Annotated in this window: 45 protein-coding genes and 1 riboswitch (1 of these 46 cut by a window edge); of the genes, 22 read left to right on the top strand and 23 right to left on the bottom strand. The window is 57.4% G+C overall.

Going from position 1 to position 52,083, the window contains the following annotated elements; all coding sequences use genetic code 11:
• The 4 genes from HII27_RS14790 to citS form a co-directional block, all read right to left on the bottom strand.
• Positions 1-947, bottom strand: a 947-nt coding sequence (locus tag HII27_RS14790) for a sodium ion-translocating decarboxylase subunit beta (RefSeq protein WP_185668614.1), incomplete at its 3' end; no start/stop codon positions are given.
• A gap of 12 nt (positions 948-959) precedes the next feature.
• Positions 960-2,720, bottom strand: a complete 1,761-nt coding sequence (gene oadA, locus HII27_RS14785) for a sodium-extruding oxaloacetate decarboxylase subunit alpha (protein WP_185668613.1) — start codon at positions 2,718-2,720, stop codon at positions 960-962.
• A gap of 15 nt (positions 2,721-2,735) precedes the next feature.
• Complete coding sequence (locus HII27_RS14780; protein ID WP_185668612.1) at positions 2,736-2,975, bottom strand: oxaloacetate decarboxylase subunit gamma; 240 nt, start codon at positions 2,973-2,975, stop codon at positions 2,736-2,738.
• A 160-nt stretch (positions 2,976-3,135) separates the two neighbouring features.
• Entirely contained in the window at positions 3,136-4,476 is a 1,341-nt protein-coding gene (citS, locus tag HII27_RS14775; protein ID WP_185668611.1) for a citrate/sodium symporter CitS, read from the bottom strand.
• Between the two features lie 251 nt (positions 4,477-4,727).
• Between citS and citC the strand changes: the two genes are divergently transcribed.
• The 11 genes from citC (at position 4,728) to HII27_RS14720 (ending at position 17,194) form a co-directional block, all read left to right on the top strand.
• Entirely contained in the window at positions 4,728-5,759 is a 1,032-nt protein-coding gene (gene citC, locus HII27_RS14770) for a [citrate (pro-3S)-lyase] ligase (RefSeq protein ID WP_185668610.1), read from the top strand.
• Positions 5,760-5,788: 29 nt separating this feature from the next.
• Complete coding sequence (citD, locus tag HII27_RS14765) at positions 5,789-6,082, top strand: citrate lyase acyl carrier protein (protein WP_185668609.1); 294 nt, start codon at positions 5,789-5,791, stop codon at positions 6,080-6,082.
• Entirely contained in the window at positions 6,079-6,948 is an 870-nt protein-coding gene (gene citE, locus HII27_RS14760) for a citrate (pro-3S)-lyase subunit beta (RefSeq protein ID WP_185668608.1), read from the top strand. The genes citD and citE overlap by 4 nt, the downstream gene beginning before the upstream one ends.
• 10 nt (positions 6,949-6,958) lie before the next feature.
• Entirely contained in the window at positions 6,959-8,479 is a 1,521-nt protein-coding gene (citF, locus tag HII27_RS14755) for a citrate lyase subunit alpha (protein ID WP_185668607.1), read from the top strand.
• Positions 8,479-9,048 carry a citrate lyase holo-[acyl-carrier protein] synthase gene (gene citX / locus HII27_RS14750; RefSeq protein WP_185668606.1) on the top strand — a complete coding sequence of 190 codons (570 nt, stop codon included), beginning with the start codon at positions 8,479-8,481 and terminating at the stop codon, positions 9,046-9,048. The genes citF and citX overlap by 1 nt, the downstream gene beginning before the upstream one ends.
• Positions 9,008-9,916 carry a triphosphoribosyl-dephospho-CoA synthase CitG gene (gene citG / locus HII27_RS14745; RefSeq protein ID WP_185668605.1) on the top strand — a complete coding sequence of 303 codons (909 nt, stop codon included), beginning with the start codon at positions 9,008-9,010 and terminating at the stop codon, positions 9,914-9,916. Before citX ends, citG begins: the two co-directional genes overlap by 41 nt.
• A gap of 179 nt (positions 9,917-10,095) precedes the next feature.
• Positions 10,096-10,917, top strand: coding sequence for a 4-hydroxy-tetrahydrodipicolinate reductase (gene dapB, locus HII27_RS14740; RefSeq protein ID WP_185668604.1), 822 nt, complete (start codon positions 10,096-10,098; stop codon positions 10,915-10,917).
• Positions 10,918-11,373: 456 nt separating this feature from the next.
• The gene (gene carA, locus HII27_RS14735; protein WP_185668603.1) at positions 11,374-12,522 is read left to right on the top strand and encodes a glutamine-hydrolyzing carbamoyl-phosphate synthase small subunit; all 1,149 of its coding nucleotides are present in this window, start codon (positions 11,374-11,376) and stop codon (positions 12,520-12,522) included.
• 18 nt (positions 12,523-12,540) lie between these two features.
• Entirely contained in the window at positions 12,541-15,765 is a 3,225-nt protein-coding gene (gene carB / locus HII27_RS14730; RefSeq protein WP_185668602.1) for a carbamoyl-phosphate synthase large subunit, read from the top strand.
• 216 nt (positions 15,766-15,981) lie between these two features.
• Positions 15,982-16,857 (top strand): ROK family protein, encoded by an 876-nt coding sequence (locus HII27_RS14725; RefSeq protein ID WP_185668601.1) that lies wholly within the window; start codon positions 15,982-15,984, stop codon positions 16,855-16,857.
• 103 nt (positions 16,858-16,960) lie between these two features.
• Entirely contained in the window at positions 16,961-17,194 is a 234-nt protein-coding gene (locus tag HII27_RS14720; protein WP_035896033.1) for a YgdI/YgdR family lipoprotein, read from the top strand.
• A gap of 48 nt (positions 17,195-17,242) precedes the next feature.
• On the opposite strand, the gene HII27_RS14715 is transcribed toward HII27_RS14720, so the two are convergent.
• From HII27_RS14715 to idnO, 3 genes are read right to left on the bottom strand one after another with little or no spacing between them, the layout of a single operon-like run.
• Positions 17,243-17,710 (bottom strand): YhcH/YjgK/YiaL family protein, encoded by a 468-nt coding sequence (locus HII27_RS14715; RefSeq protein WP_185668600.1) that lies wholly within the window; start codon positions 17,708-17,710, stop codon positions 17,243-17,245.
• Entirely contained in the window at positions 17,707-18,237 is a 531-nt protein-coding gene (locus tag HII27_RS14710; protein WP_185668599.1) for a gluconokinase, read from the bottom strand. Before HII27_RS14710 ends, HII27_RS14715 begins: the two co-directional genes overlap by 4 nt.
• Before the next feature lie 15 nt (positions 18,238-18,252).
• Positions 18,253-19,017 carry a gluconate 5-dehydrogenase gene (idnO, locus tag HII27_RS14705; RefSeq protein ID WP_185668598.1) on the bottom strand — a complete coding sequence of 255 codons (765 nt, stop codon included), beginning with the start codon at positions 19,015-19,017 and terminating at the stop codon, positions 18,253-18,255.
• A 253-nt stretch (positions 19,018-19,270) separates the two neighbouring features.
• Here idnO and HII27_RS14700 point away from each other — a divergent pair, with 253 nt between their 5' ends.
• The 6 genes from HII27_RS14700 (at position 19,271) to folA (ending at position 25,931) form a co-directional block, all read left to right on the top strand.
• Positions 19,271-20,263, top strand: a complete 993-nt coding sequence (locus HII27_RS14700) for a LacI family DNA-binding transcriptional regulator (RefSeq protein WP_185668597.1) — start codon at positions 19,271-19,273, stop codon at positions 20,261-20,263.
• A 197-nt stretch (positions 20,264-20,460) separates the two neighbouring features.
• On the top strand, positions 20,461-21,411 hold the full coding sequence (locus tag HII27_RS14695) for a 2-hydroxyacid dehydrogenase (RefSeq protein ID WP_185668596.1): 951 nt from the start codon (positions 20,461-20,463) through the stop codon (positions 21,409-21,411).
• Between the two features lie 57 nt (positions 21,412-21,468).
• Entirely contained in the window at positions 21,469-22,779 is a 1,311-nt protein-coding gene (locus HII27_RS14690; protein WP_185668618.1) for an MFS transporter, read from the top strand.
• Positions 22,780-22,899: 120 nt separating this feature from the next.
• The gene (kefF, locus tag HII27_RS14685; RefSeq protein WP_064547348.1) at positions 22,900-23,433 is read left to right on the top strand and encodes a glutathione-regulated potassium-efflux system oxidoreductase KefF; all 534 of its coding nucleotides are present in this window, start codon (positions 22,900-22,902) and stop codon (positions 23,431-23,433) included.
• Positions 23,426-25,294 (top strand): glutathione-regulated potassium-efflux system protein KefC, encoded by a 1,869-nt coding sequence (gene kefC / locus HII27_RS14680; RefSeq protein ID WP_185668595.1) that lies wholly within the window; start codon positions 23,426-23,428, stop codon positions 25,292-25,294. Before kefF ends, kefC begins: the two co-directional genes overlap by 8 nt.
• Before the next feature lie 157 nt (positions 25,295-25,451).
• Positions 25,452-25,931 carry a type 3 dihydrofolate reductase gene (gene folA / locus HII27_RS14675; RefSeq protein WP_035896030.1) on the top strand — a complete coding sequence of 160 codons (480 nt, stop codon included), beginning with the start codon at positions 25,452-25,454 and terminating at the stop codon, positions 25,929-25,931.
• 101 nt (positions 25,932-26,032) lie between these two features.
• On the opposite strand, the gene apaH is transcribed toward folA, so the two are convergent.
• Genes apaH through lptD form a run of 6 tightly spaced genes read right to left on the bottom strand, consistent with a single transcriptional unit; the run spans position 26,033 to position 32,784 of the window.
• On the bottom strand, positions 26,033-26,881 hold the full coding sequence (gene apaH, locus HII27_RS14670) for a bis(5'-nucleosyl)-tetraphosphatase (symmetrical) ApaH (protein WP_185668594.1): 849 nt from the start codon (positions 26,879-26,881) through the stop codon (positions 26,033-26,035).
• Positions 26,882-26,884: 3 nt separating this feature from the next.
• On the bottom strand, positions 26,885-27,262 hold the full coding sequence (apaG, locus tag HII27_RS14665; RefSeq protein ID WP_123650718.1) for a Co2+/Mg2+ efflux protein ApaG: 378 nt from the start codon (positions 27,260-27,262) through the stop codon (positions 26,885-26,887).
• Positions 27,263-27,265: 3 nt separating this feature from the next.
• The gene (gene rsmA / locus HII27_RS14660) at positions 27,266-28,087 is read right to left on the bottom strand and encodes a 16S rRNA (adenine(1518)-N(6)/adenine(1519)-N(6))-dimethyltransferase RsmA (RefSeq protein WP_035895418.1); all 822 of its coding nucleotides are present in this window, start codon (positions 28,085-28,087) and stop codon (positions 27,266-27,268) included.
• On the bottom strand, positions 28,080-29,072 hold the full coding sequence (gene pdxA / locus HII27_RS14655) for a 4-hydroxythreonine-4-phosphate dehydrogenase PdxA (protein WP_185668593.1): 993 nt from the start codon (positions 29,070-29,072) through the stop codon (positions 28,080-28,082). Before pdxA ends, rsmA begins: the two co-directional genes overlap by 8 nt.
• Positions 29,072-30,358 carry a peptidylprolyl isomerase SurA gene (gene surA / locus HII27_RS14650; RefSeq protein WP_185668592.1) on the bottom strand — a complete coding sequence of 429 codons (1,287 nt, stop codon included), beginning with the start codon at positions 30,356-30,358 and terminating at the stop codon, positions 29,072-29,074. Before surA ends, pdxA begins: the two co-directional genes overlap by 1 nt.
• 53 nt (positions 30,359-30,411) lie before the next feature.
• The gene (gene lptD, locus HII27_RS14645) at positions 30,412-32,784 is read right to left on the bottom strand and encodes an LPS assembly protein LptD (RefSeq protein ID WP_185668591.1); all 2,373 of its coding nucleotides are present in this window, start codon (positions 32,782-32,784) and stop codon (positions 30,412-30,414) included.
• A gap of 243 nt (positions 32,785-33,027) precedes the next feature.
• Between lptD and djlA the strand changes: the two genes are divergently transcribed.
• On the top strand, positions 33,028-33,852 hold the full coding sequence (djlA, locus tag HII27_RS14640) for a co-chaperone DjlA (protein WP_185668590.1): 825 nt from the start codon (positions 33,028-33,030) through the stop codon (positions 33,850-33,852).
• A gap of 52 nt (positions 33,853-33,904) precedes the next feature.
• On the opposite strand, the gene rluA is transcribed toward djlA, so the two are convergent.
• The 6 genes from rluA to araB form a co-directional block, all read right to left on the bottom strand.
• Positions 33,905-34,564 (bottom strand): bifunctional tRNA pseudouridine(32) synthase/23S rRNA pseudouridine(746) synthase RluA, encoded by a 660-nt coding sequence (gene rluA / locus HII27_RS14635; protein ID WP_185668589.1) that lies wholly within the window; start codon positions 34,562-34,564, stop codon positions 33,905-33,907.
• Between the two features lie 11 nt (positions 34,565-34,575).
• Entirely contained in the window at positions 34,576-37,482 is a 2,907-nt protein-coding gene (rapA, locus tag HII27_RS14630) for an RNA polymerase-associated protein RapA (protein ID WP_185668588.1), read from the bottom strand.
• Positions 37,483-37,614: 132 nt separating this feature from the next.
• Entirely contained in the window at positions 37,615-39,984 is a 2,370-nt protein-coding gene (gene polB / locus HII27_RS14625) for a DNA polymerase II (RefSeq protein ID WP_185668587.1), read from the bottom strand.
• A gap of 65 nt (positions 39,985-40,049) precedes the next feature.
• On the bottom strand, positions 40,050-40,745 hold the full coding sequence (araD, locus tag HII27_RS14620) for an L-ribulose-5-phosphate 4-epimerase (protein WP_185668586.1): 696 nt from the start codon (positions 40,743-40,745) through the stop codon (positions 40,050-40,052).
• A gap of 126 nt (positions 40,746-40,871) precedes the next feature.
• Positions 40,872-42,374: an L-arabinose isomerase gene (gene araA, locus HII27_RS14615; protein WP_185668585.1), complete on the bottom strand. Its 1,503-nt coding sequence runs from the start codon at positions 42,372-42,374 to the stop codon at positions 40,872-40,874.
• Between the two features lie 11 nt (positions 42,375-42,385).
• On the bottom strand, positions 42,386-44,092 hold the full coding sequence (gene araB, locus HII27_RS14610; protein WP_185668584.1) for a ribulokinase: 1,707 nt from the start codon (positions 44,090-44,092) through the stop codon (positions 42,386-42,388).
• A gap of 338 nt (positions 44,093-44,430) precedes the next feature.
• On the opposite strand from araB, the gene araC reads away from it, so the two are divergent.
• Both araC and HII27_RS14600 read left to right on the top strand, forming a co-directional pair.
• Positions 44,431-45,276, top strand: coding sequence for an arabinose operon transcriptional regulator AraC (gene araC, locus HII27_RS14605; RefSeq protein WP_185668583.1), 846 nt, complete (start codon positions 44,431-44,433; stop codon positions 45,274-45,276).
• Between the two features lie 129 nt (positions 45,277-45,405).
• On the top strand, positions 45,406-46,173 hold the full coding sequence (locus HII27_RS14600; RefSeq protein WP_185668582.1) for a DedA family protein: 768 nt from the start codon (positions 45,406-45,408) through the stop codon (positions 46,171-46,173).
• A 10-nt stretch (positions 46,174-46,183) separates the two neighbouring features.
• On the opposite strand, the gene thiQ is transcribed toward HII27_RS14600, so the two are convergent.
• The 4 genes from thiQ to sgrR all read right to left on the bottom strand — a co-directional run bounded on the left by thiQ (position 46,184) and on the right by sgrR (position 51,256).
• A complete protein-coding gene (gene thiQ / locus HII27_RS14595) occupies positions 46,184-46,882 on the bottom strand; it encodes a thiamine ABC transporter ATP-binding protein ThiQ (protein WP_185668581.1) in 699 nt (232 codons plus the stop codon).
• A complete protein-coding gene (gene thiP / locus HII27_RS14590) occupies positions 46,866-48,476 on the bottom strand; it encodes a thiamine/thiamine pyrophosphate ABC transporter permease ThiP (RefSeq protein WP_185668580.1) in 1,611 nt (536 codons plus the stop codon). Before thiP ends, thiQ begins: the two co-directional genes overlap by 17 nt.
• The gene (thiB, locus tag HII27_RS14585) at positions 48,452-49,435 is read right to left on the bottom strand and encodes a thiamine ABC transporter substrate binding subunit (protein ID WP_185668579.1); all 984 of its coding nucleotides are present in this window, start codon (positions 49,433-49,435) and stop codon (positions 48,452-48,454) included. The genes thiP and thiB overlap by 25 nt, the downstream gene beginning before the upstream one ends.
• 30 nt (positions 49,436-49,465) lie before the next feature.
• A riboswitch (TPP riboswitch) is annotated at positions 49,466-49,565 on the bottom strand.
• A gap of 35 nt (positions 49,566-49,600) precedes the next feature.
• Entirely contained in the window at positions 49,601-51,256 is a 1,656-nt protein-coding gene (sgrR, locus tag HII27_RS14580; protein WP_185668578.1) for an HTH-type transcriptional regulator SgrR, read from the bottom strand.
• A gap of 87 nt (positions 51,257-51,343) precedes the next feature.
• On the opposite strand from sgrR, the gene sgrT reads away from it, so the two are divergent.
• Both sgrT and HII27_RS14570 read left to right on the top strand, forming a co-directional pair.
• Entirely contained in the window at positions 51,344-51,496 is a 153-nt protein-coding gene (gene sgrT / locus HII27_RS14575; RefSeq protein WP_185668577.1) for a glucose uptake inhibitor SgrT, read from the top strand.
• Positions 51,497-51,579: 83 nt separating this feature from the next.
• Positions 51,580-52,083, top strand: the start of a protein-coding gene (locus HII27_RS14570) for a sugar efflux transporter (protein ID WP_185668576.1). 675 nt of this gene lie beyond the right edge of the window; the window shows 504 of its 1,179 coding nt (coding positions 1-504); its start codon is at positions 51,580-51,582; its stop codon lies off the right edge, out of view.

The following is a 52,083-nucleotide window of genomic DNA, read 5'->3' as shown; positions in this document are numbered from 1 at the left end:
ATATTAATCAGCCCGTTCTGCACCGTATCGCTCAGACGCTCCACCACCCCGCTTTCCCGCATCAGGTTGCCGAAGCAGAACATCCCCAGCAGCGGTGCCGCGTCCGGCAGCAGCAGCGCCACCAGCAGCAACAGCACCACCGGGAAGAGGATTTTCTCCCGCTTGCTGACCGTACGCAGCTGCACCATACGAATTTTCCGCTCCGTCTCGCTGGTCAGCAGCTTCATAATCGGCGGCTGGATCAGCGGCACCAGCGCCATATACGAGTAGGCCGCCACCGCAATCGCCCCCAGCAGTTCCGGGGCCAGCTTGCTGGAGAGGTAAATTGCCGTCGGGCCGTCCGCGCCGCCGATGATACCAATCGCCGCCGCCTGCGGCAGGGTGAAGGGGATGACGCCGAAGTAGTTCAGCGTCAGCGCGCCCAGCACGGTGGCGAAGATGCCGAACTGCGCCGCCGCGCCAAGCAGCAGGGTGCGCGGGTTCGCCAGCAGCGGGCCGAAGTCGGTCATCGCGCCCACGCCCATAAAGATAACCAGCGGCGCCACGCCGGAGCCAATCGCCACTTTGTAGAACAGCGCCAGCACGCCCGGCGTGTAGCCCATGTCCACCGCCAGATTCTCCATCTGGCCCTGCACCGACGGCAGCGCCAGCGCTAACGCCTCTTTAATGGCGTGTACGTCCGCCGCGCAGTGGAGCTTCGTGGCAATCACCGCCAGCTGTCCGGCATCGTGATGGGCCAGCAGGCTCTCCAGCGCGGTCAGCGCCATACCCGCTTCCGGGATGTTGGAGAGCAGGCCGCCGAAGCCAATCGGCAGCAGCAGCAGCGGCTCAAACTTCTTCGCAATCGCCAGCCACAGCAGCAGCAGGCTGACCAGCAGCATGATGGCCTGGCCGGCGCCAAGGTGCATCAGCCCCATGCCCTGGAACAGGGCGTTCAGACTTTCCATTCGTCCTCTCCGTTATGCCAGCGTCATCAGGGTGTCGCCGACTGCGACCGCATCCCCGGCTTTCACCGCGATGCCACGCACCGTTCCGGCCTGCGCGGCGCGGATGTCGGTTTCCATCTTCATCGCTTCCAGAATCAGCAGCACGTCGCCTTCCGCCACGTGCTGGCCTTCGGTCGCCACCACTTTCCAGATGTTGCCTGCCAGCGGAGCGGCAACCGGGGTGCCTGCGCCCGCCGGAGCCGGGGCCGCAACCGGCGCGGCGGTCGTGGTTGTCACCTGGCTGATATCGCCGCCGTCGCTGACTTTCACCACAAAGGCTTTGCCTTCCACTTCCACGGTGTAGATACCGGCGGAGGCCGGTTTTGCTGCCGGGGCGGGCTTCGCGCTCTCCACCTGCGGCAGCGGTTCAAACGCCGCCGGGTTGTGGCGGTTTTCGAGGAACTTCATGCCCGGCTGCGGGAACAGCGCCACGGTCAGCACGTCGTCGATGGCGTTCTCTGCAAGGGTGATGCCCTTTTCCTGCGCCTGACGGGTGATGTCCGCTTCCAGCGCCGCCAGCTCCGGCTTCAGCAGGTCCGCCGGGCGGCAGGTGATGGCCTGCGCGCCGTCAAGCACCTTCGCCTGCAGTGCGGCATTCACCGGGGCCGGGGAACGGCCGTATTCACCTTTCAGAATGCCCGCTGTCTCTCTGGCGATGGTTTTGTAGCGCTCGCCGGTCAGCACGTTGAGCACCGCCTGGGTGCCGACAATCTGCGAGGTCGGGGTCACCAGTGGAATAAAGCCGAGGTCTGCGCGCACGCGGGGGATTTCCGCCAGCACCAGGTCAAGCTTGTCCGCCGCGTTCTGCTGCTTCAGCTGGCTTTCCAGGTTGGTCAGCATGCCGCCCGGCACCTGCGCCACCAGAATGCGGCTGTCATAGCCTTTCAACTGGCCTTCAAAGGCGTGGTACTTCCTGCGCACCTCGCGGAAATAGGCGGCGATATTTTCCAGTTTGTTAATGTCGAGCCCGGTGTCATGGGCAGTCCCGGCCAGCGTGGCGACCAGCGCTTCAGTAGCCGGGTGACCGTAGGTGGCGCTCATCGAAGAGATGGCGGTATCCACACCGTCAACACCGGCTTCAATGGCTTTCAGCATCGCCATCTCCGCCATCCCGGTGGTGGCGTGGCAGTGCAGATGCAGCCGTACGTCGTAGCGTTTTTTGATTTCGCTGACCAGCTCAAAGGCCGCCATCGGCGTCAGGATGCCGGACATATCTTTGATGGCGATGGAGTCAACGCCGGTTTCCAGCAGCTGTTCGGTCAGGTCCAGCCAGGTCTGCAGGGTGTGCACCGGGCTGGTGGTGTAGGAGAGCGTGCCCTGGGCATGGGCGCCGTGGCTGCGCACCGCCTGCAGGGCGGCTTTCATATTGCGCGGGTCGTTCATGGCATCGAAAACGCGGAACACGTCCATGCCGTTTTTCACCGCCCGCTCGACAAAGCGCTCGACCACATCGTCGGCATAGTGACGGTAGCCGAGCAGGTTCTGCCCGCGCAGCAGCATCTGCAGCGGGGTCTTCGGCATGGCTTTTTTCAGCTCGCGCAGGCGCAGCCACGGGTCTTCGCCAAGGAAGCGGATGCAGGCGTCAAAGGTGGCACCGCCCCAGCATTCGAGCGAGCCGTAGCCGACGTCATCAAGCTGAGCGGCAATGGGCAGCATGTCATCAAGGCGCAGACGGGTGGCAAACAGGGACTGATGGGCGTCGCGCAGGACGACATCGGTAATAGCGAGAGTCATGGTTCCCTCCGGAACTTAAGCGTTAAGACGGTGATGGTGAATGGCCGCGGCAATCACCGGCTTTAAGCGGGTGAAGTCGTCCACGGCGGGCACGGCGCGCGGCGCGGGAGTGGCGGCGGGCTCGGGGAAGAAACGGGCGATGGCGGTGGACATCATGCGGATAGCGAAAATAAGCAGGAACAGAAACGCCAGCACGAATCCCATCCCGAGGAACATCAGGGTGAAGCCTTCACCCAGCAGTACGGCAGCAGTCATAAATGATTATCCAGAACAGGGGCACGGCGGTGCCGGTGTTGACCAATGCCTCAGTGAATCCGGCTAAGGAGTCGTAGAGTGGATTTCCCTCGGCCGCCCCCGGCTCTGGCCTCTACGTTCACTTTGGCATTGGCAACACGAACACCGCCGTGCGTATTGATTACACCATCATGCTGAACACGATGCTGGCGATGACCAGCACAATACCGCCGCCCAGACGGGAGGAGATTTGTGCATAGGAGATAAGATTCATACGGTTACAGGCGGAAAGCACTTCCAGGTCGCCTGAACCGCCGCGGTTCGCCATGCACAGGCCTGCGGTAATGGCGGACTCAATCGGGAAGAAGCCAATCAGCCAGCCGCCAACAGCGGCACCGACAACGGCACCAACCACGATAACCGCCGCAATCACTACGTTCGCAAAGGTCAGCGCATCAATGATTTCCTGCAGGTCGGTATAGCAAACGCCGACGCCAACCATCAGCACCCACAGCAGCTGTTTGGAGAAGAAGTCGGAAAGACGCTTAGCACCGGCTTTGATCTCTGGTGAGCACAGACCAGAGGCGTTCAGCGCCGCGACGATCAGTACCATCCAGGCGAAATAGTGGATGGATACGCCGCCAATGCTTGGCAGGATCTTTTTGGCGACAACGTAGGCCAGCAAGAAGCAGGTGGTGGATAACACCAGGCCAATAGCCGTTTCACGGTGGGTGATCTGGCCCGCTTTTTCATCGTCTTCAGTTTTGAACGAGGCTTTACGTACCAGCTCGCCTTCACCGCTAAGCCAGTTGTATTTTTTACCGATAATGTCGAGTACGGCGGCAAAGATAATGGCAAAGATATTGGCGATGGTCAGAATGGCGATGGCGGTAGAGTAGTACTCTTCGCGGGAGCGCCCGGTGACGGAATGGTAGATTTCAGACAGCGGTACTGCGCCCGCGCCGTTACCGCCGCCCATAATTGGCAGCACGTACAGCATCATGATGCGGTCAATCGGAATGCCGAAGCACAGGCCAATGGCGATACCAAAAATGGCGGCACCTGCGATCCCGGTCAGAATGGTTGGAATATAGCCGAGCAGTGATTTCAGCAGCAGCTTGCGGTTAACCGACAGAATCGCGCCGGTAATCAGTACCGCAATAAACAGGTTAAGGAAGTTACTCTTATCCATGACGTTGCTAATCGCATCAATTTCTTTCTGCGTGAAAATGCCGGCATAAACAAAGTAGGCGGCAACCAGAAATATCATTACTGGTGCGCCACCGATATATTTATTAAATATTGGTAGGCGCTTCCCTATTTCGCCAAAAATAGCACCGATAATAAACATAATGGCGAAGCCGCCAACTAAGTCATCGGGGAGGGCATTATAAAAGTGTGAAAGTAATAGCGTAATTAAAGCAAAAGCATAAAGCGGCAGCGACATACCGAAGATTTTAAATCCCAGTAAATCACGAGCGCCCTTCTTCTCCGCGGCGGGAGCTTGGGTCATGTTAGTCATAAACATCATCCTGTTTATCGTGAGAGGTAACGCCGCGCATATTAATAAATTCAATTCCCGATGAGATGTGATTATGTTCACTGAACGGTGGTGTTTTTTATTAATTTAATTATTTTTATTTCCCTCTTTAATTAAGAACATAAAAACCATAAAGGTAATAAAACTAGCATGGGAAATGTGATTTCTATTCCAGACGAATAGCGCAAACGCTGGCGAAATATGCGGCGTTATTTGCTTACGGACGCAGAATAATGAATCTAACGTTTAAACGGATTTATCCGCAGAAAGATGAAACGCGCCGCCAGGCGCTGGCGAGCTTTCTGAAGCAGGCCGGGCTCTCTTTGGAAGCCGATTGTGAAGTGGTGGTGTGCGCCGAGTGGCAAAACGACATTGTGGGCTGCGGCGCTATCGCTGGCAACGTACTCAAATGCATCGCTGTCTCTCCCATCTTGCAGGGCGAAGGGCTGAGCCTGAAGCTGCTGACCGAACTGCTCACGCTGGCCTATGAACTCAACCGCAGCGAACTGTTTCTGTTTACCAAACCAGAAAATAGCGTGCTGTTTTCCGGCGCGGGTTTCTGGCCCATCGCGCAGGCGGGGACGCAGGCGGTATTGATGGAAAACAGCAGTGAGCGGCTGGCCCGCTTTTGCCGCCAGCTGGCGCTCTATCGTCAGCCGGGAAAGACCATTGGCGCCATCGTGATGAACGCCAATCCCTTTACGCTCGGCCATCGCTATCTGATTGAACAAGCGGCGGCGCGCTGTGATTGGCTGCATCTGTTTGTGGTGAAAGAAGACGCCTCGCAGTTTCGCTACACCGACCGCTGGGCGCTGATCGAACAAGGGGTTGTCGGCATTGAGAATCTCACGCTGCATCCTGGTTCCGCCTACCTGATCTCACGAGCGACCTTCCCCGGCTACTTCCTCAAAGAAAAGGGGGCGGTGGACGATTGCCACAGCCAGATTGATCTTCAGCTATTTCGCGAACATCTGGCGCCCGCGCTGGGCATTACCCACCGCTTTGTCGGTAACGAACCATTCTGCCCTCTGACGCGCGCATACAACCAGCGAATGCACGACATTCTGGGCTCGGCGCACGGTCGCGGCCCGGCAATTGAGGTGGTGGAGCTGGTGCGTATGGAGAAAGGGGGGGCTCCCGTTTCTGCCTCGCGGGTCAGGAAGCTCTACGCCGAACGTGACTGGCGGGCGGTGAGTGCGCTGGTGCCCGCCGGGACGCTGGCTTTTTTGCAGCGCCTTGCCGCTGAACAGACTGAAACCGCATGACGTAATATCGTTAACAAGGAACATAACCTATGGAAATCATTAAGGATGCCCTGGCCGGCACGCTGGAATCCAGCGATGTAATGGTCAGGATTGGCCCTTCCTCCGAGTCAGGTATTCGGCTGGAGCTGGAGAGCCTGGTGAAGCAGCAGTTTGGCGCGGCGATTGAAAGCGTGGTTCGCGAAACGCTGGAGAAACTGGGGGTCGAACGTGCGCAGGTCAGCGTCGATGACAAAGGGGCGCTGGAGTGCATTTTGCGGGCCAGGGTACAGGCGGCAGCGCTGCGCGCGGCTGAGCAGACCGACATTCAATGGAGTGCGCTATGAAACCTCGTCGCAGTATGCTGTTTATCCCCGGCGCGAATGCCGCCATGTTGAGTACCTCATTTGTCTACGGCGCCGACGCGGTGATGTTCGACCTGGAAGATGCCGTTTCGCTGCGCGAAAAGGACACTGCCCGTCTGTTGGTACATCACGCGCTACAGCATCCTTTCTATCGAGATGTTGAGAAAGTGGTGCGCATTAACCCGCTAAACACACCGTTTGGCCTGGCCGACCTGGAAGCCGTCGTCCGCGCTGGCGTGGATATTGTCCGCCTGCCAAAAACCGACCGTAAAGAGGACGTGCATGAACTGGAAGCCCACGTTGAGCGCATTGAGCGCGAATGCGGGCGTGAAGTAGGCAGCACCAAACTGATGGCGGCGATTGAATCAGCGCTGGGCGTGGTGAACGCGGTGGAGATTGCCACCTCTAGCCCACGCATGGTGGCGATTGCCCTGGCGGCCTTCGATTACGTGATGGATATGGGCACCTGCCGTGGCGATGGTACTGAGCTGTTTTACGCGCGCTGCGCCGTGCTGCACGCCGCCCGCGTAGGCGGTATCGCCGCCTATGACGTGGTCTGGTCAGATATCAACAATGAAGAAGGGTTCCTCAAAGAGGTTCAGTTGGCGAAGGGGCTCGGGTTTAACGGCAAATCGCTGGTGAACCCGCGGCAGATTGAGCTGCTGCATCAGGCCTATTCACCGACCTTAAAAGAGGTGGAGCATGCGCGGGAAGTGATTGCCGCAGCCGAAGAGGCGGAGTCCCGAGGTCTTGGCGTCGTGTCGCTGAACGGCAAAATGATCGACGGCCCGATCATCGACCACGCTCGCAAAGTGGTGGCGCTGTCGGCTTCCGGCATTCGTGATTAAGGAGGGAACCATGAAAGAGACAATCAACATGCTGGAACAGCAATACGTCGTGCCGGAAGGATTACAGCCATACCAGGGCGTGACCCACAATAGTCCGTGGCTGGCCTGCGAAAACGAAAAGCGTCAGCGCAAGGTATGCGACTCATTAGAAGAGGCGATTCGTCGTTCCGGGCTTAAAAATGGCATGACCGTGTCTTTCCACCACGCGTTTCGCGGTGGTGATAAGGTCGTCAATATGGTGATGGCGAAGCTCTCGGAAATGGGTTTTCGCGATCTAACGCTCGCCTCCAGCTCCCTGATTGACGCGCACTGGCCGCTTATCGAACATATTAAAAATGGCGTGATCCGCCAGATCTACACCTCCGGCCTGCGCGGCCAGTTAGGTGAGGAGATCTCCGCCGGGCTGATGGAAAACCCGGTGCAGATCCATTCTCACGGTGGGCGCGTGAAGCTTATCCAGAGCGGTGAACTGAATATCGATGTCGCTTTCCTCGGCGTACCGTGTTGCGATGAGTTCGGCAACGCGAACGGCTTTAGCGGTAAATCGCGCTGCGGCTCGCTGGGCTATGCGCAGGTTGATGCCGAACATGCCAACTGTGTGGTGCTGCTGACGGAAGAGTGGGTGGCATACCCGAACTATCCGGCGAGCATTGCGCAGGATCAGGTGGATTATATTGTTCAGGTCGATGAAGTGGGCGATCCGGCGAAGATCACCGCGGGGGCGATTCGCCTGTCCAGCAACCCACGCGAGCTGATGATCGCGCGTCAGGCGGCGCAGGTGATTGAACATTCGGGCTATTTCAAAGACGGCTTTTCCCTGCAGACCGGTACCGGTGGCGCGTCGCTGGCGGTGACGCGCTTCCTCGAAGATAAAATGCGTCGCCACAATATTACCGCCAGCTTCGGCCTTGGTGGGATCACCGGCACGATGGTGGATCTGCATGAGAAGGGGCTGATTAAAGCGCTGCTCGATACCCAATCCTTTGACGGCGATGCCGCGCGGTCTCTGGCGCAAAACCCTAATCACATTGAGATTTCCACCAACCAGTACGCCAACCCTGGCTCCAAAGGGGCGGCATGCGAACGTCTGAACGTGGTGATGCTCAGCGCGCTGGAAATTGACGTGAACTACAACGTGAACGTGATGACCGGCTCGAACGGCGTGCTGCGCGGCGCGTCCGGCGGGCATAGCGACACGGCGGCTGGGGCCGATCTCACCATTATTACCGCGCCGCTGGTGCGCGGGCGCATTCCTTGCGTGGTGGAGAAGGTGCTGACCACCGTCACGCCAGGGGCGAGCGTCGATGTGCTTGTCACCGATCACGGCATCGCGGTGAACCCGGCGCGTCAAGATCTGATTGATAACCTGAAGCAGGCAGGCGTGGCGCTGATGACTATCGAACAGCTCCAGCAGCGTGCGGAGCAACTGACGGGTAAACCGCAGCCTATCGCCTTTACCGACCGAATCGTGGCAGTGGTGCGCTATCGCGATGGTTCGGTGATCGACGTGATCCGCCAGGTTAAACTTTGATGAACGGCGCAGACCTCCTCTTCAGCGGTCAGTCGGTAACGCTGGAAGCGATGCTCCATGCGCGCGATAGCCGCGCGGCGCGTCAGCGTCAGGCGCTGGACTGTTACCGACTGCCGCTGATCTCATTTTCACTGGTGGCGCCGGGAGCGGTCAAAAACTCCCCCGTGTGGCAGCGCGTTGCAGAGTATGCGCAGCGCGAGATGACGGCGGTCTGTCAGCAGAGGGAATGGGTCACCGTCTGGGAAACGCGTACGGATGCGCCGAGCGGCCCGGAATGGATGGCGGCGGTCTGCGCGCCTGCTAAAGCGTTGAAACGACAGCTGGTGATGCTGGAACAACAGCATCCGCTGGGCAGGCTCTGGGATATTGACGTGATTGATAGCGACGGCCGGTCGCTTTCGCGTCGTGAACTGGGGCTGCCCGCCAGGCAATGCCTGATTTGTCAGCAGGATGCCCACGTCTGTGCGCGGGGTCGAACGCACTCTCTCGGCCTCTTGTTAGATGAAATTGCACGAAGGATTGATAGCTATGAGCGTGAACGTAGTGACGGAACGGCATACGCCAGTTAGCGTAACGCTGAAAGCCGAAGAGGTTATTGGACTGGTGGCGCGCGCGCTGCTGACCGAAGTGCGGTTAACGCCGAAACCGGGGCTGGTGGATATTCGCAATGCCGGTGCCCATCGGGACATGGATCTGGCCGCTTTTGAGCGCAGCACGGCGGCGATTGCGCCGTGGATGGAAAAGTTTTTCATGATGGGAAGCAGCACCTCGAAGCTGGATCCGCAGATAGTGCTGGTGATGATTCGTCCGCTTGGGCTAGCCTGCGAAAACGACATGCTGCAGGCGACCGATGGCGTGAACACGCATCGCGGCGCAATTTTTGCCTTCGGGCTGCTCAGTACGGCGATAGGTCGCCTTGTCGCACAGGGGGAGTCGCTGTCGCAGCACCATATTTGCGACACCGTGGCGAGCCTATGCCGGGATATGGTGGCGCGAGAACTGTCGCTGGAGAAAGGCGGCAAGCTCAGCAAGGGCGAACAGCACTTTTTACGCTACGGGCTGACAGGCGCGCGCGGCGAGGCGGAGAGCGGTTTTCGTACCGTCAGAACGCAGGCGCTACCCGTTTATCATCGTGTACTTCAGGAGCACGACGATACCAATCTGGCGCTGCTGCAAACGTTATTGCATCTGATGGCCTGGAATGACGACACCAATCTGGTCTCCCGCGGCGGGCTGGAAGGGCTCAATTACGTTCAGCAGCAGGCGCAAAAATTATTGTGGCAGGGCGGGGTGCTGGTAGACGGTGGAATTGAAGCGATGCAGCAACTTGATGACGAGCTGATAGCGCGTAACTTAAGCCCAGGTGGTAGCGCGGATTTACTGGCGGTGACCTGGTTTTTAAGTCATTTCCCGGCCGGTCCTTTCTATTCTGAGTAAGTTTCACTTCATTTCCTGCCTATGCTATTGATTCATCCTGCGGGATGAATCATGTCTTTTACTGATATTCCTCTCTGTTTATCATTAAATTCTAATTATGGGCGTTTTCGGCTGGCGACCCTGCAGCGGGCTGGTTACTCTGAAAACGATTTACGCAATTTTAACAAAAGAGAATAGCTATGCATGATGCACAAATCCGCGTCGCCATTGCTGGCGCTGGCGGCCGCATGGGACGGCAGTTAATCCAGGCAACCCTGGCGATGGAAGGAGTTCAATTAGGGGCAGCGCTGGAGCGTGAAGGCTCTTCTTTACTGGGCAGCGATGCCGGTGAACTGGCGGGCGCAGGCAAGTCTGGCGTCACCGTTCAGAGCAGCCTGGATACGGTAAAAGATGATTTTGACGTGTTCATCGATTTTACCCGCCCGGAAGGCACGCTGGCGCATCTGGCGTTTTGCCGCCAGCACGGCAAAGGCATGGTCATTGGCACCACCGGCTTTGACGATGCCGGTAAACAGGCCATTCGCGAGGCTTCAGAAGAGATTGCGATCGTTTTCGCGGCCAACTTCAGCGTTGGCGTTAACGTCATGCTCAAGCTGCTGGAGAAAGCGGCAAAGGTCATGGGCGACTATACCGATATCGAAATTATTGAAGCGCACCACCGCCACAAAGTGGATGCACCGTCAGGTACGGCGCTGGCAATGGGTGAGGCGATCGCCGGGGCGCTGGATAAAGATCTGAAGGACTGCGCGGTCTACTCGCGTGAAGGTTATACCGGCGAACGCGTGCCGGGTACCATTGGTTTTGCCACCGTTCGCGCCGGTGACATTGTCGGTGAACACACCGCGATGTTTGCTGATATTGGCGAGCGTGTAGAGATCACGCATAAGGCTTCCAGCCGCATGACGTTTGCTAACGGTGCGGTGAGATCGGCATTGTGGCTAAAGACTAAGGAAAATGGTCTTTTTGATATGCGTGATGTGCTGAATTTGAATGAACTATAAGTATTTATTACCCATCGTGATGTGGTTATTGTAGTCATAATTACTTGATTACAGAGGGCAATATTTTATTGCCCTTTTATTTTGTCTTTTTTTTATGATTTTTTTTATGAAAGCATTATTTTTATAAATTATCCGGCTTAAATGTGTTGGTTAAATGTAAATTTTGACCATCTGGTCTACTTTTTTACTCCCCTCAGTGAAATTTAACACTCTTCCTGCTCCGCAAGCGTTTTCTACAATGAGTTAGTTGATCTTTTTGATGGCTATCGCCTTGTTGCCACATCAGTGGCGCAAAATAATAATAAAAATTGTCCTTTAAGGTAGACATTTGCCGAGGCTGTCACTAGAATGCCGCCGTTTGCCAGAAATTCATCGGTAAGCAAATTTGCATTGATTTGTGCCATTGTTATGAATTAATATGCAAATAAAGCGAGTAAATATTCTCTGGAGGGTGTTTTGATTAAGTCAGCGCTATTGGTTCTGGAAGACGGAACCCAGTTTTACGGTCGGGCCATAGGGGCAACGGGTTCGGCGGTTGGGGAAGTCGTTTTCAATACTTCAATGACCGGTTATCAAGAAATCCTCACTGATCCTTCCTATTCTCGCCAAATCGTCACCCTTACTTATCCCCATATTGGTAATGTCGGCACCAACGCCGCCGATGAAGAGTCCTCTCAGGTTCACGCTCAGGGTCTGGTTATTCGCGACCTGCCGCTGATTGCCAGCAACTACCGCAACACCGAAGACCTCTCTTCTTACCTCAAGCGCCATAACATCGTGGCGATTGCCGATATCGATACCCGTAAGCTGACGCGACTGCTGCGCGAGAAGGGTGCTCAGAACGGCTGCATCATCGCAGGCGATAATCTGGATGCTACGCTGGCCTTAGAAAAAGCCAAAGCGTTCCCGGGCTTAAATGGGATGGACCTGGCAAAAGAAGTGACCACGGCTGAAGCCTACAGCTGGACGCAGGGTAGCTGGACGCTGGCGGGTGACCTGCCGGAAGCGAAATCCGAAGAAGAGCTGCCGTTCCACGTGGTGGCTTACGATTTTGGCGCGAAGCGCAATATTCTGCGTATGCTGGTTGACCGCGGCTGCCGCCTGACGGTAGTGCCAGCGAAAACCTCCGCCGAAGAAGTTCTGGCGATGAATCCAGACGGCATATTCCTGTCTAACGGCCCTGGCGACCCGGCACCGTGCGACTACGCTATCGACGCGATTGAGAAATTCCTCCAGACCGAGGTGCCGGTATTTGGCATCTGCCTCGGCCATCAGCTGCTGGCGCTGGCGAGCGGTGCGAAGACCATCAAGATGAAGTTTGGTCACCACGGTGGTAACCACCCGGTGAAAGACATGGATAAGAACGTGGTGATGATCACCGCGCAGAACCACGGTTTTGCGGTGGATGAAGCGTCGATGCCAGCCAACCTGCGCGTGACCCACAAATCTCTGTTCGACGGTACCCTGCAGGGGATTCACCGTACCGATAAACCGGCGTTCAGCTTCCAGGGCCACCCAGAGGCGAGCCCAGGCCCGCACGATGCGGCACCGCTGTTCGACCACTTTATCGAGCTTATTGAGCAATACCGTCAGTCCGCGAAATAATCAGGAGTAATAAGAGCCATGCCAAAACGTACAGACATAAAAAGTATCCTGATTCTGGGCGCGGGCCCGATTGTTATCGGTCAGGCGTGTGAGTTTGACTACTCCGGTGCCCAGGCGTGTAAAGCGCTGCGCGAAGAGGGCTACCGCGTCATTCTGGTGAACTCCAACCCGGCCACCATCATGACCGACCCGGAAATGGCCGATGCGACCTACATCGAGCCGATTCACTGGGAAGTGGTACGCAAAATCATCGAAAAAGAGCGTCCGGATGCGGTTCTGCCAACTATGGGCGGCCAGACCGCGCTGAACTGCGCGCTGGAGCTGGAACGCCAGGGCGTACTCGAAGAGTTCGGCGTGACCATGATTGGCGCTACCGCCGACGCGATTGATAAAGCAGAAGACCGCCGCCGTTTCGACGTGGCGATGAAGAAAATCGGCCTCGACACCGCGCGTTCCGGTATCGCGCACACCATGGAAGAAGCGCTGGCAGTTGCTGCTGACGTCGGCTTCCCATGCATCATCCGCCCAAGCTTCACCATGGGCGGCACCGGTGGCGGTATCGCTTACAACCGCGAAGAGTTCGAAGAAATCTGCGAACGCGGCCTGGATCTCTCGCCAACCAACGAGCTGCTGATTGATGAATCACTGATCGGCTGGAAAGAGTACGAGATGGAAGTGGTGCGTGATAAGAACGACAACTGCATCATCGTCTGCTCTATCGAAAACTTCGATGCGATGGGCATCCACACCGGTGACTCCATCACCGTGGCGCCAGCGCAGACCCTGACCGACAAAGAATACCAAATCATGCGTAACGCCTCGATGGCGGTACTGCGTGAAATCGGCGTCGAAACCGGTGGTTCTAACGTCCAGTTCTCGGTGAACCCGAAAGACGGTCGCCTGATTGTTATCGAAATGAACCCGCGCGTATCTCGCTCCTCGGCGCTGGCCTCAAAAGCAACCGGCTTCCCGATTGCGAAAGTGGCGGCCAAGCTGGCAGTGGGTTACACCCTCGACGAACTGATGAACGACATCACCGGCGGCCGTACCCCGGCCTCCTTCGAACCGTCTATCGACTACGTTGTGACCAAGATCCCGCGCTTCAACTTCGAGAAGTTTGTTGGCGCGAACGACCGTCTGACCACGCAGATGAAATCTGTTGGTGAAGTGATGGCGATTGGCCGCACGCAGCAGGAATCCCTGCAGAAAGCGCTGCGCGGCCTGGAAGTCGGCGCGACCGGCTTCGACCCGAAAGTGAGTCTCGACGACCCTGAAGCGCTGACCAAAATTCGCCGCGAGCTGAAAGATGCGGGCGCTGAGCGTATCTGGTACATCGCCGATGCCTTCCGCGCGGGCCTCTCCGTCGATGGCGTGTTCAACCTGACCAACATCGACCGCTGGTTCCTGGTGCAGATTGAAGAGCTGGTGCGTCTGGAAGAGAAAGTGGCGGAAGTGGGCATCAACGGCCTCGACGCTGACTTCCTGTTCCACCTGAAACGCAAAGGCTTTGCCGATGCGCGTCTGGCAAAACTGGCGGGCGTACGCGAAGCGGAAATCCGCAAGCTGCGTGACCAGTATAACCTGCACCCGGTCTACAAGCGTGTGGACACCTGCGCGGCGGAATTCGCCACCGACACCGCTTACATGTACTCCACCTATGAAGAAGAGTGCGAATCCAACCCGTCCGTTGACCGCGATAAAATCATGGTCCTCGGCGGCGGCCCGAACCGTATCGGTCAGGGTATCGAATTCGACTACTGCTGCGTTCACGCCTCGCTGGCGCTGCGCGAAGACGGGTACGAGACCATCATGGTCAACTGTAACCCGGAAACCGTCTCTACCGACTACGACACTTCCGACCGCCTGTACTTCGAGCCGGTCACCCTGGAAGACGTGCTGGAAATCGTGCGCATCGAGAAGCCGAAGGGCGTTATCGTGCAGTACGGCGGCCAGACCCCGCTGAAGCTGGCGCGTGAACTGGAAGCCGCAGGCGTACCGGTTATCGGTACCAGCCCGGATGCCATCGACCGTGCGGAAGACCGCGAGCGCTTCCAGCATGCGGTTGACCGTCTGAAGCTGAAGCAGCCGGCGAACGCCACCGTGACCGCGATTGAACAAGCGGTTGAGAAGGCGAAAGAGATTGGCTACCCGCTGGTGGTGCGCCCATCCTACGTACTCGGCGGCCGTGCGATGGAAATCGTTTACGACGAAGTTGACCTTAAGCGTTACTTCCAGACCGCTGTCAGCGTATCCAACGACGCACCAGTGCTGCTGGACCGCTTCCTCGACGACGCGATTGAAGTCGATGTCGACGCTATCTGCGACGGCGAAATGGTGCTGATTGGCGGCATCATGGAGCACATCGAGCAGGCGGGCGTTCACTCCGGTGACTCCGCGTGCTCCCTGCCAGCCTATACGCTGAGCCAGGAAATTCAGGATGTGATGCGTGAGCAGGTGCAGAAGCTGGCCTTCGAACTGCAGGTACGCGGCCTGATGAACGTGCAGTTTGCGGTGAAAGATAACGAAGTCTACCTGATTGAAGTCAACCCACGTGCGGCGCGTACCGTACCGTTCGTCTCCAAGGCGACCGGCGTACCGCTGGCGAAAGTGGCGGCGCGCGTGATGGCAGGGAAAACCCTGAAGCAGCAAGGCGTGACCAAAGAGATCATTCCACCGTACTACTCGGTGAAAGAAGTGGTGCTGCCGTTCAACAAGTTCCCAGGCGTTGACCCACTGTTAGGGCCAGAAATGCGCTCTACCGGGGAAGTGATGGGCGTGGGCCGTACCTTCGCGGAAGCGTTCGCCAAGGCACAGCTGGGTAGCAACTCCACCATGAAAAAACAGGGCCGTGCGCTGCTCTCCGTTCGCGAAGGCGACAAAGAGCGTGTGGTTGACCTGGCTGCTAAGCTGCTGAAACAGGGCTTCGAGCTGGATGCGACCCACGGTACCGCGATTGTGCTGGGCGAAGCCGGTATCAACCCGCGTCTGGTGAACAAGGTGCACGAAGGTCGTCCGCACATTCAGGACCGTATCAAGAATGGCGAATACACCTACATCATCAACACCACCGCAGGTCGTCAGGCGATTGAAGACTCCAAGCTGATTCGCCGCAGCGCGCTGCAGTACAAGGTGCATTACGACACCACCCTGAACGGCGGTTTCGCGACGGCGATGGCGCTGAATGCGGATGCCAAAGACAAAGTGACTTCCGTCCAGGAAATGCACGCACAGATGAAAAAATAAGTGCGAGCGATAAAATAAAACGCCGGGCAACTGCCCGGCGTTTTTGTTTTTGTAACCCGTCCAGGCGAAGCGCCGCCGGGAGCGTCTCGACGCTAACCCCGACGGTATTTCTCCAGTACGTTTCTCATGTTGAGAGAATGCACAAGTTTAACCATTTATCCTCACGGCATAATGGCCCGATTTCTTTCTGTTACTACTCATAACTACGGAATATATATGGCTATTTTGTTATTTGATTGGGGTGGGAGTTCAATTAAGTACGGCGTCTGGCATCAGGACACTTTAACGGATACGGGGGCAGTAAAAACGCCTGATAGCTGGGAGAAAATGCAGGCACAACTGCTGGAAATCTGCCGTCAGTACCAGCAGCGCTATGACATTCAGGGCGTGGCCATTAGCGCTCCCGGCAGCGTAGACCCTGAACGCGGCGTGATAGGTGGCCTCAGCGCCATTCCTTATATCCACCACTTCCCGATTGTCGAGGCGCTGACGGCGCTGTTTGGCCTGCCGGTCAGCATTGAGAACGATGCCAACGCGGCAGGTATTGCCGAGGCGGCGTTGGGGGCCGGGCGAGACTATCGGCACGTGCTGTTTGTGATCGTCGGCTCAGGCGTGGGCGGGGCTATCCTGGAAGATAAAGTGCTGCGTCGCGGTAGTCACGGTTATGCAGGTGAGTTTGGCCTGATGACGCTGGAGGGCGGGCAGACGTTCAGCGAACTGGGCACCGCCGTGGCGATGGCGCGGCGCTACGCGCAGCGGATGTCGCTTGAGCTGGATTCGATTTCCGGGGCCGAGGTGTTTCGTCTGGCCGAGCAGGGCGATGAGGTCGCGAAGCAGGAAGTGGCGCAGTTCTACCACTGGATGGCTGTCGGCTTGCTCAATTTGCAGGTCTGCTACGATCCGGATTGTCTGGTGATCGGCGGTGGGATCTCTGCCAGCGATGCTATTTTTGCCGGGATCGCCTCTCGCTTAACCGATCTGGTCGCGGAAAAAGATCTCGCGGAATTTATGCCGAAGCTGCTGCTCTGCCAGTACCGCAACGACGCCAATCTTATCGGCGCAGCGGTGAGCTTTACACAGCAACATGGCTAAAATGTCGCTTCGGAGTGTTCTGGTTTCCCTCTCGCTTTCAGCCAGCTAACCTAAAATGGTTAGAGTGATAACGATTTTAGCTGAGAAGCAGGAGGGAAACATGATGCAATATAAGCGACTTACCGTAGCGATTCTGACCGCCGGCGCGCTCTTTACCGTTGCTGGGTGTTCATCCAACCAGGCGTTAAAAACTACCGATGGGAAGACTATCGTCACCGACGGGAAACCGCAGGTCGATGAAGATACCGGCCTGGTGTCTTACAAAAATGCTGAAACCGGCAAAACCGAACAGATCAATCGCGATCAGGTGCGGTCGATGGGTGAGCTCGATAATTAAACGTTATTCGTGGCCCCGCGAATGCAGTGCGGGGCCAGCGCATAACGTTTAAATCAATGCGCTATTGATTTTGACGATGATTTTACGCAGCGGTGCGCCCGCGCCAAGGCTGCTCATCGGGCGGTGAAGCTCGCCGGGGAAGATGATGGCAATCTCTTCCGGGTGCAGGTGAATCAGCGTTTCGCTGCTGATCTGCGTGCAGAAGCCGATATCATGCGCGTCGTTAAACGCGCCGTCCTCGACAATCTCCAGCCCCTTATTACCCACCCCAATAATCTCTTCACCCTTCAGTACGATGTGAATATCAATATATTGACGATGATACTCTGGGCGCTGCTCGGCAAGCGGCTTGCTTTCCCCTTCCACCACGTTGAAGAACAGGTTATCGCCATCGACGGTATATTTACCCGGCGGCAGGGTGTGTGGCTCCTGTTGGATCACGGCGCGCAGCGCCTTGCGGATAGCCTGCGGATAAAAGGCGGTTTTCTCCGCGTTGTACAGCGTGTCGATAATCATGCCGGAACTCCCGATGCGGGTTGATGGGCTAAAAGGGTGAGCGAGCGGGCAACAATGCCCGGTACATCGCCGGAAATATCGACCGGCAGAATGTCCGGCTCGCGGTCGTCTGGGGCTTCCAGCGCGGCAAACTGGCTTCGCAGCAACGCTTCCGGCATAAAGTGGCCTTTGCGCGCCTGCATACGTTGCAAGATGCAGTCGTAGTCACCGGTCAGCCACAGGAAGCGCAGATGCGGATTACCCGCGCGCAGCTGGTCGCGGTAGCGCTTTTTCAGCGCCGAGCAGACCAGCACGCCGGACTCGTTTTTCTGCCCGAGGCTAAAGATCACATCGCCAATACGTTCCAGCCACGGCTGGCGGTCGCTATCCTCCAGCGGCTGGCTGGCGGCCATTTTGACGATATTGGCCCGTGGGTGAAGGTCATCGCCGTCGATAAACTTCGCCCCCAGCGCCTGGGAAAGCGCTTGCCCGACGGTGGTTTTTCCGGTGCCGGAGACGCCCATTAAAATAATGCATTGTCCTGCCATGGTTTTGCTCCCGACTCAGACGGCAACCAGCATGCCGCCGTCAACAAACAGCAGATGCCCATTCACAAAATCAGAGGCTTTCGACGACAGGAATACCGCCGCGCCAACCAGCTCCTGCGGGTCGCCCCAGCGGGCGGCTGGCGTACGTTTGCACAACCAGTCAGTGAAGGCTTTATCGTCAACCAACGCCTGGGTCATGGCGGTTTTAAAGTAGCCAGGAGCGATACCGTTAACCTGAATGTTATGGCGCGCCAGCTCCACGCACATTCCGCGGGTCAGCATTTTGACCGCGCCTTTGGCGGCGGCGTACGGGGTGATGGTGTCGCGGCCCAGTTCGCTCTGCATCGAGCAGATATTGACGATTTTCCCCGCGCCGCGCGTCATCATGCGTTTGGCCACGGCCTGGGAAACCAGGAAAACGGCGGTCTGGTTCACGGCAATCACGTCGTTCCATTCTTTCACCGGAAACTCGGTGAACGGGTGGCGGCGCTGGATGCCGGCGTTATTAAACAGCACGTCGATAGCGCCGATGCGAGTTTCAATATCGGCAATAGCGTTTTCCACCGACTCCGGGTCGGTGACGTTAAAGACCGCAGTATGGGCGGTGGCACCCTCGTCGCGGAGTTTCATCGCCGCCTGCTCGGCGCGTTCTGCGGAGATATCGTTGATGATGATTTCCGCGCCGTACTGGGCCAGTCCCTGAGCCATCACGTAGCCGATACCTTGTCCGGAACCGGTAATTAAAATGCGTTTGCCTTGCAGGCTGAATAAGTTGTTCATCACTGTGTCCTGTATTGCGAGCCGATGCGCCAAGAAGATGCTCCCTATCTCACGGTTTTTGTCTCGGTTAAACTGTGATGAAGATCACTCTCAACTATGTTACAAAAAGGGGTTACAGCATGTGTGATCCTGAAGAGGAAAACCGGGCGAAAACCGCGCCATACGGGGCTTTGACGATGGGTTATCGCTTTCTCTTTTTTGTAACCTGCTGGCATAATAGGCCACAGGATTTCGGCAATGACGGGCAGGGCTAATGAAAGTACAACGCATCACGTTAGAGGATATCGCCGCGCTGGCGGGGGTAACCAAAATGACCGTCAGCCGCTATTTACGTACCCCTGAGAAGGTGAAGCCGGAAACCGCCGAACGCATTGCCAGCGTGATTGAAGAGGTGGGCTACCAGCCGGATGCCGATAATCCCGCCATAAGTAGTAACGTTGCGCCGCGCATTGGCGTGCTGATCCCCTCTTTTAATAATCAGATTTTCTCCGACGTGCTGGCAGGTATTGAATCGGTCACCACCGCCCACGGCTATCAAACGCTGGTGGTGAACTACGATTACGACAGCCAGCGTGAAGAGGAACAGATTGCTACCGTGCTGGCGCTGAACGTCAAGGCGCTGCTGCTAACCGAATCGGTCCATACGTTGCGGGCGGAGAAATACCTGAAAGCCGCAAAAATCCCTATTGCCGAGGTGATGGGGCTATCGGATAACGCTGATCGCATTAACGTGGGCTTTGATAATTACCGCGCCGGGTTGGATATGACCAACATGCTGCTGGCCAGCGGCAAAAAGCAGATTATCTATTTTGGCTCGATGTCGGATATTCGCGATGAGCAGCGCTATGCGGGCTACTGCCGGGCAATGGAGGAGGCGGGTCTGGCTGTCGGGCGCATAGCGCCAAACAAGGTCTCTTCGGTGTCAATTGGCACCGGCATGATGACCCTTGCCCGTCAGATGTATAAAGAGATGGATGCTATTCTCTGCACCAACGATGACCTGGCGGTCGGGGTGTTACAGGAGTGCATCGCTTCGGGTATCACGGTGCCGCAGGAGATGGCGATTGCGGGCTTCCATGGGCTGGAGATGGGTCAGGTGGTGAGCCCGCGTCTGGCGAGCGTTTTGACCCCGCGCTTTGAAATGGGCAAGGTCGCCACCGAGATTTTAATCAAGAAAATAAAAGGGTTACCTACTATTGAGAAGGTTGACCTGCATTATCGTTTATCGATGGGTGAAACCATCTAGCTTTCGCCTGCCACGTCGGCAATGTTATTCAATTGTTGCCACCCAGCCCGCATTCCAGCGGGCTTTTGCTTCCACGATCACGTCATCCGTAACACGGATTTCTAACACGATCTGCCGTGATGCAGATCGCAAAATGACATCGTGAAAACCCGTTTGATAGGCGTAACAAATTTCTAAACGCTTAAACAGGTAACACGATGAATACTGCAAACCCAAACACGGTACTGTTGATTGCTCCGGTCGTAGACGGCCTGATGGACAAACTCTCCACCGCTTTCCAGGTCTATCGTCTGTATGAACAGGCTGACCCGCAGGCTTTCTTACGCGAAGTCGGCCATCAGGTGCAGGCGGTGGTCACCCGTGGTGATATCGGCGTCACCCGCGCCGTGCTGGAACAGCTGCCTAACGCTGGGCTGGTGGCGGTGTTTGGTGTCGGTACTGACGCGGTGGATCTCGACTATACCCGCGCTCATGACATTGCCGTCACCATCACTTCCGGCGTGCTGACCAACGATGTTGCCGATCTGGCGATGGGGCTGCTGCTGGCAGGCGCGCGCCAGCTGTGCCAGGGCGATAAATTTGTTCGCGAAGGCAAATGGCTGAAACAAGGGCCGGGGCTGGCGACTCAGGTTAGCGGTAAACGCCTCGGTATCTTTGGCATGGGTAACATCGGCCAGGCCATTGCCCGTCGCGCCAGCGGATTTGATATGGAGATCCTCTACACCGACCGCAAAAAGCTTAATCACGTTGACTATCAGTGGTGTGCCGACCTGCACACTCTGGCTCACGAAAGCGACTTTCTGGTGATTGCCGCTTCAGGCGGCGCGGCAAACCGCGGGCTGATCGATGCGAGCGTGTTTAACGTGATGCCAAAACACGCATGGCTGATTAACATCGCGCGCGGCACCCTGGTGGATGAAAAAGCCCTGATTCACGCCCTGCAAAATGGTGTCATTGCCGGTGCCGGGCTGGATGTGTACGAAGAAGAGCCGCATGTGCCTGAGGCGCTGATTGCCATGGATAACGTGGTACTGCTGCCGCACGTAGCGAGCGCTACCCACGAAACCCGCCAACGGATGAGCGAGGTGGTGTTCAAGAACGTCGACGCCTTTTTCAACGCGACGCCTTTACCGAATGCCATTGATTAATCCTCGGTTCTTTTCGCCATGCTGAGCATGGCTTCCCCTCGAGAGAGAGTATGAATGATGAATGAGAAAATACCTGGCACTCGCTGGCTGCGCATCATTGCGCCTGTTCTCATCGCGTGCATTATTTCGTTTATGGACCGGGTTAATATCAGCTTCGCGCTGCCCGGCGGTATGGAGTCCGACCTGGGTATTACCAGCCAGATGGCGGGGGTCGCGAGCGGGATATTCTTTATTGGCTATCTCTTTTTGCAAATACCGGGCGGGCGCATTGCGGTTCACGGTAGCGGTAAGCGTTTTATCGCCTGGTCGCTGCTGGCGTGGGCGATTGTCTCGATTGCTACCGGCTTTGTGACCCATGAATACCAGCTGCTGGCGCTGCGTTTTATCCTCGGCGTGTCCGAGGGCGGCATGCTGCCGGTGGTGCTGACGATGGTCAGTAACTGGTTCCCGGAAAAAGAGATTGGCCGTGCGAACGCCTTTGTAATGATGTTTGCCCCGCTGGGCGGCATGCTCACCGCGCCGGTCTCCGGGGCGATTATCTCGGCGCTCGATTGGCGTTGGTTGTTTATCATCGAAGGGCTGCTGTCGCTGGTGGTGCTGACCGTATGGTGGCTGATGATTAGCGACCGCCCGGAAGAGGCGCGCTGGCTGCCGGAGCGTGAGCGTGAGTATCTGATAACCGCGCTGACCGCCGAGCGAGAGGCTCGACGTTCAGAAGCGCCGGTCAGCAACGCGCCGGTGCGGGAAGTGTTCCGTAACTCGGGGCTGATGAAGCTGGTACTGCTCAACTTCTTCTACCAGACCGGGGATTACGGCTACACGCTGTGGCTGCCGACGATCCTCAAGAACCTGACCGGCGCCAATATGGCGAGCGTGGGCGTGCTGGCCATCCTGCCGTTTATCGCCACGCTTGCCGGGATCTACATTATCTCCCTGTTCAGCGACCGCAGCGGGAAACGGCGTTTGTGGGTTCGCTTCTCGCTCTACGGTTTTGCCGCCGCGCTGCTGGCTTCGGTGGTGCTGCGCGACCACGTGGTGGCGGCCTATATCGCGCTGGTGGTGTGTGGCTTCTTCCTGAAAGCGGCGACCAGCCCGTTCTGGTCAATTCCGGGACGTATTGCCATGCCGGAAGTGGCGGGCAGCGCGCGTGGCGTGATCAACGGTCTGGGTAACCTGGGCGGCTTCTGCGGGCCGTATCTGGTCGGGGTGATGATCTACTTCTATGGCCAGAACGTGGCGGTGTGCGCGCTGGCGGGCTCGTTGATTATCGCCGGGACCATCACCTTCTTCCTGCCAAAACAGTGCGACCTGACCGCATCATCTGACGAACCGCCTGTGGCGGATAAACCAGCCAACCAACCTTCCTGACCCTGCCGGGGCGTGGTTCTCACGCCCCCCAATTCCTGCTGTTGTGTGAACTGATCCTGTAAGTGTCATCATTAACTGTCTAAACTCAGGAATAAAATAATGAAGTAAGACAGGCGAATTATGATTCTTATTATTTATGCGCATCCTTATCCGCATCACTCGCATGCGAATAAGCGGATGCTTGAGCAGGTAAGGACGCTCGACGGCGTTGAAATCCGTTCTCTCTATCACCTCTATCCCGATTTTAATATCGACGTCGCCGCCGAACAGGAGGCGCTCTCCCGCGCCGATCTGGTCATTCTGCAGCACCCGATGCAGTGGTACAGCACGCCGCCGCTGCTGAAGCTGTGGCTAGACAAAGTGCTGGCGCACGGTTGGGCCTACGGTCACGGCGGCACAGCGCTGCACGGCAAAAGCGTGATGTGGGCGGTCACCACCGGCGGCGGCGAAAGCCACTTTGATATTGGATCACATCCAGGCTTTGACGTGCTGGGACAACCGCTGGAGGCCACCGCGGTGTACTGCGGCATGAAATGGTTGCCGCCGTTTGCCGTCCACTGCACGTTTATCTGCGACGAAGAGACGCTGCAGGCGCAGGCGCGACACTACAAACAACGGTTACTGGCCTGGCAGGAGGAGCACAATAATGGATAGCCATACGCTAATACAGGCGCTGATTTATCTCGGTTCGGCGGCGCTGATTGTACCCATCGCCGTCCGTCTGGGGCTGGGTTCGGTGCTCGGCTACCTGATTGCTGGTTGTATTATCGGCCCCTGGGGGCTGCGGCTGGTGACCGACGCCGAGTCTATTCTGCACTTTGCTGAAATCGGCGTGGTACTGATGCTGTTCGTGATTGGCCTTGAGCTGGACCCGCAGCGTCTCTGGAAACTCCGCGCCTCGGTGTTTGGCGGTGGTCTCTTGCAGATGGTGCTGTGCGGCGCGTTAATTGGCGTCTTCTGTATCTTCCTTGGCCTGCGCTGGCAGGTGGCGGAGCTTATCGGCATGACGCTGGCGCTGTCGTCTACCGCGATTGCCATGCAGGCGATGAATGAACGCAACCTGACGGTGACGCAGGTGGGGCGTAGCGCCTTTGCGGTGCTGCTGTTCCAGGATATTGCAGCCATTCCGCTGGTAGCGATGATCCCACTGCTGGCGATCAGCGGCGGTTCCACCACGCTCGGCGCCTTTGCGTTCTCGGCGTTGAAGGTGGCCGGGGCGCTGGCGCTGGTGGTGATGCTGGGGCGCTATGTTACGCGACCGCTGTTACGCTTCGTGGCGCGCTCCGGTCTGCGCGAAGTATTCAGCGCCGTGGCCCTGTTCCTGGTCTTTGGCTTTGGCTTACTGCTGGAAGAGGTCGGGCTATCGATGGCGATGGGCGCATTCCTCGCCGGGGTGCTGCTGGCGAGCTCGGAGTACCGTCACGCGCTGGAAAGCGATATCGAGCCGTTCAAAGGGCTGCTGCTAGGTCTGTTCTTTATCGGCGTCGGAATGTCCATCGACTTTGGCACGCTGATTCATAACCCGCTGCGCATTATTACGCTGCTGGTCGGCTTCCTGGTGATTAAGTCCGTTCTGCTGTGGCTGATTGCCAAACCGCTTCAGGTGCCGCGCTCGCAGCGCCTGTGGTTCGCGGCGCTGCTGGGGCAGGGGAGTGAGTTTGCCTTCGTGGTGTTTGGTGCCGCGCAGATGGCTAACGTGCTGGATCCGGAATGGGCCAAGGCGCTGACGCTGGCGGTAGCCCTGTCAATGGCGGCGACGCCGATTCTGCTGGTGCTGCTGACCCGCCTTGAGAAACGTAATAGCGCAGGTGATGCGCGCGAAGCGGATCAAATCGACGAAGAACAGCCGCGGGTGATTATCGCGGGCTTCGGGCGTTTCGGGCAGATTACCGGCCGCTTGCTGCTGTCGAGCGGGGTGAAAATGGTAGTCCTCGATCACGATCCGGATCACGTCGATACGCTGCGCAAATTCGATATGAAAGTCTTTTACGGCGATGCAACGCGAGCCGATCTGCTGGAGTCGGCAGGCGCGGCGAAGGCCGAGGTGCTGATTAACGCCATTGACGATCCGCAGGCGAGCCTTGAGCTAACCGAGGTGGCAAAAGAGCACTTCCCGAATCTGACGATTATTGCACGCGCCCGCGACGTTGAGCACTACATCAAGCTGCGTCAGGCCGGGGTAGACGCACCGGAGCGTGAAACCTTTGAGGGGGCACTGAAGTCGGGTCGTCAGGCGCTGGAGTCACTGGGGCTTGGCGCCTATGAGGCGCGCGAGCGTGCCGACCTGTTCCGTCGCTTTAACACGCAGCTGATGGAAGAGATGGTGGAGATGGCGGAAAACGATGACACTTCACGGGCAGCGGCGTTTAAACGCACCAGCGCCATGCTCACCGAGATTATCAACGAAGATCGCAACCACCTGTCGGTGATTCAGCGCCACGGCTGGCAGGGAACGGAAGAGGGAAAACATAGCGGTAATCCAGAAGACGAGCCGGAAGTAAAGCCGACGCTCTGATGCCGTATTAGGTGTAATGCTGGCTGTCCACTTAACCTACCGTGGACTTGCCAGCAAAACGAAAAATTTTCTTCTTCTTTACCTGGCTGCCAGTCGACGAAAGATTAAGCTTTCCGTATAGTGGCGACAATTTTTTTTCGTATCTGGGACACACTCAATGATCAGTCTGATTGCTGCACTAGCGGTAGATCGCGTTATCGGTATGGAAAACGCCATGCCCTGGGACCTGCCAGCCGATCTGGCCTGGTTTAAACGCAACACCTTAAACAAACCGGTGGTGATGGGCCGCCTGACCTGGGAGTCCATTGGACGCCCGTTGCCGGGCCGTAAGAACATCGTCATCAGCAGCCAGCCGGGCACTGATGACCGCGTACAGTGGGTGAAATCGGTCGATGAAGCGATCGCTGCCTGCGGCGACGTGGAAGAGATTATGGTGATTGGCGGTGGTCGCGTATATGAGCAGTTCCTGCCGAAAGCACAGAAGCTTTATCTGACGCACATTGATGCCGAAGTGGAAGGCGACACCCATTTCCCGGATTATGACCCAGACCAGTGGGAGTCGGTGTTTAGCGAGTTCCATGATGCGGATGAGCAGAACTCTCATAGCTACTGCTTTGAGGTGCTTGAGCGTCGTTAAGACCGAGCCGTTCCCGGCGGCGCTTCACTTGGCCGGGCTACCAAAATAAAAACGCCGGGAGAGAACCCGGCGTTTTTATTTTTCTATGGGGATGCACCGAACTACGACGCTACCGCCTCGCTCTCACCCGGCGCCAGCTTTCGGTTCGACGGTTGTACAAAGTACTGTTTATCTTCCCAGCGCAGGCAGGTTAAATCTCCGCCCCAGCAGCAGCCGGTATCCAGCGCGTAAATCCCTTCTGGCGTACCTTTACCTTCCAGCGATGCCCAGTGACCAAAGGCCACGCTGTACTCATCGGTAATCGGCCCTGGCAGCATAAACCACGGCTTCAGCGGCGCAGGCACGTTCTCCGGCGACTCTTTGCTGTACATATCCAGCTGGCCGTTCGGGAAGCAGTAGCGCATGCGGGTAAAAGCATTGGTGATAAAGCGCAGGCGCGCCAGACCGGAGAGATCCAGCGACCAGTTGTTGGGCATATCGCCGTACATGGCGTCGAGGAAGAACGGATAGGAGTCGCTTGAGAGCACCGCTTCAACGTCGCGCGCGCACTGTTTAGCGGTTTCCATATCCCACTGCGGTGTAATACCCGCGTGCGCCATCACCAGCTTCTTCTCTTCATCGACCTGCATCAACGGCTGACGACGCAACCAGTTGAGCAGCTCGTCAGCATCCGGTGCTTCCAGCAGTGGGTTCAGGCGATCCTTCGGCTTGTTGCGGCTGATGCCGGCAAACACCGCTAGCAGGTGGAGATCGTGGTTACCGAGCACCACTTTCACGCAGTCGCCCAGCGATTTAACGTAGCGCAGCACTTCCAGTGAACCAGGACCGCGCGCGACCAGATCGCCCGTCAGCCACAGGGTATCGACGTCTGGGGTGAACGCCACCTGCTCGAGCAGAGCAATTAACTCGTCAAAGCAACCGTGAACGTCGCCAATAAGGTATGTAGCCATGTTTTAATGAATCAGCGTGGGAACAAAGAGACGGAAAACGGGAATGTCGATGGAGAACGGCACGCCGTCTACATCGACCATATCGTAGTGACCCTGCATGGTGCCGAGCGGAGTTTCCAGCACGGCGCCGCTGGTATATTGATATTCTTCACCGGGCTCGATGTGCGGCTGCACGCCGACAACACCTTCGCCCTGAACTTCGGTTTCACGGCCGTGGCCGTTAGTAATCAGCCAGTAACGGCCGAGAAGCTGCACCGCGCTTCGCCCGAGATTGCGAATGGTCACCGTATAAGCAAAAACGTAACGCTCTTCTTCCGGCTGGGAGTGCGTCTCAATGTAGACGCTCTGTACCTGGACGCAAACTCGCGGCGAATCGATCATGGTTTAGCTCTCCTTCGAGGGCGCATTCTCGGACAGATAGTTGGCCATCCGGCAGTACTGCGCAACAGAGATATTTTCCGCGCGCATGGCCGGGTCTACACCCAGCTCCGTCAACAGCTCAACGCTGAACAGATTGCCCAGACTGTTGCGGATAGTTTTACGACGCTGGTTAAAGGCTTCGGTCGTAATACGGCTCAGAACGCGGACATCTTTTACCGGGTACGGTTTAGTGCTATGTGGCACCAGGCGTACGACGGCGGAATCCACTTTTGGCGGTGGCGTGAACGCGGTTGGCGGCACTTCAAGTACCGGGATCACGTTGCAGTAGTATTGCGCCATGACGGTCAGACGACCATAGGCTTTACTATTTGGACCGGCAACCAGACGGTTAACCACCTCTTTTTGCAGCATGAAGTGCATGTCTGCAATAGCGTTAGTATAGCTAAACAGGTGGAACATCAGCGGCGTGGAGATGTTGTACGGCAGGTTACCGAACACGCGCAGCGGTTGGCCGAGCTTCTCAGACAGCTCGCCAAAGTTCATGGTCATGGCATCCTGCTGATAAATGGTCAGCTTCGGCCCCAGGAACGGGTGCGTTTGCAGACGCGCGGCTAAGTCGCGGTCCAGTTCGATAACGGTCATTTCGTCAAGACGTTCGCCAACCGGCTCGGTCAGCGCGGCAAGACCCGGGCCGATTTCAACCATGGCCTGGCCTTTTTGCGGGTTAATGGCCGCAACAATACTGTCGATCACGAATTGATCGTTGAGAAAGTTTTGCCCGAAGCGTTTACGGGCTAAGTGGCCCTGATGGACTCGATTATTCATTAGAGTTAACAATCATTTTGATGGCGAGATTAAGCGCCGTAATAAAACTGCCGACATCCGCTTTCCCCTGGCCTGCCAGTTCGAGGGCGGTACCATGGTCAACGGAGGTGCGAATAAAGGGTAGACCGAGCGTAATGTTCACGCCACGACCAAATCCCTGGTATTTTAGCACGGGTAGGCCCTGATCGTGGTACATTGCGAGCACCGCATCGGCATGGTCCAGATACTTTGGTTGGAAAAGGGTATCGGCAGGCAGCGGCCCGCTTAGATTCATCCCCTTTGCCCGCATCTCTTCCAGCACCGGAATAATGGTGTCTATCTCTTCCGTACCCATATGTCCGCCTTCGCCCGCGTGCGGGTTCAGGCCGCAGACCAGCACGTGCGGTTCGGCAAGACCAAACTTGTTCTGCAGGTCATCGTGCAGGATGGTAATCACTTCCCGCAGCAGGTCCGGCGTGATGGCATCGCTCACCGCTTTCAGCGGCAGGTGGGTAGTCGCCAGCGCCACGCGCAGCTCCTCGGTTGCCAGCATCATCACCACTTTCGGTGCGCCAGCACGCTCTTCGAAGAACTCGGTGTGCCCGGTAAAGGCGACGCCAGCATCGTTAATAATGCCTTTATGCACCGGCCCGGTGACCAGCGCGGCAAACTCACCGCTCAGGCAACCGTCGCAGGCGCGCGCCAGCGTCTCAACGACGTAGCCCCCGTTCGCGACGTTCAGCGTTCCTGGAATAACCTCGGCATGCAGTGCCACGGGCAGCAGCGTGAGCGTGCCAGCGCGCTGTGGTGCAGCCGGTTTTTCGGGGGAGTAGGGCAGTAGCGTGAGGGGAAGGCCGAGAAGCGTGGCCCGCTCGGTGAGCAGGCGGCCATCAGCGCAAACGACCAGTTCGAGCGGCCAGTCGCGCTGGGCCAGTTGGATCGCGAGATCCGGACCAATCCCGGCGGGTTCGCCGGGAGTGATAACGACACGAGCGTGTTGCGTCATTAGTTGCTCAGAATTTTAACGTAGGCGCTTGCGCGCTGTTCCTGCATCCAGGTCGCTGCTTCTTCAGAGAACTTACGGTTCATCAGCATGCGGTAAGCACGATCTTTCTGCGCCGCGTCGGTACGGTCAACGTTACGCGTATCGAGCAACTGAATCAGGTGCCAGCCGAAGGAAGAGTGAACCGGGCCGCTCATCTGGCCTTTGTTCAGCTTCATCAGCGCATCGCGGAATGATGGATCGTAGATATCCGGCGTTGCCCAACCTAAATCACCGCCCTGGTTAGCAGAGCCTGGATCCTGAGACAGCTCTTTAGCCGCTTTCTCAAAGGTGGTTTTGCCGCTGCGGATATCCGCTGCAACCTGCTCCAGCTTCGCACGTGCCTGGTCGTCGGTCATAATTGGCGACGGCTTCAGCAGGATGTGGCGAGCGTGGGTTTCGGTGACATTGATATTCTGCGTCTGGCCGCGCATATCGTTGATTTTCAGAATGTGGAAGCCCACACCGGAACGAATGGGACCGACGACATCACCTTTTTTCGCCGTGCTCAGCGCCTGGGCGAAGATAGCCGGCAGCTCCTGAATACGCCCCCAGCCCATCTGGCCGCCTTTCAGCGCCTGCTGGTCGGCAGAGTAGGTGATCGCAAGCTTACCGAAGTCGGCGCCGTTGCGAGCCTGCTCAACGATAGATTCGGCTTGGCTCTGCGCTTCATTGACCTGATCGGAGGTTGGGTTTTCCGGCAGTGGAACCAGGATGTGGCTGAGGTTCAGCTCGGTGCTGGCATCGTTCTGGTTGCCAATCTGGCTTGCCAGCGCGTCCACTTCCTGCGGCAACACGGTGATGCGGCGACGCACTTCGTTGTTACGCACTTCGGAGATCAGCATCTCTTTGCGGATCTGGTTACGATAGGTGTTGTAGTTCATCCCATCGTAGGCCAGACGGCTGCGCATCTGATCCATCGTCATGTTGTTCTGCTTCGCGATGTTGGCGATCGCCTGATCGAGCTGCTCGTCAGAGATCTTCACGCCCATTTTCTGCCCCATCTGCAGGATAATCTGATCCATGATCAGACGTTCCAGGATCTGGTGGCGAAGGGTCGCATCGTCCGGCAGCTGCTGACCCGCCTGGCCGGAGTTCATTTTGACGGACTGCATCAGACCATCAACATCACTTTCAAGGACAACGCCGTTGTTCACGACGGCTGCTACTTTATCGACAACCTGCGGGGCAGCGAAGCTGGTATTCGCAACTAAGGCGATACCGAGAAGCAGCGTTTTCCAGTTCTTCATACTTTTTCCATTTCAATTAACCGCAATGCGGATGATGTGTCTAACCAGTGATATTACAGAGAGCTCTGGTACGGCATGATGTTGGAACGCAGCATCTGCTGGGTACCCAGACCGTAGTTGGAGCTCAGACCACGCAGCTCAATGTTGAAGCCGATGGAGTTGTCATATTTGGCCTGCCCGCCAGTCTTGCTGTTGCTGTCGTAGTCCCAGCCGTTGAGTTTACGCTCGTAGCCTACGCGGATAGCGTAGCAGCAGGAATTGTACTGCACGCCCAGCATCTGGTCGGCGGCGCTACCGGTGTTGGTGTCATAGTAGTAAGCACCGACAACGGACCAGCGATCGACGATTGGCCAGCTTGCCGTGGCGCCTACCTGCGAAATTCCTTCACGATACTGATCGTTGGTGGAGTAACTCGTCGGCAGCGTTGCCTGAATATATTCCGGGCTGGCATAACGGTAAGTCAACTGCACCAAACGCTCTTCGTCCCGACGCCATTCAATGGCTGTACTGCTGGTGGATATGTTGTTCAGACGCGTATCGTACTGAACGCCGCTGCGTAAGCCCCACTGGTCGCTGATGCGCCAGTAGGTATCACCTGCCCAAACCAGCGAGCCCGTTTTGTCGTTTTTCTCCCAGTTAATGTTGTCATCACCGGTACGGGACTCGGTGAAATAGTAGATTTGACCAACAGAAACGTTAAAACGTTCAACGGCAGCGTCATCATAAATACGCGATGTGACGCCGGTCGTTAACTGGTTTGCGGAGGCGATGCGGTCAAGGCCGCTGTAGGTACGGTCGCGGAACAGGCTAGAGTAGTCGGACTGCAGGAAAGTGGAGTCGTAGTTGTTGATTTTGCTCTGATCGCGGTACGGCACGTACAGATACTGCATACGTGGTTCCAGCGTCTGGGTATAACCCGGGCTCAGCGCCACATCGCGTTCAAACACCATCTTACCGTCAACTTTCAGCTGCGGCAGGGTGCGGTTAACCGAGCTGGCCAGCGTGTTCGCGTTGCTCGAGTCGTTGTTGTAGTTGTCGATATTGCTCTGGTTATAGTGCGTTGCCAGCAGCTTCGCTTCGGTATTGAGGCTACCCCAGCGGTTGCCCAGCGGCAGACTGATGGTCGGCTCCAGGTGGAGACGCGTCGCTTCAGGCATGGTGCTGTTGCTGTTGGTAAACTTCACCGCCTGCGCATAGAGATGGGTATCAAACGGACCGACGTCGTTCTGGTAGGCGTTGATATCCAGCTGCGGCTCAGCCGAATAGGAGTTGCTGTTGCTGCGGTCGAAGACCTGGAACTGTTTTGATGACACGGTGGCGTCAAAGTTTTGCACCGCATAACCGACGCTCAGTTTTTGCGTGGCGTAGCCGTCGGTACTCGAGCCATATTTCGAGTCAAAGTCGTTGAAGTAGTCCGGATCGCTGACTTTGGTGTAGTCGGCATTGAAACGCCATACCTGATCCATCACCCCGGCGTGCTGCCAGTAGAACAGCCAGCGGCGGCTATTCTCATCGTTAGGGTGTTCACTGGAGTAGACGCTGTCTGAAGGCAGGTAATCGAGCTCAAACAGACCCTGACCGGCATCGGTCAGATAGCGGAATTCGTTTTCCCACATGACGCCGCTACGCTTGTCCATATAGTGCGGCGTGATGGTCGCGTCCATGTTCGGCGCGATGTTCCAGTAATACGGTAACGAGAACTCAAAGTGGTTCGTACTGCCGTATTTAGCGTTCGGAATCAGGAAGCCGGAGCGACGTTTGTCACCGACCGGAAGCTGCAGATACGGGCTATAGAAGACTGGAACCGGGCCAATTTTGAAGCGGGCGTTCCAGATCTCCGCGACCTGCTCTTCGCGGTCGTGGATCACTTCGCTACCCACCACGCTCCAGGTGTTTGAACCAGGGAGACAGGAGGTAAAGGTACCGTTTTCCAGAATGGTATAGCGGTTTTCGCCGCGCTGTTTCATGACATCTGCGGTACCGCGGCCCTGACGGCCGACCATCTGGTAGTCACCTTTCCAGACGTTAGTATCTTTGGTATTCAGGTTTGACCAGGCTTTCGGCCCTTTAAGAATAACCTGATTATCATCGTAGTGAACGTTGCCGAGTGCATCGACGGTACGAACCGGTGTAGGCTGCCCATCAGGCTGCTTTTGATGAAGCTGAACTTCATCGGCCTGCAAACGGCTATTTCCCTGATTAATATCGACATTGCCGGTAAACACGGCGTTGTCTGGGTAGTTACCGTTCGCGTGATCGGCGGTGATGGTCACCGGCTGGTCGTTAGGTTTACCACTCACTAACGGGCGATCGTAACTGGGTACGCCAAGCATACATTGAGATGCGAGATCGGCAGCCATTCCCTGCTGGCTGTACAAGGCGCTGGCGATCATAGTCGCGAGGAGAGTGGGAATACGTTTTTTCATACGTTGTATTTGTTGTTCCGTCATCTATAGCATTGCGGCTTGCAAACGGTCAGAGACTAACGTACTCATCGTGATGACGCTAGTGTTAATGCTCGTCGGCTTCTAAGTTGCATTACCGTGAGTCGCAACGTGAAATTGATCGAGTCTATCCTGCCCGTTCGTGCCAGAGGTGTTATGCACGGCATTGAATGACAGGTATGATAATGCATATTTTAGCCGCTGGCATGACGATTTGGGGAGTATATGCAGTATTGGGGAAAAGTGATTGGTGTGGCCGTCGCTCTGATGATGGGCGGAGGGTTCTGGGGCGTTGTCCTCGGGCTGCTCGTGGGCCACATGTTTGATAAGGCGCGCAGTCGTCGCATGAACTGGTTTGCCAATCAACAGCAGCGTCAGTCGCTGTTTTTTGCCACCACCTTTGAAGTGATGGGCCACCTGACCAAATCGAAAGGGCGCGTTACCGAAGCGGATATTCATGTCGCCAGCCTGTTTATGGACCGGATGAATCTGCACGGTGAATCTCGTACCGCAGCGCAGCAGGCGTTTCGCGTTGGTAAAGCCGACAACTATCCGCTGCGCGAAAAAATGCGTCAGTTCCGTAGCGTCTGCTTTGGTCGTTTTGATCTTATTCGTATGTTCCTGGAGATTCAGATCCAGGCGGCCTTTGCCGACGGTTCTCTGCACCCGAACGAACGCGACGTGCTGTACGTCATTGCCGAAGAGCTGGGGATCTCCCACGCCCAGTTCGACCAGTTCCTGCGCATGATGCAGGGCGGCGCACAGTTTGGTGGCGGCTACCATCAGCAGTCTCAGGGCGGCCAGGGCGGCGGTTGGCAGCAGGCACAGCGCGGCCCAACGCTTGAAGATGCGTGTAACGTGCTGGGCGTGAAGCCGAGCGATGATGCCACGACCATCAAACGCGCCTATCGTAAGCTGATGAGCGAACATCACCCGGATAAGCTGGTGGCCAAAGGGTTACCGCCGGAGATGATGGAGATGGCCAAGCAGAAGGCGCAGGAAATTCAGAAAGCGTACGAGTTAATAAAAGAACAGAAGGGATTTAAGTAAGGTGCATGAACCCGGGGTCGCTTGCGCTCGCCCGGGAAAACATTGGCACAATCTAAAAATCGACCGGTGCCTTAAACGTCATGCTGTTGCCAAACTGCGGATGGGTAATGGTTAACGTCTCCGCATGCAGCTGCAAACGTGGCGCCATCGCTAACGCCTCGTCGTGCGCATAAAAGCGGTCACCCAGAATCGGGTGACCCAGCGCCAGCATATGCACGCGCAGCTGGTGTGAACGCCCGGTAATGGGCTTGAGCTTCACCCGCGCGGTGTTATCCGGCGCATACTCCAGCACTTCATACTCCGTCTGCGCGGCCTTGCCGGTTTCATAACACACTTTCTGCTTTGGCCGGTTTGGCCAGTCGCAAATCAGCGGTAAATCCACCAGGCCTTCCTGCGGCTGCGGGTGACCCCACACGCGCGCGACGTACTGCTTTTTCGGCTCGCGCTCGCGGAATTGACGTTTCAGTTCTCTTTCAGCCGCTTTGGTCAGGGCGACGACGATAACGCCGCTGGTCGCCATATCGAGGCGGTGCACGGACTCCGCCTGCGGATAGTCGCGCTGTACGCGGGTCATGACGCTGTCTTTATGCTCTTCCTGGCGGCCCGGGACGGACAACAGGCCGCTGGGCTTGTTGACCACCATGATGTGCTCGTCCTGATAGAGGATCACCAGCCACGGGTCCCGTGGCGGATGATAGTTTTCCATGCCCATAGCGGCTCCGATTACTGGTGAGTGACGACGATAAGACGCAGCGCGTCCAGACGCCATCCCGCCTGCGACAGGCTTTCCATCACCTGCTGGCGGTTGCTTTCAATCGCGGACAGTTCGTCGTCGCGGATGTTTGGGTTCACCGCTTTCAACGCTTCCAGGCGCGACAGTTCCGCGCTGAGCTTCTCGTCCGCCTCTTCACGGGCGGCGGTAATCAGCGCCTGAGCGGCTTGCTCAATCTGTGCTTCGCCTTTTTGCAGAATGGTATGCACGTCCTGCTGTACCGCATTTACCAGCTTACTACCGGTATGACGGTTCACCGCGCTGAGCTGACGGTTGAAGGTCTCAAACTCAACCTGGGCGGCGAGGTTGGTGCCGTTTTTATCCAGCAGCATACGCACCGGCGTTGGCGGCAGGAAACGGTTGAGCTGCAGCTGTTTCGGCGCCTGCGCTTCAACCACATAAATCAGCTCGACCAGCAGCGTACCCACCGGCAGCGCTTTGTTTTTCAGCAGGGAAATGGTGCTGCTGCCGGTATCACCGGAGAGGATCAGATCCAGGCCGTTGTGAATCAGCGGGTGTTCCCAGGTCAGGAACTGCGCGTCCTCGCGGGACAGCGCTACATCACGCTCGAAGGTCACGGTACAGCCGTCTTCCGGCAGACCCGGGAAGTCCGGCACCAGCATGTGGTCGGATGGGGTCAGCACGATCAGGTGCTCGCCGCGATCGTCCTGGTTGATACCGACGATATCGAACAGGTTCATGGCGAAGGCGATCAGGTTGGTGTCGTCATCCTGCTCTTCGATGCTTTCCGCCAGCGCCTGCGCTTTTTCACCGCCGTTGGAGTGGATCTCCAGCAGGCGGTCGCGCCCCTGTTCCAGCTGGGTTTTCAGCGCTTCGTGCTGTTCGCGACAGCTCTTGATGAGGTCGTCGAAGCCATCGCTATTTTCCGGCGCCGCCAGGTAGTTGATCAGCTGGTCATGGACGCTGTCGTAAATAGTACGGCCGGTCGGGCAGGTGTGCTCAAACGCGTCCAGCCCTTCGTGGAACCAGCGAACCAGCACCGACTGGGCGGTTTTTTCCAGGTACGGCACGTGAATCTGAATATCGTGCGCCTGACCGATACGGTCCAGACGGCCGATACGCTGTTCCAGCAGGTCTGGGTTGAACGGCAGGTCGAACATCACCAGGTTGCTGGCGAACTGGAAGTTACGGCCTTCCGAACCGATTTCCGAGCACAGCAGCACCTGTGCGCCGCTGTCTTCTTCGCCGAACCAGGCGGCGGCACGGTCACGTTCAATAATCGACATGCCTTCGTGGAACACGGCGGCACGGATGCCTTCGCGCTCGCGCAGAACCTGCTCCAGCTGCAGCGCGGTGGCGGCCTTGGCGCAGATCACCAGCACTTTCTGCGCGCGGTGGCTGGTCAGGTAGCCCATCAGCCATTCTACGCGCGGGTCGAAGTTCCACCAGGTGCCGGTGTCGCCTTCAAATTCCTGATAAATCTGCTCCGGGTAGAGCATGTCGCGGGCGCGTTCTTCTGCGCTCTTACGGGCACCCATAATGCCGGAGACTTTAATCGCCGTCTGATACTGCATCGGCAACGGCAGCTTGATGGTGTGCAGTTCGCGTTTCGGGAAGCCTTTTACGCCGTTACGGGTGTTACGGAACAGCACGCGGCTGGTGCCGTGGCGGTCCATCAGCATGCTGATCAGCTCCTGACGGGCAGCTTCTGCGCCGTCGCGATCGCTGTTAGCGGTCTGCAGCAGGGCTTCGATATCCTGCTCGCCAATCAGCTCACCCAGCATGTTCAGTTCGTCGTTGCTGAGCTTGTTGCCTGCCAGCAGCAGGGCGACGGCATCGGCTACCGGGCGGTAGTTTTTCTGTTCTTCAACAAACTGCTCAAAATCGTGGAAGCGGTTTGGATCCAGCAGACGCAGACGCGCAAAGTGGCTTTCCATCCCCAGCTGTTCCGGGGTTGCCGTCAGCAGCAGTACGCCAGGCACGCGCTCGGCGAGCTGTTCAATGGCCTGATATTCGCGACTTGGCGCCTCTTCGCTCCACACCAGGTGGTGCGCTTCGTCGACCACCATGATATCCCATTCGGCTTCACACAGGTTTTCCAGGCGCTGCTTGTTGCGGCGCACGAAATCCAGCGAGCAGATAACCAGCTGTTCGGTTTCAAACGGGTTGTAGGCATCGTGCTGGGCTTCGGCGTAGCGTTCGTCGTCGAACAGTGCAAAGCGCAGGTTGAAGCGGCGCAGCATTTCGACCAGCCACTGATGCTGCAGGGTTTCCGGGACGATGATCAGTACGCGCTGAGCGGCACCGGACAGCAACTGTTGGTGCAGGATCATCCCGGCTTCGATGGTTTTGCCTAAACCCACTTCGTCCGCCAGCAGGACGCGCGGCGCGTGGCGACGGCCCACGTCATGGGCGATATTGAGCTGGTGCGGGATCAGGCTCGTGCGCTGACCGCGCAGGCCGCTCCACGGCATACGGTACTGTTCACTCTGGTATTTACGCGCGCGGTAGCGCAGAGCAAAGCGGTCCATACGGTCGATCTGCCCGGCAAAGAGACGGTCCTGCGGCTTGCTGAACACCAGTTTGCTGTCGAGCAGCACTTCACGCATCATGACGCCGGTCTCTTCGGTGTCCTGGCGGGTGCCAATGTAGGCCAACAGGCCATTTTCTTCGATAACTTCGTCAACGAGCAACTGCCAGCCTTCATGGCTTGTTACCGTGTCGCCGGGATTAAACATTACGCGGGTCACGGGGGAGTCGCTACGGGCATACAGACGATTCTCTCCGGTTGCCGGAAAGAGTAGGGTGACGGTGCGTGCATCCATTGCAACAACGGTACCAAGTCCCAGTTCGCTTTCTGTATCGCTGATCCAGCGTTGACCAAGTGTAAAAGGCATATGCGTTCGGCTCTATCTTTAATAAATTGCAGGCAATATTCATCCACCACCTTTGAAAGCAGGCGGCGAGTGAATTTGGTCCAGGAATGGAAAGGGCGCTATGGTACTGGATGGCGAGACGTTAGTCACCTGTCAAAATAGACCCAGTTGCCCTGTCACTATTGTAGCAAAATCATCGTCGACAAAGGGGAGAATTCCTTCGGCTACCGGGGCTAATTGTTTCGTCAGGTAGTGGTCGTAATCGAGCGGTGATTGCTGGTAGGCCACGGGTTCCGGGCCGCTGGTGGTCCAGACGTAGCGAATGCTGCCGCGCTGTTGATACTGCTGTGGGCGCCCTAACCGCACGTTGTGCTCATCGGCAAGGCGGGCGGCGCGCACGTGTGGCGGAATATTTTTCTGATATTCCGCCAGTGGGCGGCGCAGATGCTTGCGGTAGACCAGCTGTTCATCGAGCTCGCCCGCCATCAGCTTATCGATGGTTTCAAGGATAAAGTCACGGTACGGCTCATTGCGGAAGATGCGTAGATAAAGCGCCTGCTGGAACTGCTGCGCCAGCGGCGTCCAGTCGGTACGTACCGTTTCCAGCCCTTTGTACAGCATCCGCTGTTCGTTGCCTTCCTGAATCATCCCCGCATAGCGCTTTTTGCTGCCGGTATCGGCACCGCGGATGGTCGGCATCAGGAAGCGGCAGAAGTGGGTTTCAAACTCCAGCTCCAGCGCGCTGGTCAGCCCTTTTTTCTGTAGTTCTTCGGCCCACCACTGGTTAACAAACTCGACCAGCGAGCGGCCAATGACCCCGGCCTCTTCCTCGCCATGAGCCCGTTTAAGCCAGACGAAGGTGGAGTCGGTGTCGCCGTAAATCACGTCATAACCCTGAGATTCAATCAGCGCTTTGGTCTGACGCATGATCGCGTGGCCGCGCATGGTGATCGACGACGCCAGGCGCGGATCGAAAAAGCGGCAGGCGCTGGTGCCCAGTACGCCATAGAAGGCATTCATAATGATTTTCAACGCCTGCGACAGGGGTTTGTTTTTATGCAGTTTGGCTTCATCACGGGCGTGCCATATCTGGCTGACGATCCCCGGCAGGCAGTGCTTGTCGCGGGAGAACCAGGCATCGAGGAAACCTTCGGTGCTGTGCTGCGTATTCGGGTGCGCCATGCCTTCAATCAGCCCTACCGGGTCAATCAGAAACGAGCGGATGATCGACGGGTACAGGCTTTTGTAGTCCAGCACCAGCACGGAGTCGTACAGGCCAGGGCGCGAGTCCATCACGTAGCCGCCGGGGCTCGCCTGCGGCGGCACTTCGCCGAGATTGGGTGCGACGTAGCCCAGGCGGTGCATACGCGGGAAATAAAGGTGGCTGAAGGCTGCTACCGAGCCGCCGTGCCGGTCGACTGCTAGCCCGTTGACCGTCGCGCGTTCCAGTAAAAACGGCATGATCTCGGTTTTGTGGAAGATGCGGGTGACCAGCTCGCAGTCTTTGAGGTTATAGGTGGCTAACGCAGGCTTATCTTCGGCGAAACGGCGGTCAATTTCGTCCATTCGGTCCCATGGGTTATCGATAGCTTTGCCTTCGCCCAGCAACTCCCGAGCGACGTTCTCCAGTGAAAACGAGGTAAAGCTCCAGAAAGCGGATTTTAGCGCGTCGATGCCGTCGATAATCAGGCGACCGGCGGCCTGGGCGAAGAACACGCCGTTCTTAAAGCCGTGCTCGCGCCACTCCAGTTCGCTGTTACCGCGCCCAAGCAGCAGCGGCACTCGATAACGTTCGGCGCTTTTTTGCAGTACGCGCAGATCGAACTGCACCACGTTCCAGCCAATCAGCACGTCCGGGTCGTGTTCGGCAAACCAGGCGTTAAGCTTCTCCAGCAGCAGCGGGCGGCTGGCGACATATTCAAGATGAAAATCCACCTGCGGTGGCTGCTCGGGCTCTGCGCCAAGCATATAGACGGTGCGCTGCCCGCAGCCTTCAAGGCCAATGCAGTAGAGCTCGCCGTGGCGGCTGGTTTCGATATCCAGCGACACCCACTTCAACGGCGGCCGGTACTCCGGGTTGGGCTTCATGCGAGCCTGCGTGAGCGTTGCCCCGTGCGGCGTGCCTTCCACCCATACCGGCGCGGTAATAAAACGCTCCATTAGATAGCGCTCTGGCGGACGAATATCGGCTTCGTAGATGGTAATGCCGTTTTCTCGCAGCAGTTTTTCCAGCCGCATCAGCTGGCGATGGGCGCGGCAGTAAAGGCCGAATACCGGCTGACGGTGAAAGTCTTTGAGCGTAAGCGGGGCCAGACGCAGGCCGTTTTCGCCCTGCAGCAGGCGTTCCACCTGTGCGCGCTGGGCTTCGGGGATAAAGGCCACTGACTCCTGCGGCGGTAGCGTGACCTGTAGCGGGCCGTTATCGGTCGCCAGCCAGAAAGCCAGTTCGGTACCCTGCGGGGTATCCCGCCAGTGACGGGTAAGAAGAAAACCTGCTTGGGGCTGGGTCACGCGTGAGCTCATCCATAAAAAAACCAGGCTTGATTATAGCCTGGTTTAAGGGAGAGTTCTGGTGGTTTATACAGGGGTTACTGCCCGTAATAAGCTTTTGCCCCATGTTTGCGCAGATAGTGTTTATCCAGCAGCGTTTGCTGCATGTCCGGCAACTGCGGAGCGAGCTGGCGGCAGAAGATACCCATATAGGCAATCTCTTCCAGCACGATGGCGTTATGTACCGCGTCTTCGGCGTTTTTGCCCCAGGCAAACGGGCCGTGGGAGTGCACCAGCACGCCGGGCATCTGCGCTGGGTCGATGTCATTCTCGCGGAAGGTTTCAACGATCACCGCGCCGGTTTCCCATTCGTAGTCGCCGTTGATCTCCGCGTCGGTCATCAGGCGCGTGCAGGGCACCGAGCCGTAGAAATAGTCCGCGTGGGTGGTGCCGGTTGCCGGGATGGGCTGTCCTGCCTGCGCCCAGATGGTCGCGTGACGGGAGTGGGTATGGACAATGCCGCCGAGCGTGGGGAATGCCTGATACAGCAGGCGATGAGTCGGGGTGTCCGAGGACGGTTTTTTATTGCCTTCCACCACTTCACCGGTTGCCAGGCTCACCACCACCATATCCTCGGCGGTCATTACGCTGTAATCGACACCGGACGGTTTGATAACCAGTACGCCACGCTCGCGGTCGACGGCGCTGACGTTGCCCCAAGTCAAGGTGACCAGATTGTGTTTTGGCAGCGCCAGATTGGCTTCCAGCACCTGGCGTTTGAGATCTTCTAGCATGTTTTGCTCCGAGTCTGAATTTCCCTCACCCCGCCCTCTCCCGGGGGAGAGGAGGAAAGGTGAATAGGTGCGCGATCGGTTCCCTCTCCCCTTGGGGGAGAGGGTTAGGGTGAGGGGAAAATCGGCTTAACGTTTGAACCCGTAATACACTTCGTTCCAGCGCAGCGCGTCTTTGAACGCTGGCAGGTGGGTGTCGTTGTCGATGACGGCAATTTCGATATCGTGCAGTTCAGCGAACTGGCGCATATCGTCCAGCGTCAGCGCATGGCTGAATACGGTATGGTGCGCGCCACCCGCCAGGATCCACGCTTCTGAGGCGGTTTCCAGGTTCGGATGGGCTTTCCACAGCGCGTTGGCCACCGGCAGTTTCGGCAGGTCGTGCGGGGTTTTCACCGTCTCGATGGTGTTAACCAGCAGGCGATAGCGGTCACCAAGGTCAATCAGGCTGGCGACAACGGCCGGGCCGGTCTGGGTGTTGAAGATAAGGCGTGCTGGGTCCGCTTTACCGCCGATGCCCAGATGCTGTACATCAAGCAGCGGTTTTTCCGCCACGGCGATGGACGGGCAGACTTCCAGCATGTGCGAACCAAGCACCAGGTCGTTACCGCCGTTGAAGTGGTAGGTGTAGTCTTCCATAAATGAGGTGCCGCCCTGTAGACCGGTCGACATCACTTTCATAATGCGAAGCAGGGCGGCAGTTTTCCAGTCGCCTTCGCCCGCAAAGCCGTAGCCCTGCTGCATCAGACGCTGCACGGCGAGGCCTGGAAGCTGCTTCAGGCCGTGCAAATCTTCAAAGGTAGTGGTGAAGGCGTGGAAACCACCTTCTTCCAGGAAGCGTTTCATCCCCAGTTCAATACGCGCCGCGTCCAGCACGTTCTGGCGTTTGTCGCCATGAACTTGGGTAGCAGCGGTGAAGCGGTAGCTGCTTTCGTACTCGTCGACAAGCGCGCTGATTTCACCGTCGGTCACAGCGTTAACCACCTGCACCAGGTCGCCGACCGCCCAGGTGTTAACGGAGAAACCGAACTTAATCTGCGCCGCCACTTTATCGCCGTCGGTTACCGCCACTTCACGCATGTTGTCGCCGAAGCGGCATACTTTCAACTGACGGGTATCCTGTTTAGAGACGGCCTGGCGCATCCAGGAGCCGATACGCTCGTGGGCTCGTTTATCCTGCCAGTGACCGGTCACTACGCTATGCTGCTGACGCATGCGTGCACCAATGAAGCCGAACTCGCGGCCGCCGTGCGCGGTCTGGTTCAGGTTCATAAAGTCCATATCAATGCTGTCCCACGGCAGAGATGCGTTGAACTGGGTGTGGAACTGCAGCAGCGGTTTGTTGAGGATGGTCAGGCCGTTGATCCACATCTTCGCCGGAGAGAAGGTGTGCAGCCAGACGACCATACCAGCGCATTTGTCATCGTAGTTAGCATCGCGGCAGATGGCGGTGATCTCATCCGGGCGCGTACCCAGCGGTTTCAGCACCAGTTTGCACGGCAGTTTCGCTTCGGCATTTAAGGCATTGACCACCTGCTCAGCGTTTTGCGTCACCTGGCGCAGCGTTTCCGCCCCGTACAGGTGTTGGCTACCAATGACAAACCACACTTCATAATTATCAAAAACGGTCATAGTCGTATCCTTTAATGAGTCAGGGCTGCCTGAGAGGCCGCGGATTTTTCCGAGGATGCAGCAGGGAGATAGTGTTGTTCGGCGCTCACGGCCCACTGCAGATAGCGCTGATAGAGTTCTTCAAAGCGCTGAGCCTGCTGTGGGCGCGGCTGTAAGGTGTGTTCAACCTGGCTTGCCATCTGTCGCTGGGCTGCAGGAATATCGGTATGCACGCGTGCGGCAACGGCGGCAAAAATGGCCGCGCCCAGCGCACAGCATTGGTCTGAGGCCACAATTTGCAGCGGACGGTTAAGAACGTCGCAGCAGGCCTGCATGATGACGCGGTTTTTACGGGCGATGCCGCCCAGTGCCATCACGTTGTTGACCGGAATCCCCTGCTCGGTGAAGCACTCCATAATGGCGCGCGCGCCAAAAGCAGTGGCGGCAATCAGCCCGCCGAACAGCGCCGGGGCATCGGTGGCGAGGTTAAGATCGGTGATGACCCCCTTCAAACGCTGGTTCGCATTCGGGGTACGGCGGCCGTTAAACCAGTCGAGCACTACCGGTAGATGGTCGAGAGAAGGATTGCTTGCCCAGGCTTCGGTGAGCGCAGGCAGTAGCTGTTTCTGGCTGGCTTTGATCTGCGCTTTTAGCTCAGGATGTTGTGCGGCAAGCTGCTCCAGCGGCCAGCCGAGCACGCGGCCAAACCAGGCGTAGATGTCACCGAAGGCGGATTGGCCCGCTTCCATGCCGATAAAATTCGGTACTACGCTGCCGTCAACCTGGCCACAGATGCCTTTTACCGTACGGCTACCGACGCTGTTTTTGTCGGCAATTAAGATGTCGCAGGTTGAGGTGCCGATAACTTTCACCAGCGCATTAGGCTGCGCACCTGCGCCAACGGCGCCCATATGGCAGTCAAACGCGCCGCCGGAGATAGCCACTTTGGTGGAGAGCCCCAGGCGTTCGGCCCAGTCGGCTGTCAAGTTGCCGACCGGAACATCCGCCGTCCAGGTTTCGCTAAACATTGGGCACGGCAGGTGCTGATTCAGAATCGGGTCGAGCTCATCGAAGAATGCTGCCGGTGGCAGGCCGCCCCAGCTTTCATGCCACAGCGATTTATGCCCGGCGCTGCAGCGACCGCGGCGAATATCCTGCGGGCGAGTCGTACCTGAGAGCAGGGCAGGAATCCAGTCGCACAGTTCAATCCACGAGGCGGCAGCCTGCGCCACCGCGCTGTCTTCGCGGGTAACGTGCAGGATTTTGGCCCAGAACCATTCGCTGGAATAGATGCCGCCAATATAGCGGGAGTAGTCTTCTTTGCCCGGCTGGTGGCACAGGCGGGTGATGGCTTCCGCCTCTTCCACCGCGGTATGGTCTTTCCACAGCACGAACATGGCGTTCGGGTTGTTGGCAAACTCCTCTTTGAGTGCCAGCACGTTGCCGTCGGCATCAATAGGCGCGGGCGTTGAGCCGGTGCTGTCGACGCCAATACCGACCACATCAGCACGTTGTGCGCTGGAGAGTTCGGCCAGTACGCCTTTCAGCGCGGCTTCCATTGATTCGATATAGTCGCGTGGATGGTGGCGAAAACGGTTATTTGGCGCGTCGCAGAAACGCCCTTCCTGCCAGCGTGGATACCATTCGACGCTGGTCGCGATCTCTTCACCCGTCGCACAATCTACCGCCAGGGCGCGGACTGAGTCACTGCCAAAATCGAGGCCAATTGCGATTGCCATCGTGTTACTCCATCTCAAAGAATACGTGATAGTGAAACAGTAGATATCCCCGCCAAAAACCGTCAGGCTGGAACCGCTAATCTTATGGATAATCTTGCTGTGACCATTCAAAGTGTGACGCCGTGCAAATATTCAATGTGGACTTTTCTGCCGTCTTTATAGACACTTTAGTTGTTACCCTGAAGAGGGCTGATTCGCGGGTTTGCTCTCTCAATTCCTTGTTCATCAAGGGATGTCTGAAGCAAGGTCGACATTGCGCCTATAGCATTCTGGGGATAACGCTAAAAAGCCGAATATGGATAATTGGTTTCTTCTGAGATAAGCGAGAGCGAGCAGCCATGGCTGAAATGCAAAACGATCCCCTGCTACCGGGCTATTCATTTAACGCCCATCTGGTCGCCGGCTTAACGCCGATTGAAGCCGGTGGCTACCTGGATTTCTTTATCGATCGTCCGCTGGGTATGAAGGGGTTTATCCTCAACCTGACGGTGCGCGGTGAAGGGGTGATAGAGAATCAGGGCAAGCAGTTCGTCTGTCGACAGGGCGATATGCTGCTGTTCCCGCCGGGTGAGATTCACCACTATGGCCGCCATCCGGACGCCAGCGAGTGGTATCACCAATGGGTTTACTTCCGCCCGCGCGCCTACTGGCACGAGTGGCTCAACTGGCCGGCCATCGTCGCGCAGACCGGTTTTTATCGCCCGGACGAAGCGCATCAGGCGGAAATCTCCGAGCTGTTTGGCAAGATTATCGACGCCGGGCAGGGCATCGGGCGCTACTCAGAGCATCTGGCGATTAACCTGCTGGAGCAGTTGCTGTTGCGCCGTATGGAAGCCATCAATGAATCGCTGCATCCGCCGATGGACAACCGTGTACGCGACGCCTGCCAGTACATCAGCGACCACCTTGCAGATAGCCATTTCGATATCGCCAGCGTGGCGCAGCACGTGTGCCTATCGCCGTCGCGTCTGTCGCACCTGTTCCGCCAACAGCTTGGAGTGAGCGTGCTGAGCTGGCGTGAGGATCAGCGCATCAGCCAGGCGAAGCTGCTGCTCAGCACCACGCGCATGCCTATCGCCACGGTAGGGCGCAACGTCGGCTTTGAGGATCAGCTCTATTTCTCCCGCGTATTTAAAAAATGTACTGGCGCGAGCCCTAGCGAATTTCGTGCAGGGTGTGAATAAAAAGTAAAGAAAAGGAAATGCGGTGTGTTGGTTTTTGTCTTTGCCAGTAAACTCTAAAGACAATTGAAGGCTTGACGATAGGGGAGACGCTCTGGAGAATCCCTGCTTCGTTTTCAAACCGGACACACTATGCAAGCACTGCTGGAACACTTTATTACTCAGTCCACGACCTATTCTCTGATTGCGGTGGCGCTGGTGGCGTTTCTGGAATCTCTGGCGCTGGTCGGGTTGATTCTGCCGGGTACCGTGATGATGGCGGGGCTGGGCGCGCTTATCGGCAGCGGTGAGGTGAACTTCTGGCAGGCGTGGCTGGTGGGCATTATTGGCTGCCTGCTGGGCGATTGGGTCTCTTTCTGGCTGGGCTGGCGCTTTAAAAAGCCGCTGCATCGCTGGTCATTTATGAAGAAAAACAAATCCCTGCTGGATAAAACCGAGCATGCGCTGCATCAGCACAGCATGTTCACCATTCTGGTGGGGCGCTTTGTCGGCCCGACGCGCCCGCTGGTGCCGATGGTTGCCGGTATGCTTGACCTGCCGGTCTCCAAATTTATCACCCCCAATATCATTGGCTGCTTACTGTGGCCGCCGCTCTACTTCCTGCCGGGCATTCTCGCCGGTGCGGCAATCGACATTCCTGCGGATGAGCACAGCGCGAGCTTTAAATGGCTGCTGCTGGCGGCGGCGCTGTTGCTGTGGCTGGCGGCGTGGCTGTGCTGGCGCTTATGGCGCAGCGCAAAAGAGAATCACGATCGCCTGAGCGCGCTGTTAACGCGCCAGCGCCTGCTGTTGCTGGCACCGCTGATACTGGGTGTGGGCGTGGTGGCGCTGGTGAGCGTAATTCGTCACCCACTGATGCCGGTGTATATCGAGATTTTGCGTAAGGTAGTGGGGTGGTAATGTGTGAACATCACGCATGAATACCGAGCAGCGCGGATGCGCTAGCTTTCCCGCTCAGTAATTCCTGCGTGTCGCCATCCCAGGCGATACGCCCTTCCGCGACCACCATCGCGCGCGGTGCAATCCTGGCCGCGTCTTCCACGCTGTGTGAAACCATCAGCAGCGTTAAGTTTTGCCGCTGACACACTTCATCAACCAGCTGTAGCATCTCCTGACGCAGCGCTGGGTCGAGTGCCGAAAACGGTTCATCCAGCAGTAAGATCGGCTGTTCACGTACCAGACAACGCGCCAGCGCGGCGCGTTGACGTTGCCCGCCGGAGAGCTCTCCGGGCAGCCTGTCCAGCATCGATTCAATGCCCATCAGCCCGGCAATCACCTGTAACTTTCGCACCTGTTCAGCAGTGAGCGACAGGCGCGGACTCATGCCCAGCCCAATGTTCTGGCGCACGGTCAGGTGGCTGAAGAGATTGTTTTCCTGAAACAACATCGACACCGGGCGCTGCGAAGGCGGCGTATGAGTATGCACCCGGCCTTCGAGCATCAGCGTACCGCTGGCAGGCGTCAGAAAGCCGGCTATCAGGTTGAGCAGCGTCGATTTCCCCGCGCCGCTGGGGCCGAGAATAGCCACTTTTTCGCCCTGGGCAATCGAGGTGCTAAAGCGCATCGGCAGGTGCTGGTAAAGCCAGGTGACATCATTCAGTTTTAGCATGGCGTCCAGGTAACTTTTCAATAACGGTGAACAACAGGAAGCAGAGCAGCAGCAGAATCAGCGCGGTGACCGCGCCGTCCTGGCTGCGGTAGGCGCCGATTTGCTGATAGAGATAAAACGGCAGCGTACGGAAATTCTCATTGCCGAACAGCGCGACCACACCGAAATCACCAATCGACAGCACGCAGGCAAAAGCCAGCGCCTGCGCTAACGGGCGTTTCAGGGCGCGCAGTTCAACCACCTTCAGGCGATTAAAGCCAGAAAGCCCCAGCGATTCACACAGGATGCTGTAGCGGGCGGTAATATCGCGCATTGGCGTTTCCAGCACCTTGAGGGCATAAGGCACTGCCATCAGGGCGTTGGTGAAAATCACAATGCCGTCGGCGGAGTCGGGCAGGCCAACGGTATTATTGAGCAGCAGGAAGAAGCCGGTCGCCAGTACGATACCCGGCATGGCGAGGATAAGCATGCCGCTTAGCTCCATCGCCTGCCCGGCGAGCGGCTGGTTGCGGGCGCGCAGCTCGCGGCTGCTCCACAGCAGCATCATGGTCAGCGCTACGCAGATTACCCCGGCGGCAATGGCGATACGTAACGAGGTGCCCAGCGCCTGCCAGAGTACCGGCTGGGTAAAGACCTGCAGCATCGACGGATTGACCCCGTCAATCACCACTGCTAGCAGTGGGGGCAGCAGCAGCAGCAGGGTGAGAAGAATCAGAACGGAGTCAGCTATCCGGCTGTGCCAGCGGTCGTCCGGATCGCGCCAGCCGTGAACATGGCTGTTGCCGACGGCAATCGCCCGGCTTAATCGCTGGCTTAACAGCACCAGCATCAAACAGCAGCCCATCTGAATCAGCGCCAGCATCGCTGCGCGCGCCGGGTCGTAATCAAAGTTCAGCGACTGGTAGATAGCCAGCTCGATGGTCGTCGCGGACGGCCCGCCGCCGAGCGATAGCACGGTGGCAAAGCTGGCGAAGCAGAGCATGAAAATCAGCGTGGCGATGGGCAGAATTTGCCGGCGCATCCACGGCCATTCCACCAGACGGAAGAACGGGTAGCCACGCATTCCCAGTTGCGCAGCAAGCTGGCGCTGCTCGCCGGGGATCTGCTCCAGCGCCTGTAATAGCAGGCGGGTCGCCATTGGCATATTAAAGAAGACGTGCGCGAGCAGAATGCCCTGCAGACCGTAGGGCGAGAATCGCCACTGCCAGCCAAGCCAGGCAAAAAGCTGGGCCAACCAGCCCTGACGCCCGTAAACGCTCAGAATACCGAAGACGGCGACCAGCACGGGTAGAATCAGCGTCATGGCGCACAGCCGCAGCAGCAGCGTACGGCCGGGAAAACGTCGTCGGTAAAGCGCGCGGGCAAGGAAAATAGCGGGTACGACCGACAGCAGTGCTGACAGGAACGCCTGCCAGAAGGAGAAGCGCACCACGTGCCACAGATAGCTATCGCCGAGCAGCGTTGACCACGACGTTTCCGGCGCGTTTAGCCACAGCGCCAGAAACGCCGCCAGCGCGACGGCAACCATCAGCGTGGTTGCCGTCAGCCCTGGATACAGCCAGCGAGGGATTAGCGGCTGGCTGCGCGAAGCCATGCGTTAATCCAGTTTTGACGTTCGGAAGCCACCTGCTGCGGGGTAAACTCCAGCGCGGTTTGCGGTTTCACCAGACCATTAAAGCCTTCTGGCAGGGTAACGTTGGTCACCGGGTACATCCAGTTGCCGGTTGGGATGGTGTTCTGGAAGGCCGGAGAGACCATAAACTTCAGGAACTCATCTGCCAGCTTCTGCTGTTTGCTGGCTGCGGTTTTCGCCGCCACTTCCACCTGCAGATAGTGGCCTTCGCTAAAGTTCGCCGCCGCGTAGTTGTCTTTCTTCTCGTCGATGATGTGGTACGCCGGAGAGGTGGTGTAGCTCAGCACCAGATCGCTTTCCCCTTTCAGGAACAGGCCGTAGGCTTCGCTCCAGCCTTTGGTGACGGTGACCGTTTTCGCCGCCAGCTTCTGCCAGGCTTCCGGCGCTTTGTCGCCGTAGACTTTTTGCATCCACAGCAGCAGGCCAAGGCCCGGAGTGCTGGTGCGTGGGTCTTCGTAAATCACGCGCCATTTCTGGTCGCTCTCAACCAGTTCCTTCAGGCTTTTCGGCGGGTTCTTCAGTTTGTTTTTGTCATAGACGAAGGCGAAGTAGCCGTAGTCGAACGGCACGAAGGTGTCGTTTTTCCAGCCGCCCGGTACGGTAACGTCGGCGGTGGAAACGTTGCTTTTGGCAAACAGTTTAGTGTCGGTTGCCGCCTGCAGCAGGTTGTTATCCAGCCCCAGCACCACATCGGCTTTGCTGTTTTTGCCTTCCATGCGCAGGCGGTTGAGCAGCGAAACGCCGTCTTCCAGCGCCACGTACTTCAGCTCGCAGTTGCAGTCGGCTTCAAACGCTTTTTTCACCGCCGGCCCTGGGCCCCAATCGGCGGCAAAAGAGTCATAGGTGTAGACGGTCAGTACAGGCTTGGCGAGAGCCGGAGCGGCAACCAGCACCAGCAGGGGGAGTAATTTTTTGAGCACTTTGCACCTTTATAAAATGGTGGCAAAGGATTTTGAGTTAGCCTCAAATCCCTTCGCCGGGATTATCCGGATCAGGTTCGACGGGTATCTCTCAGCCCGCGCACTCGGCGCAGCACCCCGTTGAGAACGGCACATTGTAATGATTACGTGAATAAATCAAAAGCCTTAAGGATCCGGCGGTGCAAACCAGGCGGATTTAAAGTCGAACCAGCCCAGGGTGTTCATGCGAACGCCGCGCATACTGCGCTGGCCTTGTAGCATCAGCCAGTGGTGGATCAGCGGCACAATGGACTGATTTGCCAGCAGACTTTGGCACCAGTCGGGCAGTGAAAGCTCTCCTTCGCGCCAGCGCTGCGCGTCCTGCTCCCAGTCGATGGGAATGCAGTGGCGAATCAGTGGCACTTCATAAAGGTAGGCAAAGATCGAGAAATCGAGCGGCAGCGTGAAGTTGGCGCTGTTCAGCCAGATATCGCTGACCACTTCGCCGCGATGCCATTCGTCGTAATCCACTTCCTGGATAACCAGTTTGACCTGGTGCGCCGCCAGCAGCGCCTCCATGATCTGACCGATCGTCCGATGTTCTACGTGATCGCGGTAGTAGGTGAGGGTGACCGACTCAAGACCTGCCGGTTTTTCACAGGCGTGGCTACGGGCATGGTGCCAGCGCGGCAGCAGGCCGTAGGCCGGGAACCAGTGGCTCTGGTGCTGCTCGCCTGCGTGATACAGCAGGTTGTTCGGGTGGAAAATGTGGCTCAGCCACTGGCGCACAGCCGGGTTGTTGCCGCGCGAACTGCGCGCATCAAACAGCAGATAGTAGCAGCCCTCTTCGAGGCGGCTTTCCACCGCCTTTTCGCTCTGGGTAGTGCCTTGAAGCGTCAGGCCGCCATTCGGCTCATCGCTGATTTCCGGCAGCACCCAGACGTTCACCTCGTCAATCAGCGCCCGAAAACCGAAATAGTCATCAAACGCGTGAATCTTCAGCTGGTTTTGATTGTTGCGGGCGACCGCATACGGCCCGGTACCCACCGGCATGCGCGAGAAGTCGCTGAGTGATTGCCACTCGCGCGGCAGGATCATCGCCGATACCTGACCTAGCAGCCACGGTAGCCAGCGGTCGGGTTCGCTCAGATGGACATCGAGCGTCCAGGCGGTAGGGGAATCAATGCGCGTGATGTTGGAAAAGAGCGACAGCGTCATGCTGCGATGCAGCGAACTGATGACGTCATCCATCTCCAGTTCGCGACCGTGATGAAAATGAATGCCGGGACGCAAGTAAAAACGCCAGTGTAATGGGGATATGGCCTGCCAATGGTGCGCAATATCCGCTTCCAGTTCCCCATTTACCTCATTTACTCGGGTCAGTGCGCTGAAGATTTGCCGTGCAATATGGGTTTCCGAGCGCCGGAGCGCCGTTCCCGGCAGCAAATTGCGCATCGGACGGTAGTAAAGCACCCGCAGAATATGTCGCCCCTGACGGAAGCTGCGGCCCAGGTGCGACACCAGCATCTGACGTACCGCGGCCTTGTCGCCGACCAATTGCACCAGCTGATCGATCCTATCCTGCTCGAGCAGGTCTTCCGCGCGCTGCTGCTGAAGCGCCAGACCGGTATAGAGGAAAGTCAGCTTAGAGCGCTTGCCGCGCCCGGCTTCCGCCTCCCAGGTCAGCCATCCCCGCGCCTCCATGGTATTCAAAAGCGTGCGCATATGGCGGCGAGAGCAGTTGAGCAGCTCGGCCAGTGAGTTGAGCGTGGTCTCTTGCGATTTTCCCTCGCAGCACTGCCATAAACGGATGAACTGCTGCTGTAATCGACCTGAAGGCATAAAAGGGGAACTCCTGATAAAAACTCAGCAATTTATTAATCCCTATATTAGGCCAATAATTGATTTCGATGAAGCGAGGAGGTGTCTATGAAGAGGTCTACCATCCATCAGTTCTACCAGCGTTATTTCTCTGCTACCAAAAATGTTTCCTGGCTGGCCCGTCAGGCGACCGCACAGCGGCTTGAAGTGCTGAATTTTCTGATGCAGTGGGAAGTTACGAAACCGACCTCTGAGCATTAATTCGCCTAATCATGTGTGACTGAGTATTTGCCAGCAGGTATCATCTGCTGGCTTTTTTTTATTCTTTCGCGAAAGGATCTCTGATGCTCTGGTTAATGACGATGGGACGACGTCTCAACGGTGTGTATGCCGCCTTTATGCTGGTGGCGTTTATGATGGGCATAGCGGGGGCATTACAGGCACCGACGCTGAGCCTGTACCTCAGTCGAGAAGTTGGTGTGCAGCCGTTCTGGGTGGGGCTGTTCTATACCGTCAACGCCATCGCCGGGATCGTCGTCAGCCTCGGGCTGGCAAAACGATCCGATAACCGGGGTGACCGGCGCAAGCTGATTATGTTCTGCTGCCTGATGGCGGTGGGCAACGCGTTGCTCTTTGCCTTCAATCGCCACTACCTGACGCTGATTACCTGCGGTGTGCTGCTGGCCTCGATCGCCAACGCCGCGATGCCGCAGCTGTTCGCGCTGGCGCGTGAATATGCCGATAGCTCGGCGCGTGAAGTGGTGATGTTCAGTTCGGTAATGCGTGCGCAGCTGTCGCTGGCGTGGGTGATTGGCCCGCCGCTGGCTTTCATGCTTGCACTTAACTAT

It is taken from the genome of Kluyvera sichuanensis, assembly GCF_014218705.1.
GTDB classification, from domain to species: domain Bacteria; phylum Pseudomonadota; class Gammaproteobacteria; order Enterobacterales; family Enterobacteriaceae; genus Kluyvera; species Kluyvera sichuanensis.
This window is presented reverse-complemented; position numbering and strand designations above follow the sequence as displayed.

What these genes read in the sequence shown, in the direction of transcription:
- oadA (WP_185668613.1), bottom strand. Translation starts at nt 2,720, where the DNA reads ATGACTCTCGCTATTACCGATGTCGTCCTGCGCGACGCCCATCAGTCC.
- HII27_RS14780 (WP_185668612.1), bottom strand. Translation starts at nt 2,975, where the DNA reads ATGACTGCTGCCGTACTGCTGGGTGAAGGCTTCACCCTGATGTTCCTC.
- citS (WP_185668611.1), bottom strand. Translation starts at nt 4,476, where the DNA reads ATGACTAACATGACCCAAGCTCCCGCCGCGGAGAAGAAGGGCGCTCGT.
- citC (WP_185668610.1), top strand. Translation starts at nt 4,728, where the DNA reads ATGAATCTAACGTTTAAACGGATTTATCCGCAGAAAGATGAAACGCGC.
- citD (WP_185668609.1), top strand. Translation starts at nt 5,789, where the DNA reads ATGGAAATCATTAAGGATGCCCTGGCCGGCACGCTGGAATCCAGCGAT.
- citE (WP_185668608.1), top strand. Translation starts at nt 6,079, where the DNA reads ATGAAACCTCGTCGCAGTATGCTGTTTATCCCCGGCGCGAATGCCGCC.
- citF (WP_185668607.1), top strand. Translation starts at nt 6,959, where the DNA reads ATGAAAGAGACAATCAACATGCTGGAACAGCAATACGTCGTGCCGGAA.
- citX (WP_185668606.1), top strand. Translation starts at nt 8,479, where the DNA reads ATGAACGGCGCAGACCTCCTCTTCAGCGGTCAGTCGGTAACGCTGGAA.
- citG (WP_185668605.1), top strand. Translation starts at nt 9,008, where the DNA reads ATGAGCGTGAACGTAGTGACGGAACGGCATACGCCAGTTAGCGTAACG.
- dapB (WP_185668604.1), top strand. Translation starts at nt 10,096, where the DNA reads ATGCATGATGCACAAATCCGCGTCGCCATTGCTGGCGCTGGCGGCCGC.
- carB (WP_185668602.1), top strand. Translation starts at nt 12,541, where the DNA reads ATGCCAAAACGTACAGACATAAAAAGTATCCTGATTCTGGGCGCGGGC.
- HII27_RS14725 (WP_185668601.1), top strand. Translation starts at nt 15,982, where the DNA reads ATGGCTATTTTGTTATTTGATTGGGGTGGGAGTTCAATTAAGTACGGC.
- HII27_RS14720 (WP_035896033.1), top strand. Translation starts at nt 16,961, where the DNA reads ATGCAATATAAGCGACTTACCGTAGCGATTCTGACCGCCGGCGCGCTC.
- HII27_RS14715 (WP_185668600.1), bottom strand. Translation starts at nt 17,710, where the DNA reads ATGATTATCGACACGCTGTACAACGCGGAGAAAACCGCCTTTTATCCG.
- HII27_RS14710 (WP_185668599.1), bottom strand. Translation starts at nt 18,237, where the DNA reads ATGGCAGGACAATGCATTATTTTAATGGGCGTCTCCGGCACCGGAAAA.
- idnO (WP_185668598.1), bottom strand. Translation starts at nt 19,017, where the DNA reads ATGAACAACTTATTCAGCCTGCAAGGCAAACGCATTTTAATTACCGGT.
- HII27_RS14700 (WP_185668597.1), top strand. Translation starts at nt 19,271, where the DNA reads ATGAAAGTACAACGCATCACGTTAGAGGATATCGCCGCGCTGGCGGGG.
- HII27_RS14695 (WP_185668596.1), top strand. Translation starts at nt 20,461, where the DNA reads ATGAATACTGCAAACCCAAACACGGTACTGTTGATTGCTCCGGTCGTA.
- HII27_RS14690 (WP_185668618.1), top strand. Translation starts at nt 21,469, where the DNA reads ATGAATGAGAAAATACCTGGCACTCGCTGGCTGCGCATCATTGCGCCT.
- kefF (WP_064547348.1), top strand. Translation starts at nt 22,900, where the DNA reads ATGATTCTTATTATTTATGCGCATCCTTATCCGCATCACTCGCATGCG.
- kefC (WP_185668595.1), top strand. Translation starts at nt 23,426, where the DNA reads ATGGATAGCCATACGCTAATACAGGCGCTGATTTATCTCGGTTCGGCG.
- folA (WP_035896030.1), top strand. Translation starts at nt 25,452, where the DNA reads ATGATCAGTCTGATTGCTGCACTAGCGGTAGATCGCGTTATCGGTATG.
- apaH (WP_185668594.1), bottom strand. Translation starts at nt 26,881, where the DNA reads ATGGCTACATACCTTATTGGCGACGTTCACGGTTGCTTTGACGAGTTA.
- apaG (WP_123650718.1), bottom strand. Translation starts at nt 27,262, where the DNA reads ATGATCGATTCGCCGCGAGTTTGCGTCCAGGTACAGAGCGTCTACATT.
- rsmA (WP_035895418.1), bottom strand. Translation starts at nt 28,087, where the DNA reads ATGAATAATCGAGTCCATCAGGGCCACTTAGCCCGTAAACGCTTCGGG.
- pdxA (WP_185668593.1), bottom strand. Translation starts at nt 29,072, where the DNA reads ATGACGCAACACGCTCGTGTCGTTATCACTCCCGGCGAACCCGCCGGG.
- surA (WP_185668592.1), bottom strand. Translation starts at nt 30,358, where the DNA reads ATGAAGAACTGGAAAACGCTGCTTCTCGGTATCGCCTTAGTTGCGAAT.
- lptD (WP_185668591.1), bottom strand. Translation starts at nt 32,784, where the DNA reads ATGAAAAAACGTATTCCCACTCTCCTCGCGACTATGATCGCCAGCGCC.
- djlA (WP_185668590.1), top strand. Translation starts at nt 33,028, where the DNA reads ATGCAGTATTGGGGAAAAGTGATTGGTGTGGCCGTCGCTCTGATGATG.
- rluA (WP_185668589.1), bottom strand. Translation starts at nt 34,564, where the DNA reads ATGGGCATGGAAAACTATCATCCGCCACGGGACCCGTGGCTGGTGATC.
- rapA (WP_185668588.1), bottom strand. Translation starts at nt 37,482, where the DNA reads ATGCCTTTTACACTTGGTCAACGCTGGATCAGCGATACAGAAAGCGAA.
- polB (WP_185668587.1), bottom strand. Translation starts at nt 39,984, where the DNA reads ATGAGCTCACGCGTGACCCAGCCCCAAGCAGGTTTTCTTCTTACCCGT.
- araD (WP_185668586.1), bottom strand. Translation starts at nt 40,745, where the DNA reads ATGCTAGAAGATCTCAAACGCCAGGTGCTGGAAGCCAATCTGGCGCTG.
- araA (WP_185668585.1), bottom strand. Translation starts at nt 42,374, where the DNA reads ATGACCGTTTTTGATAATTATGAAGTGTGGTTTGTCATTGGTAGCCAA.
- araB (WP_185668584.1), bottom strand. Translation starts at nt 44,092, where the DNA reads ATGGCAATCGCAATTGGCCTCGATTTTGGCAGTGACTCAGTCCGCGCC.
- araC (WP_185668583.1), top strand. Translation starts at nt 44,431, where the DNA reads ATGGCTGAAATGCAAAACGATCCCCTGCTACCGGGCTATTCATTTAAC.
- HII27_RS14600 (WP_185668582.1), top strand. Translation starts at nt 45,406, where the DNA reads ATGCAAGCACTGCTGGAACACTTTATTACTCAGTCCACGACCTATTCT.
- thiQ (WP_185668581.1), bottom strand. Translation starts at nt 46,882, where the DNA reads ATGCTAAAACTGAATGATGTCACCTGGCTTTACCAGCACCTGCCGATG.
- thiP (WP_185668580.1), bottom strand. Translation starts at nt 48,476, where the DNA reads ATGGCTTCGCGCAGCCAGCCGCTAATCCCTCGCTGGCTGTATCCAGGG.
- sgrR (WP_185668578.1), bottom strand. Translation starts at nt 51,256, where the DNA reads ATGCCTTCAGGTCGATTACAGCAGCAGTTCATCCGTTTATGGCAGTGC.
- sgrT (WP_185668577.1), top strand. Translation starts at nt 51,344, where the DNA reads ATGAAGAGGTCTACCATCCATCAGTTCTACCAGCGTTATTTCTCTGCT.